Here is a 57,671-nt window from a genome sequence, read left to right on the forward strand (position 1 = left end):
TTAGCTGAAGTTTTAAACCAGGATCAAGAACTTATTAATTTTTTTCCTCCTCAGCTCCTTCAACAAATTAGGTCTTATATAATTGATCAACTAAAAAATACTGACGGTAGCCCAGAAATTGAAGAATTTGAACTAACTGATCTAAGATTCTCGAGTGAAAATAATTCAGGGTCCTTTCGTTTAAAATTTCAAATTAATAGAAGATTCTGTTGCAGCGATTACAGTTGCTGTAACCAAGATTACATGGATGTCAAATTTAGTTATCAAAACAAACATTTAGTTGGTAGCGGTTCCTACTTTGATTGGACTATTGAAAATTAGCCAAATACTTCGTTTAACTCTTTTGCCAATCTTAATCCTGCTTTTAACAGACAAAGTTCCATACTATCCTTAAATTTAAAGATATATCCGTAGGATAAATTATTATCTTTTGAAACATCAGCATATATAGTATTGGCTAGCTGATGTGATTCGTACAACCATTCTTCAAAAGTGGATTGAGTATATTGTTTGTAAAAATATTTCTCATAATCCAATAGTTGTGCATATTCGGTATATGAATATTTTTCATTATCAACTAAATCACTGTCCCACACCCGATGGATATTTGAAGATCTACCAAAAAAAGTGACAGGTATTCGATTTCCACCTAAATCCTCCACCCTACTAACATGCATAGGCTGATGTGCATCACCTAATAGGTGAATCATGAAATACAAAGCCTGTTTCCGCGTTTGCAAGCTAAGATCATGATTTACCACGTCTTTTTTAATCTTTTTATAGGCTTTATATAAGTTATAATCAGGAGTCTCCTGTAGTGTAAGGTTAAACTGTTCGAAACTAAGGTCAGCTTCAGTATTCACAAAATGGAAAGATCCAGTTTCATTTAGCAATGTATCGGGTGATGATTTGATAAAATCTGCCCAGTTGGACCAATACGCCAACTTTTGATTTCCTATTAATTTCTGTATATTTCGTTTCGCTTTTTTAGTTAAATGCTCTTCAGCAATTTCAGAAATTACTCTATGACCAGTCATTCCCCAAGCAAAACTCTGTTGAGATTGAATCACCAACAACAGAAGAAACAATATTCTACCTACTTTTATCATATCTAATTAATTTTTAAAATACTCAAATTCATACTTAACTTTTGTCCAAAACCGATCTAACGCAATAATTCGAGGTTTAAAAAAAGAAATTAATTCAGGCCAATCAGTAATATTTAAAACATTAACATGTATAATCTCCTTATATATTCGAGCAATAGGCTTACCATTGTCATCATGAAACATCTCTTCCCAAACCCATTCTTCTCCTAATTCTTCAACCAAAAGTTCAGAATATTGCTTAAACTGTTCTAGCATTAAGGAACGAATACTCTCTTGGGGATGCGTCAACTCAATTGCTATAACAGCTTTGTTATCTTTGGTTTGCATCCTAAAATACAACTGCTTGATTCCGGTTTTATAATTTACCCAGCCTATTTTTTCTCCATCATAACCGTACACAACAGACATATATTGCCCAAAGTTTGTCCAAAAGGATTCCTTTAACCTCTTTACTTCTTCTCTTGAATACAATTTCTTAAATTTACAGCAAAGCTAGGAAACTCATTAAACATTTTTATCCTTCTGTGTGTTTTCTTATTTAAAACTATAACATGGACAAAAATAAAAGTCTTATTACACTTGCTACGATTGCACTAGGGACACTCATTTACAATTACATGAGACCCATCAAATCCAACGTCAAAGTAATTGAAGATTTTCAACCCGAAAAGTTTATAGGTAAATGGCACGAAATAGCAAGAATGAATTTTCCCTGGGAGAAAAATTTAGTTGACGTTACTCTGGAATTCCTCAAAAATGAAAAAGGAACATATGAAGCCAAGATTGGTGGTTATCATTCAAAAACTGGTCACCATAAAGTTGGACAATCAAAGGTCAAAACTCACCAAAATCTAAATATTGGAAATTTTAAAGCCGCTTTATTTGGTCGCTTTTTTTCAAATTTTAACATTGTAAAAATTGACCCAGACTATCAAGACATCCTAGTTTATGGAGATAATTTGGATAGAATGTGGATTTTCAGCAGAAAAAAGACTTTATCGAAAGAAACAATAGAAACTTATCAAAAATATGCAGTTGACTCTGGATACGAGATTTCTAAACTTATTTGGAATCATAAAAATTTTTAACACTTTATTTTTCAAAAACCGACTGAATGATTGAATAGTCAAGCGTGGAGTCTTTACGAATAATATCGGATATCTCCTGAAGATCAACCGGGCTTATTACATTGCCCTTACCCATGTTAAAAAGGGTACAAAGAAACATACTTGCCTCTGTTTTTTCTGCATAAGTAAGCAAGGAACTTCCAATATAGAAATTTAAAATGGAGGAAGCATACTGTCCAAACAATTCAAAATCCAAGGTCTTGGCATTTTTTTTTAATGATTTAAAAAATTTCTCAAAATCATTTTGTATCATTTTAGTCTGATCTGAAGTAAGCATGTTGTAAAAATAACAAAAGATGGCGTTACTAAATAGAAAGAGCATAAATTAAAATTTTAATTATGCTCTTTCTATTTAGTAAAAATCAATCATTATACCTCAGTGGATATTCTTGTGTATATAATATCGCGTAATGCCCTTTTGTTAACCTTTAGGGAAATTTGCTTTATTTTCTCACACTAATAGCTACCCTTCTGTCTTTTATACGATCAGTTTCTGGAGCTGTTGCCTCAAAATTTGCAAATTCCGATCCATAACCTTCCGTCTCAATAACTCGGTCGCCTAAATTTTTTCCTTCCAATTCTGTTTTAACTGCGTTAGCTCTTTCTTCAGAAATTTTCATATTAATAGCTTCATCGCCTGTTTTGTCTGTATATCCTCCAATTTTAATTTTAACCGTTGGATATGCATTTAAAATAGCCGCCAAATTGTCTAATTGAACCTGACTCTCAGGAAGAATATTAGAGGTGCCAGTTTCAAAATTCAAATTATCAAAATCAAACCATTTATTTTTTAAATCTTCATCTGAGAGCTCTTTATAATCGGAATTCAAAAACATAACCAACTGATCTTCTATACCGCCCTTATTCGCATTAAGTTCTATGTTATTCGGTAATTTAACGACAACACCCTCCTTCTCGAATCCTGAAATAGGATCCTCAAGGGTAACGTCTTCATCAGTAATTAAGGAATCAACATGAGCAGAGCTTTCAGCGATGGTTGCTTCTTCACGATTACATCCCTTTCCAAATAAAAACCATAACAATAACAGTAGGATTGGAATTAAAAGCCACCATAATCCTGCCCCTTTCTTCGTATCTCTATCGGAAGCGACCATGGGATTATTGGGTGTATTAACATTACTTGGAATGATTGGATCCTTCACCACAACATCTTCAACTGGATTCACAATATGTTTACTGATCGGTTCTTCGATAGTAGGTCCTCCTTGCAATACATGTTCAGAATCTGATAAAGTATCTCCGAGAATATTAAGGGGTAATCCTACAGGGAGTGCTTTTAAAAACCCGGCTCTATTGTTATTCAAATTTGTTTCAATAGCTGTCGAGTCCCAATTCGTTCCATTTCCCGTTAGAGCTGCAATCACAGCTGGCAACCCAGCTTTAAAAATATTTTGCAACTTACCTGTATCCATACCCAGGAAACTAGCTGAATTAGGTAATACGCTATCAAAATCTTTTCCAAATAAAGTATTTAGAATATGTTGTGATTTTTCACCTGATGTTAATTCAGTATCATTCGACTTCCAAAACTGAGAAACGTCAGAAAAATTAAATCCCGTAAAATACTCTCTTAATTTATTTAGGATTGCCTGTAAATCATAACCTGATTTCTTTTGTAGACCCAAAAACAAGGTGGGAATTGCCGTATCAAGACTACGTTTTACTTGATCAACCTGTAAGTCTTCATGACTAGCTAAATCTTGAAAATTTTGATCGTTGAAATACGATCGAGCTGTATTAATTAAGTTATTTTCCATAACGATTTTATACTGGTATAGGATATTTAACAATGTTTGTAACATTTTGTTTGCAATTCCTAGGATATTGATTAATATCAATTAGGTATATGTAAATTCATATTTTTATCCAAAAGCATTTAATTGTGTATTTAATTAGAATTAATTATTGGTTGTCATTCACGTCAACCTTTTGTATTTTAATAATTTTACCAATTTCTTAACATACAATTTATGCTTGAACCTTACCTTTGTAAATAAATAATTCAATCCAACATGAAAAAACAAATTCTAAATTTATTTGTCGCGCTTTTTGTCTTTAGTGCAATTAGTTTTGCACAAAAACAACCCAAATACATCTTTTACATGATAGGCGATGGAATGGGATTTGGTCAAGTTCATGCTTCAGAACTCTATTTAGCTTCCTTACAAAAGCAAACCGGTATTGTTCCGATGGTATTTAGCAAATTTACAAATGCAACTTTTGCAACTTCTCATTCATTGTCTCATGGTGTAACTGATTCGGGAGCTGGTGGTACCGCTTTAGCGGTTGGGTACAAAACAAAAAACGGTGTAATTGGAATGGATAGTGCTGGCGTTAAATCCTATAAAAGTTTAGCTTATTATGCAAAAGAAAAGGGTTTAAAAGTTGGAATTACAACTAGCGTAAGTATAGATCATGCTACACCAGCCTCATTTTATGCTAATCAGCCTGACCGCAACATGTATCATGAGATTGCTCGCGATATCATAGAATCCGAATTTGACTTTTTTGCCGGTTCAGGTTTTTTAAAACCTACCACAAATTCTAAAAAGGAAGAAGTACCATCTATATTTCCAGAATTTGAGAAGGCTGGGTATAAATTGTTATACGGTTTAGCAGATTACCAAAAGGCTAAAAGTAGTAATTATGAAAAAATGATCCTAATGAATAAAAAGGGAACTGATGCGAGTTCTTTAAAATATGCAATTGACCAAAAACCAGGAGACTTGAACTTGGCAGAAATAACTTCCGCGGCTATAGAAACTTTAGAGAAAGGTGGTAAAGGTTTCTTTTTGATGGTTGAAGGTGGAAAGATCGATTGGGCGAGCCATGCAAATGATGGTGCTACTGCGGTAAACGAAGTTATCGATTTTAATAATTCTGTAGAGAAAGCATTTGAATTTTATAAAAAGTATCCAGGAGAAACATTAATCATTGTAACGGCGGATCATGAAACAGGCGGATTAGTGGTTGGTAATGGTAGTTCTACTTTACGATTAAACAACCTGATTAACCAAAAGATATCTCAAGGTGAACTATCTGTGTTAATTAACGATTTTCGAACTAAAAATCCAAATGCAAAATGGGATCAAGTAAAAGACTTCTTAAGTGCTCATTTAGGGCTGTGGACAGCTATAAGTGTTTCCAAGAATGATGAAAAGGAAATATTTGAAGCTTATGAGAAAAGTTTTGTCAATCATCAAAACGAAACACAGAAAAGCTTGTATGCTACTAATGACAAAATAGCTTCGTTAGCAATTTCGGTGTTGAATAAAGCTTCATCCATAGGCTGGGCTTCTGGGGGTCATTCCGCAGGTTATATCCCTGTTTATGCTATCGGGGTTGGTGCTGAGAACTTTAATCATAAAATGGATAATGTAGATATCCCTAGAACAGTCTCTAAAATTGCAGGATGGGAAATGAACTAGTACTATGCAGTGAAATAGCTTATCAAAATTTTCACTAAAATAAAGTAATATAACAGAAAAGAAGCAGCGAAAAAAATCACTGCTTCTTTTTATTAGTAAATCTACCTCATAAAATAACCCAAAGTCTATTTTGGATTAAAAGCTGTTAGACAGGAACTTCCATTAAAAGAATTTCTGCTCTATTGTTTGCCCTTAGATGAACTGCTGTAGCTCCGGAAATCTCCAAACCATCTCGGTCAACCATTTCTTGACCAGAAACATTAATTTTTCCCGATAACACAAAAACAAATAAGCCATTAGAATGATCTTTCATCACATAATCCATTTCAAAGCCAGCATCAAAATTTGCTAAGTGGAACCAAGCGTTTTGGTGAATCCAGACCCCGCTATCTTCTTTGTTAGGAGAGAGAATTTGTAAAAAATTATTTTTGGCCAAATCAAAGTCAATAACTTGCTGATCGTATCTTGGTTCTACATTTTCTTTATCTGGAATTACCCATATTTGAAGAAATTTCACTGAATTTGTCTCACTATTGTTATACTCACTATGTTCAATTCCAGTACCTGCGCTCATCACTTGGATATCACCTTTTGTAATGACAGACCCATTTCCCATACTATCACTGTGTGCTAATTCGCCTTCAAGTGGTATAGTGATAATTTCCATGTTATTATGACCATGCATTCCAAATCCCATACCTTTCTCAACAAAATCGTCATTGATAACTCGTAATGCTCCGAAGTGAACTCTGTTTGAGTTCATATAGCTTCCGAAACTAAATGTATGTCTTGATTTTAACCACCCAAAGTCAGATTCGCCTCTTGAGTTTGCTGGATAATAATTAAATTTTTCCATTTTATGATCCTCCATTTTATGTATACAAATCTCATTAGTTTAAAAATTAAATTGATTGATATATGATAAGAAATTTTTTCAACATATTCTCTTAAACCGAAATTGTGCTCCGATAATCCTTTACTCTCTAAAGAAGTATTCGCGGAAGGATTAACTGTCTTGGCTGTAAAAGTCTTCTAGAATTTCAGCATTTTACCAAAACATTTTACTGTTTTGGATCTGCTTTATACTTCCAAAATGCCCTTATCTCGAAAACTGAAATAATTATCTTCTGTAAAAATAATATGATCTTGAACTAGAATATCAATTTCCTTTGAAGCTTTAATTATCTTTTTAGTAAGTATTATATCAGCATTACTTGGCTTTAAGGTACCCGAAGGATGATTATGGGCCAAAATCATCGAATGTGCTTTATTTAGCAATGCAAATCGTAAAATTATCCGAGTGTCAACTGGGGTGAAATCGTTTCCACCCTTACCTATCATCTGTTTAGCAATAACGTTACAAGCGGTACTTAAATAGATTACCCAAAATTCTTCGTGGGGTAAATCTTGCATCTGATTTTTTAAGTATTCATATGCCAACCTACTGCTATTTAACATTATATACCCAGAACTTTTAGATTCTTGTCTCCTCCTACCAAGTTCTAATGCCGCGATTATGGAAATAGCTTTTGCTTCTCCTATACCTTTAAACTTACATAAATCAGACACATCCAATTTCGAAAGTAACAACAAGTCTTGCTTGACACTATTCAATATTCGTCTACACAAATCAACTGCGGTTTCATCCCTTGAACCAGAACCTATTAATATAGCTAATAATTCTGCTTCTGTTACTGCTCTACGTCCTTGCTCTAATAATTTTTCCCTCGGCTGGTCAGATGCAGCCCAATCTCTAATGACCATTTTTTCTCGCATAGATTATATATTTAAGTGACTAACAATACTTTGCATTAAAAGTACCTAATCAGAGTACAGGTCACAAATCTGATTTTCAACAACTTATCCACAAACTTTAAAATTTAAAGAGAAACCTTATCTTTGTACTCTAATAGAAAATGGACTGACATAATATGAGTAAAGCAATTATTAAAACTGAAAAGGGCGACATGACTGTGCAATTTTACACAGAAGATGCTCCAAATACGGTAGCCAATTTTATAAAATTGGCTAAATCAGGTTACTACGACGGATTAAACTTTCATCGGGTACTTCCAGACTTCGTTATTCAAGGAGGTTGTCCAAATACACGTGAGGGAGCAACAGGAATGCCTGGAACTGGTGGTCCTGGATACAAAATCGATTGTGAATTAAATGGTGAAAATCAATATCATGACCGAGGAGTATTATCCATGGCACATGCCGGACGTAACACGGGAGGTTCACAATTCTTTATTTGTCATAGCCGTAACAATACAGCTCATCTTGATCGTAATCACACCTGTTTCGGTAAAGTGATTGAAAACGTTGATATTGTTGACGATATCCGTCAAGGTGACCGTATTTTGGGAATTGAAATTATCGAAGATTAATCAGAAAACCATGAATTTAAGAGGACTAGTATCAGTAACAGGAAAACCTGGTTTATTCAAATTGGTTGGTCAAAACAAAGGTGGATTTGTCCTAGAAACTTTAGATGAAGCAAAACACAAATCTATTGTTAACTTGTCAACCACAAAGATGGCTACCTTGGAGGATATCACTATCTATGGAGAAGATGAAGAAATACGTTTATTAGCGATATTTGAAAACATCAAAACCAATGAAGTAAGTGTTCCAGAGGTTAAAGCTAACGGGAATGTCTTACGTGATTTTTTTAGAGAAGTTGCACCCAATCATGATGAAACAAAAGTTTATACGTCTGATATAAAGAAAATCATTACCTGGTTCAATCTCATTAAGGATCTACCATTATTTAATGAAGAAGCGCCGGCTCCAATAGCATAATAACATTTTATCTATTGATTAACCTATTTAGTCTTAAAAGGCTAAATAGGTTTTTTTTTTAGAAAATTGTAAGGACCAAATTTCATCTCTGCGAGTTCCGATTGTCATATACTAAGTCCTTTTTGGTATATTTAAACTTATAATCCGGCAGAATAACCATTTAAATTTTGCGATTTCAAAAAATAATCGAATTCAATGGAAAGAAATCAATACCTCGCTAACCCTGCGATTAAATATGCAAAGAAATATGATGTATTTTGGGAATGGTTCAAATCCAAAAGTGAATCTTTTTATGAAACATTATATTCCGGAATTAAAGTTGAAGAAATTTTAATTGTACAAATCTCTCAAAAACTTGAAGAATTAGATTTGAACATTTTCTTTTTAGTAGGTTTAAACAATGACTTGCAAGCTGAGCTCATTTTTAGTCCCGAAGGGATTATAAAACTTGTTTATTTGGTTGAAGAGTTAGTTGAAGTTTCACCTGAAATCCCCAATTGGACGTTTAGATCCCTGAAACCACCAAATCAAAATATTGATTTCAATGTTCGAATAAACAATCGGAACTTTAATAAAGACAACATAAAATTTTATCCTATAACGCATCCGAAATATCCAGATGAAATTGAGCTAATGTTGGTTTACGAACACGCTTATCATCAAGAAGAATATGAAGAAGTTTACAATGGGGTATATATCTTCCTGGACAATTTTTTAGGTGAGGAAATCATGATGGAAGTTATCGACAAAATCGACGTAAGGGGATCTGCAGAAAATATAGAAGAGTTAATTCCCATTAGAAAATTAAAAGATTATTTAATTTGGAGAGAAAAGGAATTTGTGGAAAAATATCAACAAATCCAATACGATCCAAAAAAAGAAGATTTCACAGAACTAGGTGGAATATTAGAAGAAAATTTACCCGTTTTGTTCAAGATCAATACAAACATTCTGAATTGGGAATATAAGTCATCATTTCCATGGATATTGATCATTTACCAGGAATTTTTAACGGAAAACGCTAATCAACTACCAGATGAAAAAAACGTTCAAATATTAGAACAAATCGAGGATGAAATAGAACGCTTGATTCCACAACAGAATGGCTACGTTTTTATTGGCAGCTTGACTACCAATGGTATTAGGGAATCCTTTTATGCTTGTAAAGAATATAGAAAGCCAGCAATGATTATGCGTACCATCCACGAGCAATTCGATCAAAAATTAAAGATAGATTTTGAAATATTTAAAGATAAATATTGGAAGTATTTTGAACGATTCAATCAAGTTATGTAAAATTATCTATCAAATGGAAATGGTTTAATTAATGTATCAACATGGAGAATCCTTTAGATCACAACTTCTGGAATAAAAAATGGGAAAATAACCAAATTGGATGGGACATAGGCTACCCTTCGTATCCGATTACATCATTCATAGACACCTACATCCAACAAAAAAATCATCGAATTCTTATTCCGGGTTGCGGAAATGCACATGAAGCAAGCTATCTATTAACTAAGGGATTCACAAATATCACAGTGATTGATATTTCTGAAAAAGCAGTAAAAAATATTGAACAACGATTTTACAAAAATCCTAATATACGCATCATTCATGGGGATTTTTTTGATCATATTGGTCAATATGATTTGATTATTGAACAGACATTTTTCTGTGCTTTAATTCCTACATTACGGACTTCCTATATAAAAAAAACTGCATCATTGCTGGCAAAAAATGGTCATTTGATCGGCTTACTATTTAATAAGAAATTCGATAATGATGGACCACCATTTGGCGGAACTGAGAGTGATTATAGACAATTGTTTAATGCATATTATGATATTGAAATAATGGAACCGTGTTATAACAGCATACCTCAAAGACAAGGATCAGAGCTATTTATAAAATTAAGAATCAAAGATTAGTTTTTTGTTTGACTAAATTGGGTTAATTGTCAGCCTCATCGAAAATTTCATAATTACTCAATCCTTGACAAGGCTGATTTAATCTCAAAAAAGATGTAAAATTTTATATAATCAGTAGTCTAAATTCTTCTCTTGTATCCGACCTTGTCCATTTCTTTATCTAGTGAGATCGGTCCAGATCCTACAATAAAAAAATAAATTAAACACACTAATACAATCAATGAAAGCCAAAATTCTGAATTTAAAAAACTAAATCCATTGGTGATGTTTACAAAGAACACAGCCCCCACTAGAATGGGAATTTGGATAGCAACAGCTAGTCTTGTACTTAGGCCCAAGGCGATAAAAATTCCTCCAACTAGATGTGCAAAAACGACATAGTGTACGGCTCCCCAAATGGATAACTGGAAATTTGTTTTTTGAATTAATTCAGCAATTGAATCTCGATCCATAATAAAGCTAATCCCTTTTGCAAAAATTAATATTCCTAGGATAACTCTCAAGAAATCAACCCACCTTGGATGATGTGCATCTCCCCAAAGTTCAATTCGTTGTATTATATTCATAATGACCTCCTTTTTAATTGGTTATAAAATCATAACGTAGGATTACATTTAAAAAGTATATACAAAACCGTAATTTTTTAAAAAGGTATAAATGAGTTTAGCGTTCAAACTGGTATTAAATAAATCAAACTTTTAGATTGATTTATTGTTTTTTAATAAGTACACAGAAATTTATGCTACAATTAACAAAATACCATATTAAAAAAGCCGAGAGTCCGTTCTGGGCATTCGCTATTCATGATGGGCATCAGATAGATCCAAGTTTAGAACCCTTCTTAAAGATAAATGATGAAGATCGATTAAAAGAAGAAGATCCATTTACTGCATTAATGGCGGAATTGCCTATTAACCAGTTTATCGTTGCCAGCTCAAGATTTCAATTGGATTTAAATCGCAAAATTTCTGATGCTATTTATCTTAAAAAGGAACAGGCTTGGGGCTTGGATGTTTGGGACCCTTCATTACCAAAAGAGTTAATTGAACTTTTATATTCCGAATTCAATCTAATATATAATCAAATTGAAGAATTGGTGAAAGAAACTATTGATAAATTTGGATATTTTTTTGCGTTTGACATTCATAGCTATAACTGCAGAAGAGAGTCGTCAAATCAACTCATAAACATGAACACTGATCCGCAAATTAATTTAGGTACTGCGTATGTCAATACCCGATGGAATTCTCTTGTTAACATGTTATTACAGTTTATCGAAAATGATACTTTATATGATAATCAAATAGATATACGAGAAAACATCAAGTTTAAGGGGGGATATCTTTCACAAAGAATCAATCAACTGTATGGGAGTAGCGGTTGCGTTATATCGTTCGAATTCAGAAAGGATTTTATGGATGAATGGACTGGATGTCCTGATCTACAAATGATAACATCATGTAAACAATTATTAATAAGAACCTTAGGTCATTTGAAAAATTATTATATCCATGAACGAAAAAAATAAACCGTTAATAGGTATCCTAGATGCAATTGGTAAACGGATTCCAGTCCATCATCAAATACCTAATGTGGGAAAGTTTATATTCAACAAAATAGTTCCTTATATATTCATATACCGTTACCCAAAATTAGATAAGAGGGATAAAATGCTTGCAGATTTAGCTAAAACAGAAAATGCGAGCATTATTTGTAAATCAACAGATTTTCCATTGGATGAATGGATTCTTCCTATCGCCCAAAAATTAGCAAAAGAGTTTGGAGCATGTTTGTTAGTGGAAGCCTGGATTTCCCAAGACGATCAACAAAAGGACATTAAAATTCATGTGGCTCAGAAGGATTTACTGCCATTGGCAGAATATCTTGAACGAAATATTAAAATGGAAGCTCCAGATATACAAGTGGATTTATCAAAGGACTTAATTATACCAAGGGCCCCAGAAGTTCCTGCTCTATTTACAAAAAAAGAACTACAGAATCAACAAATTTTATTACTTGGAATTTCCATTAAACAAAATTACATCGATAACAAAGAAAATGTACTGCCCATTTTAATCCGTGTATACCGGGAAACACTTGCAAAGTCACTTTCCAGGCTATTTTTCGAGTTCCTGCGTGTATATACATATTTGAATGCTGCTGCGCAACATATTATTTTTCATCAGGAACTTACTCCATTAATGATCGATATTGACAATGCGTTGTCTCAGGAAAGTAAAAAATTTGATTTTCTTTTAATGGTAACACCATTAAATACACATCAAGCCTGGATTCAATTTAAAAAAGATAAATTTTGGAAAACCCCAAAATTCCTTTACCGCCCGTTGCATATTGATCCGGACCTTGTAAAAAGGAGATTATATAACTTAAGGATTGAAGACATCTATGATCCAACAATGGCTTTCATATTTCGTGATAAGCGTTCGGAATTAGATTCAATGATAACCATGATTGCCGATAGAGGAAAAGAAGATTTCGTACATGGAAGTTTGCAGGTTTTTGGGAATGTATCCGAAAAATTATACAATACGGCTTTAGCCATATTAATGATGACTGATTCCAATACAAGTTTTAAAAAATCAGAAGAAAATATTACAGCGGAAGAATTTGCGAAACTTGCTAAAGAGGAAATAAGGTTTCTTCAAAAACAGAATCCTAATTTCAGTTGTCCAATTCGGGTCAGAGAAGATATTTCTGGAGTTATGGTAAACCGAGGAGCACTGAACATCTCTAAAGAATATAAGGTAACAAAAAGTAGAGCAAAAGCTCTAATACAACACGAAATAGGCACGCATGTAGTCACCTATTTTAATGGAAGAATGCAACCTTTAAACCTTTTTAGTTTAGGAGTTCCTGGATATGAAGAACTTCAAGAAGGATTAGCTGTATTAGCAGAATTTATTGTGGATGGCCTGGATAATGAAAGGTTAAGGAGTATTGCTGCTAGGGTCGTTGTAGTACACCACATGTTGCTCGGGAGTTCCTTTCGGGATACTTTTGGCTTATTGGTGGATCAATATAATTTTTCTCCCGAGATATCTTTTCAAATTGTGATGCGTGTTTACAGAGGAGGCGGATTAACCAAAGATGCGTTATACCTAAAGGGGATAATGGAATTATTGACGTACCTTAAAGAAGGTCATAATGTACATTTACTTATGATGGGAAAAATTAGAAAAGATTATTTACCCATTGTCAAGGATTTGCTACAAAAAGAAATCCTTATTCCCCCGGCAATAAATCCCAGATATTTATTCCCACAATACAGTGAAAAATGGTTGGAAGCAAAGAATAAAGGTTCCATATTTAAATTAATTCAATAATAAACTCATTGACTCATTATATGAAAATAGCATTTCTTATAAATCAAACTCATAAAGAAGAAGCTCACTTTACCACAACTATTCTAGCGCTTAAGGCACTACAAAGTGGTCATAGCGTATTATATATTGGACTAGCAGACTTTGTCTATAAAGACGAATACGAAATACATGCACATTCTAGATTAGTAAACCCAGAAGACGGTATACGGGAGACAACTGAACTCATTGAGAAACTTAAGAAACAACCAAAAAGTTTAGAAGATATGTCGCAAGTGGATGTTCTTTGGTTACGATTTGATCCAACTTTGGATATGATTAATAGACCATGGGCTGCTGCTACGGGGATTCATTTTGCTCAACTGCTTAAAAGAAATGGCAGATTAGTAATCAATGATCCAGACAACTTGATTCAAGCAAACAACAAATTATATCTGGAAAATTTCCCGAAATCAATTCGTCCCAAAACATTAGTCACTAGAAATCATGAAGATGTCCTAAATTTTATGGATGAACAGAAGGACTGCATAATTTTAAAACCCCTAAAAGGTTCAGGAGGAAAGAATGTCTTTTTAATGAATTTTAAGGAAAAGCCAAATTTAAAACAAACGGTCGAAGCTATTGCTAGAGATGGTTATGTAATTGCTCAAGAATATTTGCCAGAAGCAAGTAAAGGTGATATCCGTTTCTTTCTAGTCGATGGTAAACCCTTAAAGGTCGAAGGTAAATATGCTGCTGTAAAAAGAGTTCAATTGAAAAATGAAATACGGAGCAATATTCATCAGGGAGCACACGCCCAAAGTGTTAAAATAACGAAAGAAATTTTAGACTTAGTAAAACAAGTCTCCAAAAAAATAAAAAATGACAACATGTATTTGGTCGGACTGGATATTGTTGGCGATAAGATCATGGAAATTAATGTCTTTAGCCCAGGCGCCTTATCCCATATTATAGAACTGGAAAAGAAGGATTTCGCAGGTGCGATTATTGCAGACCTTGAAAATAAGGTAAAGAAATTTTACAAAATTTGATGCGTTTAATTCCAGTAGAATAACATTCTTAAAAAGATAAGGTCTGAAAAATTCAGACCTTATCTTTTTAAGAATGTATATTTAATGTTAATGTTTTACATCCATTTCATCAACATACGCTTCATTTTTAACATAATCAGCATCTATTAATGTGGCATAATCAGTTTTCTGTTTTTTACCAAAGAACCTGCCTATGCTATCAAAAATTGAATAAACCACTGGGACAACTACTAATGTCAGTAATAGGGAAGAAAGTAATCCTCCAATAATAACAATTGCAAGTCCTCTATTACTATCAGCACCATCACCAGTTGCCAAAGCAATCGGAATCATACCAAAAACCATGGCAATCGTTGTCATTAGAATAGGACGAAGACGAGCATGGTTTGCAGCAACTAAAGCATCATGCGTGTTATCACCATGTTCTTTACGATGATTTGCAAAGTCAACTAGTAAAATAGCATTTTTGGCGACCAAACCAATCAACATGATGATACCTAAGATTGTAAAAATATTTAGTGTTTGATTTGTTAATGCCAATAATAGCAATGCACCAATAAATGATAAAGGAATCGAAAACAACACAATGAATGGTGTCGCAAAACTATCATATAAAGCGACCATTACTAAATAAACTAAAATAATTGAAGCCAAAAGGGCAATTCCCAAGGTACCAAATCCTTCGGATTGATTTTCCATATTACCACCCCAAACATATACCACTCCTGGTTTGCGCTCGAGCTTAGAAAATTTAGCTTCCCAATCCGCCGCAACCGTTCCAGTGGGACGACCAACAACAGAACCTGTAACAGAAACAGAGGGAGATTTATCTCGACGTTCTAGCAGTGTTGGTCCTGAACCATAACTAATCGATGCAAACTGGTCTAATGAAATTGTTGCACCTTGATTGTTCACAAACTTAAGCCCACTTACATCACCTATACGGGCACGTGCAGATTCATTAAAACGGATATTGATATCATATTCATTATCACCGCCTCTAAATTTGTTGTCCGTGTTTCCTGAAAAAGCAGTTTGCATGGTCAAACCAACTGTTGCAACGTTTAAACCTAGGGAAGTCATTTTTTCTCTATCAACTTGAACATTTATTTCTGGATTCCCGTCCTCAGAGGACAATTTAACACCAGTAGATCCGGGAACCTCACGTAATAATTCTGCAGCTTTATCAGCAAATTCCCTGGCATCGTTAATATCAGATCCAATGATGGTTAATTTTAAGGCGGCTTGTTCGGCGCCCATTAAGCCCATGTTTACCGATTGAACTTTTGCGCCAATCAATTTGGATTCCAATTCACGTTTCAATCGGGCTGAATAAACTTTAGAACTCTCCGTATACGTGTCCTTCATAATGACATGGATTTCCGATTTATATCGTGATCCTGCCGTTGACATAACCCCATCTGAGGATTGACCTACCGTAGTAATGATTCGTTCAATATCAGGTTTTGATTTTAGAACCGCTTCCGCCTTTTGTGTAAGGAAATTTGTTTTTTCCAACGATGCGTCCTTTTCTAACTCCAATTGAATCATAAACTCTCCCTTGTCGGATGCAGGAAAAAAGTCAGTTCCGATGAAACCCAGCCCTATTAAAAAGAACGATCCAACGAATAAGGTAAATGCAATAAAAAGTGTTGCTAACTTGGTTTTCCGATTTTTTAAACACCATTCAAGTATGCCCGTAATCGAGTGCGTAAATTTAGTCAAACCCGATTCAAATCCATTTACAATTATGCCGACAAAAGACGATGGCTTGATATGTTCCAATTTACCAAATCGCGAATATAACCACGGAACAACAGTAAATGACACAAGTAGGGATAGTAAAGTTGAAATAATTACGGTAACACAGAATTGAGTTAAGATATTTGCAACCAATCCCGTTGACATTGCAATTGGTAAGAATACAACCACAATAACCAAGGTAATTGCCGAAACCGTAAATCCTATTTCCTTCGCTCCATCAAAAGCAGCGCGAACTTTATTTTTACCCATTTCCATGTGGCGATGGATATTCTCAATTACAACAATCGCATCATCCACAAGTATACCAACAACTAAGGACAAACCTAACAAAGACATCAAGTTTAAGGTATACCCCATTAATAGTAGACCAATAAAAGTCGCAATTAACGATAGAGGGATAGCAATCATTGTAATGGCTGCATTTCGCAAACTATGCAAGAAGAATAACATAATGAAACCCACCAAAGCAATCGCGATCAATAAATCATGAATTACATTGTCTGCTGCATTTAACGTATAATCTGTTGAATCATTTGCCAACAATACTTTTATATTGTTATCAGCATAATCCTTTTCGACTGATTCTATCGTTTCTTTTACCAAAGAAGAAACCTCAACAGCATTTGCATCGGATTGTTTAAAAACTTGCAATAAGATTGTATTTTTTTGATCTAGTCGAGCAATTTTTTCAATTTCCTTAATTCCATCTTGTACATCTGCAACATCACGAAGAAAAATAGTAATTCCTGCCGGAGTAGTTATTGGTAAATTTCTTAACTCGTTCACGTCAGTAACTTTACCCGCCAATCGAATTGTCGTTCTATTTTCACGCGTACTGACGTTCCCCGTTGGAAAGTCTAGATTTGATTGGGCTATAGTTTGCTGAACTTGGGGTATGGTTAGCCCATAGCCCTCCAATTTTTCAGGAATAACACTAACTTGAATCTCACGCTCTTCTCCCCCTATCATGTCAACCTTTGCAACCCCGTTGATTCGGGCAAATATCGGTTGAATTTTATTATCCAAAAGATCGAATAATTCTTTTTCAGATAAATTAGAGGTAACAGCGAGACTCATGATAGCAATGTCATCAAGCGAAAATTTATTTAATGAGGGGGCTTCCACATCATCGGGAAGATCATTAAGAATAGCATTAATTTTTCGCTGAGCGTCGGTTAGTAAAAAATTGACATCCGCATTATCATTTAATGTAATCATTACGATGGAGATATTTTCCAACGATGTTGATTCAACTTTCTTTATGCTCTCAAGTGAAGAAACCGCATCTTCAATCTTTTTAGTAACTGTACTTTCAACCTCAGTAGGCGAAGCACCGGGATACACAGTTTGGATAGTAATAACGTTTATATCAAACTTAGGTATCAATTCATATCCCAATTGGGAATATGAAAATATCCCACCTAATGTCAATATTATAAACAATACGATAATTAGACTGGGACGTTTTATGGATATTTCAGTAATCTTCATTTTTTAGATTCCTTCTTAACATAAATTATTTAATTACTTCTACAGCTGACTGATCCAACAGGTTAATCTGACCTGAAACAATAACGAGGTCACCAGCAGTAAGACCGCTTATGATTTCGATATTTTCGCCAAAGCTTCTTCCTGAAACAACTTTTGTTTCAATTGCTTTACCATTTTTCAAAACAAAGATTTTATTATCGCTAATTGCACCAATGAAAGCTGTTCTTGGGACAACTAAAACATTAGATGATTTCTCTGCACCAAAGGTTGCCGTGCCATACATACCAGCGCGCAAAGCGTTATCAGTATTATTTGAAATTTCAATTTCAACAGGAAAATTCAAACTTCCATCTGACTTTGGAGCGATAAATGTAATTCTTCCAACAAATTCTTTATCGGAATATACACTTGCAGTCACATTTACACGTTGTCCAACTTTTAACGTCGCAACATTTTTTTCGTCAACATTCACACGTAATTTTAACGTACTTACATTTACGATATCAAATGCTGCCGTTCCCGCACTTACATAAGCTCCTGGTTCAATCATTCGAGAGTTAACAATTCCGGATACCGATGTTTTAATGGTTACATCACCCGCTGTTAATTTTGAACTCTTCAAATTATTTTTTGCATTCTCAAATTGTAATTTCATCTGATCAACCTGTTGTTGTGTAACTCCACCTGTAGAAAGGGCATTTTCAAATCTTTGAAGATTAGCAAGTGCATTATCATACGAAGCTTGAGCATTTGCTACGTTGACATTTAATTTATCGCCTTCGACTACAGCCAAAGTTTGTCCAGCAGAAACTCGAGATCCTTCATCCACCAAAACGCGAACAACTCGTCCACCGGTTTCAGCAGCAACTGTTACTTCTTGTTTTGGCATAAATGTTCCATTTACTTGGTATGCTAAGTTCATTTCACTCATAGTAGCAGTATCAATTCGAACTGTAACAGCGGAATTTGTTTCAGCTACCACTGCTGTCTCAGCTGCGTTCTTAGCTTTATTATTTTGAAGTATATAATAAATCCCGGCCCCAGCAGAGACAATTAAGAGAAGAGTAATAATAGTCCGTTTCATGTATTTGTATTAATTATTCGTTTACCAATGATTTTAAATTTCCTTTTGCTTTGATCAATTGAACTTCTGCTACTTTATAATTCAACAACGAAGTATTCAAGTTATTCTGAGAATCTGCATATGCATTTTCTGCATCCAATAGATCAGTCAATGTTGCTAATCCATTTCTATAGTTATTTTGCGTATCATCAAGAACCTCTTTAGCCATATCTACGTTTCTGCGATTCGCATCAATGGTCAACAAACTGTTTTTAATTTGTGCCTTAGCGTTTTCACTTGCTAAATTCAATCCGAGTTTTGAGTCCTCTAAATCCACTTTAGCTCTTTTTATTTCAACATTTGCCTGATTGATTTTTGCTTTCGTGGAGCCCCCATTAAAAATAGGAATACTTAAATTTAAACCTATCGAGGAAAATACTGACTTATTAGAGTTGCTGTTAAAAATAGGTATCTGCTCGCCAAAGCCCGTGTATCCAATATTTCCTGTAAAGGCCAATGAAGGATAGTATGCTGATACCATCGATTTTTTATTCAGTTCTAATAATTCAATTTGCTTTTCCATCAATTTTACCTCAGTTCGGTTTTCCAAATTAAATTCGTCTAACGCTATCGAAGGATTGATGTCAAAGGTTTCTTTGGGTAAGACAATATCCTCTGTAATTTTCATACCGATTGCAAACTTCAAGGCATTCTCACGTAATTCTTGCGCATTAATGAGTTGCTGTTTTTGAGCTTGTAAATTATTTATAGCAACTGATGTACGATCAAGATCAATTTTCTTCATTAAACCTGCATCTACCAAACCTTGTAAAACATCTCTTGTTTTGGTTGTATTTTGCAAATTATTCTCCAAGGTTTGAAGTTGAAGATCAGATTGATATACTTCATAATAAGCATTAGCAACCTTTTCAATCAACTGCTCATCGGTCAATTGAGAATTAATCTTGTAAAACTCCCTTGTTGTTTTTGCTGCCTTCAATCCAGTAAACAAGGATTGATTAAAAATTTGTTGATTCAATTGCAAGTTTGCAGTTGCTTGCCATGGTTGACCAAATTGCATTATCATTGTACTTGATTCACCAGTCTCGGTTGTCATTGTAATCGCATTTTTTTGAATCAATGGATTATAAGTTAATTGACCCGAACCATTAATTTGAGGCAAAGCTCCTGCCCTTACCTCATCAATTAAATATTCAGAATTCTCCAAATCCAATTTGGATTTTTTGGCCTCTGCTTTATTTTCTAAGGCATATGTGACCGCTTGTTGCAAAGTGATGGGTTCTTGCGCTTGCAGTAATGAACCAGAAAATAATCCAGTTGTAATCAAAGCTATTATTTTTGATTTCTTCATTTTCTATTTGTTACTAATAATTTTACTTTCGAATATTAATTTTGTTGCCTTTTTTTGGCTATTAAGGATCTTACTTACATTATCATCATCAGGAATTCCAGTAATCATATCTGTCACGGCATGAAATACACTTAAACCCTTGATTACCTCAGCATAAGTTTGGGCATCCTCTTGAATATTTTCCATTTTTAATTCACCATATTCTTTTGCTTTCTTAAAAAGTGATATTTTACTTTGGATATCTCTTTGATAGAAACATTCCATTAATCCAGAAATCTCGATTCCTTTAATCCAATCCAAATTCTCATTTATATGAAGAACATAATATTTCCTCATACTAGCAGCCCTTAGTTCTAAAAGTTCAAAGATAGTTTGCAAAAGGTTTCCGGAATATTTTGAAATGATTTCATCCTCGCTATCATGTACGTCTTTAGCGATTTTATTAATCACATCTATAATCAAATTTGACTTATCGGTGTAATAATAATAAAGATTCGCTTTTGTAATTCTCAGATCATCAGCGATCTCATTCATTGTGGTCTTGTGAAAGCCAAAATGTGAGAAACGTTTTAGCGCCGCTTCTATAATTTGATCCTTACGATTCTCCATTTTTACCTTTTTAATTTTTGACTTTTTCTATAAATTGTTCAAAAGTAAAAAATAGAAAATAGATAATATCATAGTTATGTCAAAAATATGATATTTAACTTTTATTTTACTTAAAAGAAATAGTAGAAATGGTTATTTTATTCTTGGTTGAATTGTTTATGGAATTTTTTTGAATCAAATGAGTAGAGTTTAGCCGCTCGGTAAGAAACGCCTTTTTGAAACTCATTAAGCTCTTTTAGATAGCCGAGGTTATTAATTTTTTTCCTAAAATTTCTTTTATCCAATTTTTTATTCAACAAAGCTTCGTAAACCTGTTGTAATTGGGTAAGGGTAAATTTAGTTGGTAATAATTCGTAAGGTGTTGTGGAGTATGTAACAGTCTTTTTTAATTTTTGTAAACTTAGATTAAGAATCTCCCGATGATCAAAGGCTAAATCAGGTAAATCTGCAACGGAAAACCATTTTAGTTGACGCATATAGCTAGTGCCGGATGAAATTTTATTCCGAACGTCATCAATTTGAACTAATGCCATAAACGCTACTGTTAAAATCCTTCCCTCAGGATGCCGCTTTACCCCGGCAAATGCAGCCAATTGGTCCATGTATATATCTTTAAGACCAGTCATCTCTAACAGAATTCTAGCAACTGCATCTTCCATTTCTTCATATTTATTTACAAAATAGCCAGGAAGAGCCCACCAATCCTTATATGGATATTCATTCCTTTCTGCCAATAAAACTTTTAATTCGCCATCTTCAAAACTAAAAATGACGCAGTCGATAGTAAAATGAGTCTGCAAAACCTAAATTTCTTTAAAATTGATCAATATGATTTGTGTAAATCTGAACAATTATAACAAATACACAAACAAATTACCAAAAAAATTTAATAGTGTAAGAAATACACATTATATTCGTACTTCAAAAAAAGGAAAACCTACATGAACAATTTACGAAGGATTGGCGTTTATACATCAGGAGGAGATGCTCCAGGAATGAATGCCGCAATTCGGGCGGTAGTTCGTACAGCCATTTACAATAAGATTAAAGTAACTGGAATATATAGAGGGTATGAAGGGATGATTGAAGGAGATTTTACTGAAATGGTAAGTCGATCAGTAAGTTCAATTATTCAAAAAGGGGGAACCATCTTAAAATCTGCTCGCTGTCCAGAATTCAGAACTTCTGAGGGACGAAGAAAAGCATATGAAAATATTCGTCACGCAGGAATTGATGCTCTAGTCGCTATTGGAGGGGATGGTACATTTACTGGTGCCGAAATTTTTTCTCAAGAATTTAACGTTCCGGTAATGTGCATCCCAGGAACTATTGATAATGATTTATATGGCTCAGATTATACGCTAGGATTTGATACAGCGAATAATACTGTAATTGATGCAATAGACAAAATTAAAGATACTGCTGCCTCTCATAACCGATTATTCTTTGTTGAGGTAATGGGTAGAGATTCAGGATGCATCGCCTTGAATGCCGGGGTAGCTGGTGGCGCTGAAGCAATTATGCTCCCAGAAAAAGAAACAGCAATTGAAGAATTAATAGATCTATTGGAAGTTGCTAAGGATAGGAATAAAACATCAATGATTGTCATAATTGCCGAGGGAGATAAAAATGGTGGCGCATATAATGTTGCTAAACGTGTGAAAGAAAAATTTGATTTTTATGACACAAAAGTTAGTATATTAGGGCATTTACAACGCGGAGGATCACCCAGTAGCTTTGATAGGGTCTTAGCTACTCGGATGGGATATTTTGCAGTTAACGAACTAATAAAAGGAAATAAAAGCGCTACCGTTGGCATACGTGGCAGTAGAATTATCTCGACAAGTTTAGAAGAAGCCCTACGCAGCAAAGAATTTAAACTCGACGAAGAATTAGTAACAATTTCCGAGGTAATGAATATATAATTTTATGATAGCAGTTGTGTATAGTGGTTCAAGATATGCGGATTGGCGATTAGCTGAAAAGGGAAGAATTCTTCACGGTTTTCGTACAATGGGCATTAATCCATATATCCAGGATGAACGATTTATTTATCAACTTCTAAATAAAAATACTCAGCTGATCAATAACGCTGAACGAATACGTAAAATTTATTTTTTTGGAGCAGGAGCATCTTCCAAAGAAAGACAAGAAAAAATAGAAAAAGTCTTTACTCAGTTTTTTAAAAACACAAAAGTTAAGGTAAGCCATGATGTATTGGCTTCTGCAATTTCAACCTTTGGAAATGAAAAAGGAATTATTGGGATAATAGGCAGTGGCTCAAATGCGGCTTATTACAATGGAAGGAAGATAATTGAAAATAATTTTGGATTAGGCTACATCTTAGCAGACGAAGGATCAACTAATTGGCAAGCTAGAGAAATACTAAAGGATTTTTTAACAGAGGCAATGCCTCAAGGTTTTAGAGAAAAGCTACTTAACAAACATTCGATAGATAGGAAAATCATTTTAGATAAAATCTACAATACTCCAAACCCAAATATCTTCTTAACTTCGTTTGCTGATTTTATCTTAGAAAATAAAGACGACCCTTATATGGAAGGAATCATTAGAAAAGGCTTAGAAATATATGTCAAAACATATTTGATTCCACTTTCTGAGACCTATCCTGATGCTATCCTTCACTTCACAGGCTCGGTTGCTAATAATTACTCCGATTGGTTGCGGGAAACTGCTAAAAGTCACCATTTAGTTGTAGGAACGATTATTCGAGAACCTGTACAGAACCTATTAAAATATTATTTAAATAAAAATTAGTTAAAATGAAAATTGGAATTAACGGATTTGGCCGTATCGGCCGCTTAGCATTCAGAGCTGCTGTAAAACGCAGCGATATTGAAGTAGTAGGTATTAACGATTTAGTTGAACCTGACTATTTAGCATACATGTTGAAATACGATTCAACGCATGGTCAATTTGATGGTACGGTTGAAGTTAAAGATGGACATTTAATTGTTAATGGTAAAACGATCCGTATTACTGCTGAAAAAGATCCGGCAAACTTAAAATGGGATGAAGTAGGTGCTGAGGTTATTATTGAATCTACTGGCTTCTTCTTAACTCAAGAGTTAGCTCAGAAACATATTGATGCTGGTGCTAAAAAAGTTATTATGTCAGCTCCTGCGAAGGACGACACTCCTACCTTCGTAATGGGTGTTAACCATAAAGATTTAAAAGCAGAATACAACATCGTATCAAATGCATCATGTACAACGAATTGTTTAGCTCCGATTGCTAAGGTTCTGAACGACAAATTCGGCATTTTAGAGGGATTAATGACAACAGTACATGCTGTTACTGCAACTCAAAAAACTGTTGACGGACCTTCAGTTAAGGACTGGAGAGGTGGACGTGGTGCTTACCAAAACATTATCCCTTCATCAACAGGTGCAGCAAAAGCGGTAGGACTTGTATTGCCAGAATTAAAAGGAAAACTAACAGGAATGTCACTGCGTGTACCTACGGCTGACGTCTCTGTAGTGGATTTAACTGTACGTTTAGAGAAAGCTGCTTCTTACGAGGATGTAAAAAAAGCAATGAAAGAAGCTTCTGAAGGAGAATTAAAGGGAATTTTAGGATACACAGAAGATGATGTGGTTTCAACTGATTTCTTAGGTGATTCTAGAACCTCAATATTCGATGCTAAAGCAGGTATTTCATTAAATGATAATTTCGTTAAGGTGATCTCTTGGTATGATAATGAGTGGGGTTATTCAAACAAAATTATTGACTTGGCACAAGAGGTAGCAAGAATATCATAATTCATATACCGTAATAAAAAGGCGATGTTGATACACAACATCGCCTTTTTAATTTACCTATATATTGTTAAATACGAATCCTTTTTTAGAAAATCAGTCTTTCACTATTCCTTCATTAAAAAACCGCCACCAAGCAAATCATCGCCCTCATAAAAGACAGCGGATTGTCCGGGTGCTATCCCTTTAACCGCATGGGTAAAATCAACTCTCATCGTATCACCAAATTGAGTTAAGGTAGAAATAGCGCCAGCATCTTTATAACGGATTTTAGTGACCGCTTCCATTGGCTCCTCTAGAGAGGCATATTTCACTAAATTAATATTGCGGACAAAAGCCTGCGTTTTTTCTAATTCATGCTCCTCTCCTAATACCACTGAATTACTTTCAGGCAGTATTTGAATAACAAACATTGGTTTACCTAATGCAATACCTAAACCCTTACGTTGTCCGATTGTAAAATAAGGATATCCAATATGCTTACCCACCACGGTACCATCAGAAAGTAAAAAATTACCCGGACCTATCTCTTGATCCAATAATGGTCTTTTATGTCTTAAAAACGATCTATAATCATTGTCTGGAACAAAACATATCTCGTAACTTTCAGACTTGTTAGCTAACTCTTTTTGTCCCATATCCATCGCCATTTGTCTAATTTCCTTTTTGGTAAAACTGCCTAAGGGAAATTGGGTTCTAGCAAGATTTTCTTGTGAAACGCCCCATAATACATACGATTGATCTTTGTTCTCATCTTTTCCTTTGGAAATAACATAACGGCTATTATCATGTTGCCTAATATTAGCATAATGTCCGGTAGCAATAAATTCACAATCTAATTTATCTGCTCGTTTCATGAGGGCTTCCCATTTAATATACGTATTACATAAGACACAAGGATTTGGGGTTCTTCCGGCAATATATTCATCGACAAAATTATCAATCACAAAATCTCCAAATTCATCACGAATATCTAAGATGTAATGTGGAAATCCATAATTCACGGCAAGGGTTCTTGCGTCATTAATACTATCCAAACTACAACATCCAGTTTCTTTTGAAGAGCCTCCGGAACTTGCATAATCCCATGTTTTCATCGTAATCCCGATGACCTCATAACCTTGTTCGTGTAACATAACAGCAGCGACAGAACTATCAACACCACCACTCATTGCTACCAAAACTCTTCCTTTTTTACTCATAACATATTATTAAAATGCAAAGATACCGTTAATTACTCATTCATATTGTTTATTTGAAGTAATTTTATCTCAATCAAAATCAAGCTTTTGAGTAAATGCACCTTTTTTTTTAGGACAAAAGTTTCAGATTACGAAAAAAGACGGTACATTTGCAACGCAAGATCAGTAAAGAAAATGCAACTAAGGTGCCATAGCTCAGTCGGTAGAGCAAAGGACTGAAAATCCTTGTGTCGCTGGTTCGAATCCAGCTGGCACCACAAAATCTGACAAGTAACAGATTTCAAATAAAAACTTGAAGGTGCCATAGCTCAGTCGGTAGAGCAAAGGACTGAAAATCCTTGTGTCGCTGGTTCGAATCCAGCTGGCACCACAAAAAAGCTTCGTTTTCATTAAACGAAGCTTTTTTACTATTTATAGAATTATTGTCCATCTTAATTCTATAAATATCCCAATAAATAATAGATAATAATAAAAACCACGATGGTACCAAAACAACCAAGTCCCATCTTTTTTGCACCCCAGCCTGCAATTAAAGCTCTAAAAAATTTATTCATAAATTTTCCTTTTAAAAAATCGTATCTTATTTAGATTTAACAATAATTTGAAGAAATAGTTTGTGATAATATATCCCGAATGATAATTTTTTCATTAAAGTAGCTATGAAGTTGACGTCCATCTCCATGAAGCGTCCAAATTACCTTTGGTTTAACAACGGAAATAAAATAGATAATATCCTTCCAATCAACATGGTCTGATATATAAAGGCTGATATCATTTTGAGCCTGCAATCGCTGCCAACCTGAGGCAAAAACCCGCAATACATTCTTTGCTCTTCTATAACTATTGAATGTAAGAGGTGGTACAAGGTATATTTTATTTTCATCACCTGTTTTCATTGATTTTCTATTGTACAATGAATACTTTAACGATCTTTTATTAAAACTGTCATAGATTTTATGGAATGGTAATATATTATGATGAACCAATACCTCTTTTTCTGGACAATAGTGATTTAGCATTGCAGTGATTCTTTGCGCTTTACCTAAGGAATAACATCCCAACATAATATTGCCTGCAATTTTCAATTTAAGAATTTCTGCGACAGGATCTGGGTGAGAAATTTGTGGATTTGCAAACGTAGTTTCGGTAATCAATACATCAGCCTCTATGATCTCGATAGGTTCGCATGTAGGGTCATCTTGTAATTTATAATCCCCCGTATACAAATAACGAACTCCTTTATAGATCATCAAAATTTGTGCACTTCCCAAAATATGACCTGCTGGAAAAAAATAGATCTCAATCCCATTAATCTTGAACTGAGCGCTATACTCAGGGGTTTGAAAACTAGAAATCGATTGTTTTGGATAGCGGGATTGCATAAAAGCAGCTGTTGGCTTGGTGCAATAAATATAATCATGACCCGCGCTTGCATGATCGCCATGTGCATGAGATACAACCGCTCGAGTGACTGGATATAATGGATCAATGTAAAAATCACCGTAAGAGCAATAATATCCTTTGTCTTGCTTTATCAAAAAATCTTCTAAGATATGCATTAGCTTTTATGTAGTCCTGTAAATTTGGTATGCAAAAACATGACTTGTTCAATTAAACTGTGATCATTATCGTTATAAATTATAAAATCAGCTTTTTCCATTTTTTTCTCCTCAGGCATTTGCTTTGACATCCTATTCTTGACCTCCTCTGGGGAAACTTGATCGCGATGCATAACTCTCGCTATTCGAATATCTAGTGGAGAGGTTACCAGGATTGTATAGTCTAAAGATAAATATGATCCAGCTTCAAATAATAATGCGGCTTCTTTAATGGTGTATAATGAATTTTGAGTAGCTTCCCATTCCAAACCGTGCTGAATGACTACCGGATGAACAATTGAATTAAGTATTGTAAGTTTCTTCTGGTCTGAGAAAACCTGTTTAGATAACCAGACCTTATTCAAGGAGCCATCTTCAAGATAGACTTGCTGTCCGAATGCCTCTATGAGTGAGCCGCGAACAAGTTCACTTTCAACCATAATGTTTTTTGCTTCTTTATCCGCATCATATGTTGGGATATTCAATAATTTAAAGACTCGGGTAACCATGCTTTTGCCTACACCGATCCCACCTGTTACTCCAATTTTTAATCTCATGTTATCGTCTTACAAAAAAATCTACATTTTGGGGTTGAATACTTATAACTTGGCAATATTCCGGTATCTTGGTTATTATCACGGGCAAACTACTCACCTTATGTTCTTTCCATGCATCAAAATCAACAATTGCTTCAAAATCACGGGACGAATACTTATTATAATCTTTTACCGCCAATGATACTGTTAATTTCACCTTACCTGGTAGCACGCGAACGGAGGTGAATCCTTTTCTGTTTTCGACCTTTATCGGTAACTCAATTATTTTTTCAGTAATCTCCCCTACTGGAATCATTACTTCTGCAAACGTTGGATAGATTGTGATGTTTGTCCTCTGGTGCCTGTTTAAATAGGCAACCGTACGAACATCCGCATTAACATCAGCTCCTTTAATTGTATCCGTTTCCAAATATTCCAAACTAGCCACATCTTCTAAGGGACCTGTTATAGTCACATACTCTGGATTAGTTCGAGTCGCCCCTATTATACCGTATTGTTTTTGAAAGGTAAGATTTTGAATTGCCTTAACAGGAATCTTTCGCTGAGTTTGTTTTGAGAAATCAAAATAAAGTGTATCTGGAGATACTGAAGCAACTTGTTTGTCGGACGGAAATTGTCGATTAATAAATCCAATTTGACTACCGAAAACAATAAAATTACGTGTTTTTAAACCGCTCAAATCAACTTTAATACTTGCGGTGTCAGGGTTTAACCGTTCCATAAAGACCTTCCATCCAGACATTTTAATACGCACAGAAACCGTATCTGATTGTAACGGATGAAATGCTTTATTTTCGGGTAAATTAACATATGTTATATTAGCCCGCTTTGTAAAGATATAATCACTGGAAATTGCAAACAATGTCCAAGCTAAAAATGAAATGATTATACAGCGTATAAAAATTGATAATTTACGCCGCTGAACCTTATTAATTCGCCTTATAGCCATTTTACAAATGTACTATTTTGAATCTAAAAATCCCATTTAGTCAACACCTTAGATGAACCGCTACAATTTCTTTTGAAATGCATGAAAAGATAGATACTCCTTGCTCATAATTTGAGAAAATATTACGTAACTTTGTGCTTTAATTGAAGGACGTTCAAAATTCACTTTCATAATGATTCATTTCTTCGTGAACCAATCGAACACTGTTTATGCTGTTCAAACCCCAAAAGATTTATCCAATGAGGATATCTCTAAATTAAACTGGCTTTTTGGAAATTCAAAAAAACTCAACGACCTGACACTGAACGAATACTATGTAGGTCCTCGTGCTGCTATGGTGACTCCTTGGAGTACGAATGCAGTAGAGATTACTCAAAACATGGGGATTCAGGATATAGTTCGGATTGAAGAATTTCAACCTGTATCGAGCGAATTCATCGATTTCGATGCAATGATTTCCCAAAAATTCAGTGCTCTGACTCAAGAGTTATTTAAAATTTACATCGATCCAGAACCAATTTTGGAGATCGAAAATATAGCTGAATACAACAAGACGGAAGGCCTTTCCTTGAGCAATGAAGAAGTTGATTATTTAAATAATCTGGCGGAAAAGATCAACAGAAAATTAACGGACTCAGAGGTATTTGCTTTTTCACAGGCTAATTCTGAGCATTGTCGTCATAAAATTTTTAATGGCACATTCATTATTGACGGTGAGGAACAACCGACCTCATTGTTTAAATTGATCAAAAAGACCTCTGAAACTAATCCAAATGACATTGTTTCAGCATATAAGGATAACGTTGCATTTGTCAAAGGACCTAGGGTTACTCAATTTGCACCAAAATCTTCCAATAAACCTGATTTTTATGAGGAAAAGGAGTTTGACTCTGTCATCTCTGTTAAAGCTGAAACACATAACTTTCCAACTACTGTTGAACCATTTTCTGGTGCAGCTACTGGATCTGGGGGAGAAATCCGTGACCGATTAGCTGGAGGACAGGGTTCGCTTCCATTGGCAGGGACCGCAGTCTATATGACAGCATATTCACGTTTATTGGCCGATCGACCTTGGGAAAGGGCGATGCAGGAAAGGCAATGGTTATATCAAACTCCGATGGATATTTTGATTAAAGCTTCCAATGGCGCCTCTGATTTCGGAAACAAATTTGGCCAACCTTTAATCACTGGTTCAGTTTTGACTTTTGAACACGAGGAAAATGGACAAAAATTGGGATATGATAAGGTCATCATGCAAGCCGGAGGTATTGGTTACGGTAAACTAGAACAGGCTAAAAAAAATAAACCTCAAAAGGGAGATAAAATTGTTGTTTTGGGTGGTGAAAACTATCGCATTGGAATGGGAGGAGCAGCAGTTTCTTCTGCAGATACAGGAGCATTCGGTTCAGGTATTGAATTAAATGCAATTCAACGGTCCAATCCAGAAATGCAAAAACGTGCTGCAAATGCCATTCGTGCATTTGTTGAATCTGACAATAATCCAATTGTCTCTATTCATGATCATGGTGCAGGAGGCCATTTAAACTGTCTATCAGAACTAGTAGAAGAAACTGGTGGTTTGATAGATCTTGACAAACTTCCGGTTGGAGACCCGACCTTATCTGCTAAAGAGATTATTGGGAATGAATCTCAAGAACGTATGGGTTTGATTATTTCTGAGGACGATCTTGAGCAATTGAAAATAGTTTCTGACCGCGAACGTGCACCAATGTATACCGTTGGAGAGGTTACTGAGGATCATAGATTTACTTTCAAATCGAAAAAAAATGGAGAAAAACCAATGGATTATGCCTTGGAGGATTTCTTCGGCTCTTCGCCCAAAACAATCATGAATGACAAAAAGATAGAACGCAAATACGCGGATCTATCTTATGTTGTAAAAGACATACCAAAATACTTAAACCAAGTTTTGCAACTAGAAGCAGTTGCATGTAAAGATTGGTTAACGAATAAAGTTGATCGATGTGTTGGTGGCAGAGTAGCAAAACAACAATCTGTAGGTCCTCTACAATTACCTTTGAATAACGTTGGTGTGATGGCTTTAGACTATAAGTCAGACCAAGGCATCGCTACCACTGTTGGCCACTCTCCAATAACAGCATTAGTTGATCCAGTTGCTGGCTCCAGGAATGCAATTGGAGAGGCTCTATCGAATATCGTTTTTGCACCAATTAAAAATGGTTTGCAAGGTGTTTCATTATCTGCAAATTGGATGTGGGCATGTAATAACCCAGGTGAAGATGCTAGACTATATCAAGCAGTAAAGGGTTGTTCCGATTTTGCGATTGAATTAGGCATTAATATCCCTACTGGAAAAGATTCCTTATCCATGAAACAAAAATACCCAGACGGTACGCATGTCATGGCCCCTGGAACAGTTATCATATCTGCCGCAGGGAATTGTACGAACATTAACAGGGTAATTGAGCCGGTTCTTCAAAAGCACTCCGGTTCTATCTACTATATTAATCTTTCACAAGACAGTTTCAAATTAGGAGGTTCTTCATTCGCCCAAATTAATAACAAAATAGGTTCTGAGGTACCGACCATTAAAGATGCAAGTTTCTTTAAAAAAGCATTCAACAGTATTCAGAAACTAATACAAAAAGAGCAGATTGTGGCAGGACATGATATAGGCTCCGGCGGATTAATTACAACTCTATTGGAAATGTGCTTTGCCGATGTTGATTTAGCGGCAAATTTTGACCTTACAGGGATCAATGAGAAAGACAGCGTAAAAGCCCTATTTAATGAAAACATAGCCCTAGTTTTACAAGCGAAAGACGATAATGTCTTTGAGAAAGCAATGGAAACTGATGGAATCCAAGCAATAAAAATTGGCACAGTAAACGATGGAAAAGATGTAACTATTAGAAATAATGAAGACTCATTTGTTTTCAATGTCATTGAAACCAGAGATACTTGGTTTAAGACCTCATTCTTGCTGGATCAAAAACAATCTAAAAATGGTACCGCATTAGCACGATTCGAAAATTACAAAAATCAACCATTGGTTTATACCTTCCCTCAACACTTCACCGGGAAAAGACCTGTACATGATCCTCAAAGCCCACGTCCAAAGGCAGCAATTATTCGTGAAAAGGGGTCTAACTCTGAACGAGAAATGGCAAACGCTATGTTTTTGGCAGGATTTGATGTTAAAGATGTCCATATGACTGATTTAATCTCAGGTCGAGAAACTTTAGATGATATTCAATTTATTGGGGCAGTTGGTGGATTTTCAAATTCAGATGTATTAGGATCAGCCAAAGGCTGGGCTGGTGCTTTCCTTTACAATGAAAAAGCGAGAACAACTTTAGAAAAGTTTTATTCTCGTTCAGACACTCTTTCTGTTGGCATATGTAACGGATGCCAGTTATTTATGGAATTGGAGTTAATTAATCCTGATCATGAAATACATGGCAAACTCGTTCATAATATTTCTCAAAAACATGAATCCAACTTTGTATCTGTTACCATTCAAGAAAACAATTCTATTATGCTTTCAAGTTTAGCTGGAGCGACTTTAGGTGTATGGACCTCTAATGGTGAAGGTAGATTTAACCTTCCCTATTCAGAAGATAAGTATCAGATCGTGGCTAAATATGCATATGCAGATTATCCTCATAGCCCAAATGGTGCAGATTATAATACAGCAATGATGACCGATAAATCAGGTCGCCATTTAGTAACTATGCCACATATTGAACGCTCAGTTTTTCAATGGCATTGGGCCCACTATCCAAAAGGAAAACAAGATGAGGTAACTCCTTGGATAGAAGCATTTGTAAATGCTCGTAAATGGATTGAAAATAGAAATAAATAAGTTGAGTATTTTAAAGTAAAAATCCTACTTAATATTTGAGTAGGATTTTTATTTTAAAGATAGGTAATCTAGAATCATTGTAGCTTCCGGACCAGTATATCCCATCCCATCCAATTTTTTAGTTATTGATCGGTATTTTAATTATATTTCTTTAATAAAATATTAGTTTCAAGCATTCTGCTAATTAATAGATATCTTTGCCCTCTATAATTATAATGGAAAAAACATCAAAAAATCTACATCCTGCTAATAAATTTAACCAGGATTACGACTTCTCAAAACTCATCAAGCACGTTCATGTACTAAAGAAACACGTTCAAGTACTTCCTGATGGTCGAAAAACCATAGACTTCAAGAATCCCGAAAGTGTATTTTTATTGAATAAAGCATTATTAGAAAGTAGTTACTCAATCAAAGGTTGGGAGATATTAGAAGGAAGCTTATGCCCTTCTATACCTGGAAGATTAAATTATATTCACCATTTGGCTGATTTAATTACCAATAAAAATCATAAAAAGGTTAAAATATTAGATGTTGGTACAGGTTCTAGCCTTATTTATCCTATTTTAGGTAACAAGGAATACGGATGGAAATTTGTTGGATCTGAAATACATAAACCTTCCACCATACATGCTAAATCATTATTAACGAAAAATCCTGAGCTGTATAAAGCTATTGAAATTCGTGAACAAGATGATTCCAGAAATACCTTAACTAATATTATCCAAAATGGGGACTTTTTTGATGCCATAATGTGCAATCCCCCCTTTTACAAATCCAGGGATGATTATTTTGGTACTGTACAGAAAAAAAATCAAAAACTCCATAAAGAGGTTGAAAACATATACGCTAATTTTCAAGGGCTCTCCAATGAATTATGGTATCCAGGGGGTGAACAAAAATTCATTACTCAATTAATCTACGAAAGCTTTAAATTTAAGGATCAAATAGGAATTTGTAGTTCGTTGGTTTCGAATAAAGACACGCTCAAACCCTTAAAAGCAATTTTAGAATATCATAAAATCAGCAATATTCAAGTTACAAAAATGACTCAGGGGAATAAAATTACTCGAATTTTATCCTGGCAGTTGAAAAAATAGGTTTTTGTATTCCATCTACTACCCGTTACACTTTTCTGCTTTAAACCTTTCATAAGCAGAAAAGCTGTATTAATGATTATTTTTTTTAAAAAAAATTTGCTAAAACGATTTTTATTTATAAATTCGTAAACCAATATAAACAAATCATTAAACAGAAACCATTATGAACCAATACCACAAAACATTTTATACAGTCCTAACATAAGAAAAGGGAACCGGGTTATTTTATTCTTACTGAATTTCATTTTTTAATTTAATGTTTTTGAAAATTAGATGCTAAAACGTTTTATTATCAATGATGAAAAAGTATGGTTGATAGATTTATAAGAGAATTTCTAAATCGTTATAAATTTTAAATAAACTTATTTGCCTAAATAAACTTAAAATATGTCCTATAGCATTATAGGCAGCCCATTTATCGTTTACTTATAAATTATTTATTTATCACTTAAAACGCACTATTACTATGAGTGTAATATGGAAGTTTAAGTCGTTATTGATTCTGTTGCTCATTTCTTCAGGTAGTTCCTATGGATTTAAGCAAAATCAATCCAACGCACCCTTACAAGACACTATTCCGCAAGAAAAAGGGGATTCAATTAAAATTGACCCAGTTTCTGAACTAAAGGCTTTGTACGAATTAGAAGTTCCAAAATATGATTATTTAAAATCAATGAAAAACGCGTCATTGATTACAGGGAACAGTCTTCAGCAGCATATCAAAGGCGAATTGGCAGGAGTTTATGTCTCTGAATCAACAGGTGAACCTGGAACTAACCTACAGATGTTTGTCAGGGGAATAAGCAAACCAATTTTATCAACAAGAGATATCTATAGTACTCAACCCTTAATCGTTTTAGATGGTATCCCGTTGATTGGTGAACATCCCTTCGCTTTTGATATTCAAAACTTTGATATCGAGAGAATTGGAACTGAAAACAATCTTTTAGCAAACTTTGAGTTTGATAATATTGAAAGTATACGAGTGCTCAAAGATTTATCAGCAACTTCAACATATGGTCCATTAGGTGCGAATGGAGTGATCGAAATCACCTCGAAAAAAATAGCGGGTGATGGCGATAAACGAATTTCCATTAACAGCTATATCGGAATATCTCAACGACCAGGCGTAACAACCATTAATGGAGCTTATGAGAGTGCGTTTCGTCGTCAATTTTACGATTTGTATACAACCAATGGAAAATTCAATGATGATGATGTATACCCAACTTACTTGAGTGATTCATTAAATAATAATTATTATGGACCATCAAATTGGAGTGATAGTTATTATCAGAATGGACTAAATCATGGTATAAATGCCAATGTTGCAGGTGGCGGGAGTAGATCTACTTTTCAGTTTTCACTAGGCAATGTACGAACTACAGGAATCGCTGATGATACTCAATTTGATAAATATAATGCAAGATTTTTTCTGAATCTACGTCCATTTAAGTGGTTAAATTTCGAAACCTTATTTAATGCAAGCAGAGTTGGAAGGGATAGAAATCGGAATCTACAAAATCGTTTTGCAATGATGGGTTATTTTCCAGATTTGGGAGCACCTTTAGCCCCTAACAAAGATGTTTATGATTTATATCTTAAAGAGTTCGACAAAAGTTTTGACAATAACTTTAGCAACATTCTAGAAGGGTTTTTCCGCTTTCATTTTGAAATTGGAAAGCTTAAATACAGAACCAAATTTGCAGTAGATTATAACGAAGGATATCGCGATTTGTTTTATCCAAGCACAATCCTCGAAAACAGCAATTTTGCTTCAAATTATTATGGTTATAACCAGCGTATTAATGTAGATCATCAACTAACATATGATTTCCAGAGCGGTCCAAATTATCTTTATCTAGAAGCTGGAAATAGTTTTATATGGGATGTATACAAATACAACTATGCCTATGCATACAAAGGAGTAAATGATTTCATTAAATTAAATTTATTAGAATCAGATCCAAGAAATTCTAATTACTTAAATCCAACAGCTTTCCCTCGTCAATTAGTCTATAAATTCCTTGATCGTACAAAACATAATATGATAAATATTTATGGTAAGGCGTCTTATACATATGATGAAAGCTACACAGCTGCAGTTACCCTTAGATACGACGGCTCCTCGAATGCGCAGCCAACATCAAGGTGGTTCTTTTCTCCGGTACTATCATTGGGATGGAATGCTAAAAACGACTTCATAAAAGATAATTCGAGCGTTAGTCTGTTCAATATACGAGCAAGTCTAGGCAGAATTGGCATATACAATACCTTTGACAATTACTCTCAAGGTCCGAGTTATACAGCGCAAATCGGGTACACTGGGAATGCAATCGTTCCTGGATACAATGGGTTTGCGGCACTAGTTAGACCATATGATGTAGGTTGGGTGGGATATGATATTCCCTGGAGCTATTCAGATATGGCTAATGTAGGGTTTGATCTCGGTTTTAAACAGAGAAATATTCAGATTGGTTTAGACTTTTACTTAAGAGACACTAAAGATCAATTAATCAAGTTACCTGGAAAAAAAGATTATGGCTATAAATATCAATACGCAAGTGGTATGGATGTTAGAAATATGGGTCTTGATCTTAACATCAGTGGCGACATTTTAAAGGGGGCAAAATTAGGTTGGAACTCTGGAATTGCATTGGGTTTAAATACAAATAAGTTATTGGCACTCCCAGATGGACTAGATCAGATTGAGGTGGATAACCGATTGTTAAAGGTCGGTGAAAGAATTGATGCTTTCTGGGTATACGATAATCAAGGTATGTACAACACTGATCAAGAGGTGCCATCTTTTGATGGAAAAAAATTAACCTATAACGGAATTATTTTAAAGGCTGGAGATCCAATCTGGTCAGATACTAATGGTGATCATCAGATAAATAAAGAGGATAAAATACTTAAAGGGAATATTATTCCAAAATTGAGTGGTTCATGGAACAACATGTTTACTTACAGAAACTTAGACCTGAATTTAAATTTTTATTTCAATTTAGGACGAAAGATCATCAACCAGGAGATGGCGAATCGTTTCAATTTTATCGAGAATGAAAACTCAAGTAATATCAATTCCATAAAAGAAATTACATTTTGGGAAAATAGAGGTGATTATTCAATGTACCCTCTATATAATCCTTGGAGTTCAGTTAGTCCTTACCAATCCAATCAGACCTTATTTCTAGAAAACGGCTCTTTTGTAAAGTTAAGAACAGCATCAGTAGGATATAACTTTAAAAGTGTTTTAAACAATAAATTGGGTAAAAATGGAGACTTGTATGTTTATCTATCAGCAAATAACCTGTTTACAATAAGCAATTACTCAGGTCGTGATCCTGAACTTGTGAACTACTTAGGTCATGATCAAGGTTATTCTTTACCGATTCCAAGAACGTTCGCGCTAGGCTTTAAACTTAAACTGTAACCCAATCATGAAAAAATCAATTATACTATTAATCATATTGAGTCAAGTATTCGTTTCCTGTAAAAAAATGCTTGATATCAATTCGACACGTTTAGTTTCGGAGGAAAACATGTGGTTAACAATGGAAGATTCCAGAGCGGCACTAATGGGAATTTATGGGCTAACCAAATCTGCATTGAATGATCATAATGCCCACTGGTTATATGGAGAGGTACGTTCTGGAGACTACTCAATTCCTTTAAGACAAGACTTAAAAGCAATTGCAAATAATAACTTAAATGCCTCATTCGGAATAATGAATGATCTTAAAAGCTGGAGACGATGGTATGCTGTAGTAAACGCAGCAAACATATTCCTAGAGCGAATATCAGAGGTGAAGGAAAATGATCCCAGGTACACTAACAACAATATGGTTGTTGATATTGCTCAAGCCAGATTCTTAAGGGCATTCGCTTATTTCTACATGGTACGGATATGGGGAGATGTTCCTTTAATCATCTCATCAAACGAAGGAAGTTTCACTAATCATCCCAGAGAGGATCAAGTTAAAATATTAGCTTGGGTTGAGATCGAATTACAAAAATCCGCAGATGACCTTCCTTATTTATATAGTGTTAACGATGAACAACAACAAGGAAATTATTACAATGAATTTGCCTCCCGGTGGTCTGGAGCTTTAGCCCGTAAAACAACTGCATATGCAATTCTTGCTCATGTTGCTGCTTGGCAAAGCAACTATCCCAATGCTGCGGCTTATTCTAAATTTGTAATCGATAACGCAAGTAAAGGAAGCCTAGGTTTATTAAATACCAATACACTAACAGATCCAAATGGATTTTTCTATGACAAAAACAGCAATCAACTTTTAGCTTTTGGCCATGTATACAATCATGTTGAGGGGTCATTTACTGGGCATATTGAAGAACTTACCCTAGCTTCACCGGTGGTGAATAAAAGTATTCCAGATATGTACCTTCCAAAAGACAAAATACTGGAGTTTTTTGATGAGCCAACTGATGAGCGCTTTAGTGCTGACACTTTGGGAAATCCTACTACCGAGGTGTATTTCAAAAATTTCAATGGTCAATACCCAATATTCAGTAAAATAAAATGTATCATGGGTGGAGTAACTGACCCTACATTCAGATTTTATTCGAGCGCAACTGTGTTTACAAGGCTTGAAGACATGTATTTGTTAAGAGCAGAATCATTGGCAACAATTGGAGAACAAAACGGAGCAATAGAGCTACTCAACACAATCCGCGAAAGAAGAGGATTAAATCCCTACTCCGCCGCTAAGAACGGAGATTTAATCGATGCTATTTTCAAGGAAAGAAATCGTGAATTAATGGGCGAGGGACATAGATGGTATGATTTAATACGCCACCATAAAATACGTAATGATGATTCAGATGTGAATCAGCTTATTAGAAATGACGGAATTTATTGGCCAATTGACTCTAAAGTCCTATCTGAAAACAATTTATTAACCCAAAATGAGTTTTGGAAATAATCCGCAAAATCATGAAAGTAAATCAATATTATATTTGTCTCCTTCTATTGCTTTTGTTTATTGGGTGTTCCAAAGACAAAGGTTATTACAATCAAACTGTACAAAAAATTAAGTTTGACGGAAGTATACTAGACTACATAGAAAGCAAACCTGGTATTTTCGATTCATTACGCAATGTTATCGATCGGACTAACATTAATTCAATTTTAAAAGACAGTACGAACATTACTTTTTTTGCACCAACAAATTCAAGTTTCCAACTAGCCATTGAGAACTTAAATAATACGAGAAAAGAATCTGATAAGCCCTTAGGCTACCTTTCAAATTTAGAATTAAAACATTTAGACACGATGATGGCTCAGTATGTCATTCGGGGTCTTTATTCAAGTGACTCAATGTTAACAAAGGATGGTTTACTGCTGTATGATTACAAATATAAAAGACGTATGAATGCTAAATTGACTACGGCAACATCTTCAGGATTTGAAGAAGGTGGACCTAAGGTCATTGAGTATAGTGATACAAAAAACAGTCAATTTAACCGGAATTGGATTACTGCTACAACCGCATCCATTAACATCGAGGCAGATAATGGAATGATCCATGTTTTATCTCCGAATCACATTTTTGGATTTAATGATTTTGTCACACGCTTCACCTTTATTCCTCCACCTCCAAACCTGTTCAAGACTGTTGGAGGAACTTTCTCAGTTTCCAGAGAAACAGGTGGTGGAGAAAATGCTGTGGAAGCGTCAAAATATGTTTTTGACGGTAATAGCGAGACAAAGTTCTTTCTTGGTGATTTTGGCGGTGTTTGGATGCAAGTTGAATTAAATCAAGCAACTGCAGCAAACGCATATACGTTGACATCTGCCAATGACGCTGTCGAGAGAGACCCAATAGATTGGACATTACAAGCCTCCCACGATGGAGAAAATTGGGAGACCTTAGATTCAAGAAGCGGCGAAGAATTTACAGGAAGATTCCAGCAGCGCGTATTTTGGATCAACAACACTACTGAATTTGTATTCTATCGTTTAAATGTTCAAAGAAACAGATCAGGAAACGCATTTCAAATGGCCGATTGGAGTGTAAACAAAGGAACTAACGAGTAATATAACCTGAAAAGACAAATTATGAAAATTTCGAATAGTATCCGATTATTCTGTGTCTTCTTAGGAAGCTATGGATTGCTAACATCCTGCACAGATTTATATAATCTACCCGAAGACAAAGATTTTATGAGTGAGGAAATAAATTACCTCAATAAAATCCTAGAGCCAACATTAGGTCGCTACAGTGTTTTTACATCACTTCAGGCTGACAACTCAACACTTCCAATGAAGTTTGAAATTGTCAATCCACGATATGGAGATGGAAGAGCGGTAGAAGACCTTTTTCAAAAAAAGCAAACATACGTATGGATTTCTGAATATGATGGTTTGGAAAAATCGTTGGAAGAAATTGAAGCGAAAAGACAACTTGTAGAAAAACCATTATTTGAGGTGGACTCAAACGGTAGATTTATTATGTGGCCTTCTGCGACTAATGAACTGATTACTCCAAGACCTATAGACACTGTATTAAAAACACAAGAAATTCGCTATTTTGATTTAAAAGTTCAAAACTCCGGAGGTACGCAAATTATCAAGGACTTCCAAATCATACCCTGGAGGCAGAGAAACTATTATCCAGATACCGATATTAACCCCTACACAGGTGGCAAAGCTCCTGATCCACAAAGACCGAAGGACACAACAAGACAAGACTATATTATCCCAAGTTGGATTTCTGGGAATGTCATTGGTGAAAATTCTGAACTACGTTTAGAGAATAATAATATTAAAAAAGATATTGTAGTCTATATCAGGCCCTTTACAGGTGGTAATGGAAATAGTCTTCGATTCAAATTTATGGGAAAAAATGGAAATTTCATTAACCCCAATAAATTCAACGAAACTAAATGGGATCTTTTAGTACATGGCTTCAACAAGGAAATTACAGAAGAACATGTACAATATGATGTAGCCTACCCTATTCCTTTAACAAATTTCAAAACTGATTTTGCAGATGGCGGAACCGCTAGAGTAAAATTTGCCTATTCTAGAATAACTTTTGGAGGATTCCGACAAATTGCCGACTTCGGATTAGATTTTAGAATTTATAAAAAAGGAGATTGGGAAATTGTTTTCCATTTCCGAAATGAGAACCCAAAATTTGAGGATGACTAAAATTTAGCCTATATGAAATTTCAAACTAACATATTAATATTTATCCTATCGGCGGTTTTTTCCATCCAATCGGTGATGGCTCAAAATCAGCAAATAACTGGTAAAGTAGTCGATGAATCTAAACGAGGTATTGGCGGGGTAACAATTCAAGATGCAACAAATAAAAGAGCAATTACTGCAACTTCAGACAATGGAAGTTTTACTGTAAGCGTGGCTCCCAACACGGTTTTAATCTTTAAAGGTGTTGGATTTAATCAACGTAGAGTGACCGTTAAAGCTAATCAAACCGTTATAAATGTCCAATTGAGTACATCAGAAGATCAAGTAGAAGAAGTTGTTGTTAGAGGTTATGTGGCTCGTAAAAAAGAAACATCAACGGGCTCATCTTTTACTTTAGGAGAAAAAGATCTAAGGGATGTACCGGTAGCCAACTTAGAGCAATTGATGCAGGGTAAAGTACCAGGACTTAATGTACAGGTCAATACAGGTGCCCCGGGATTTAGAGGGTCAACACAAATTCGGGGATTATCAACACTCTCTACAACTGGTTCTGGAAATGAATCCATCTTAATGCCCACCTCTCCACTTTATGTAATAGATGGTGTTCCTATGGATGCAGATAGAGCTTCTGAATTTGGACTTCAACAACAAGGCCCTGGCATTAGTCCCCTATCGTTAATTCCTCCAGAGGATGTTCAAAGTATTGAAATTCTCAAAGATGCACAAGCAACTTCATTATATGGTTCTCAGGGCGCATATGGTGTAATTATTATTACAACCAAAAGAGGAAATTCGGAAGTACCTAGGATCAATTATACCCACAGTACATTTATGAAGACCCCTCCTAAATTAAGAGAAACTATAGGAGGAAACATGGAAAGACAAATAAAACTTTGGCAGATTCTTCAAAATGCAAGAAACCAGGATGAAATAGATAAAATAATGGACACTCCTGGTCTCGCGGATAGCTTGAATGCCTATTATAATAATTCGACCGATTGGCAAAGTCTTTTTTATCAGAACACGTTTAATCAAAATCACAATTTAAGTTTAGATGGTGGAAATCAAATTCTTTCCTATAAAAGTAATTTAGGATACTATGGGGAGACCGGTGTAATCAGAAACACAGGTTTCAATCGCTATTCAGCAAATTTAAGAATGGATTATAAGCCAACTCCTCGGTTTGATTTTACCGGACAAGTTTTTGCCCAATTAGGTAAACAGAATAAAGGGGATGGTACAGGTATTCTGCAGACGGGAGTTTCTGATGGAGGAATGAATTCAACATTACTTCCTCCTCCAGGATTTTATACAGCTAATTCAGATTATCTTGCTGCAATAAAAACTAAAAATGATAACAGTTCAAAATTAATTAGGCCATTTATAGAAGCGGGATTTGAAATTATTGATGGACTGAGGTTGAGATCAGCCTTAAGTTATGAATTTGCTTCTAATAATGAGGATCGATTTGTGCCTGCGGCAGCTGCTGGTCAATTCTCAAATGTATATTCATTTGCAGGACGTGAATCTCAGCTCTATAATAGAAATATTTTAAATTATAGTAAAACGATCAAAGAAGATCATAACATTTTCATCAATTTTTTCAACGAGGTTCGACATGTAACAAGGCAAAATTCAATCATCCAACAAGCGAGAACCCCTAACGATCAGTTTGAAGGACCATTAGGTTTCGATGGTTACTTTTCAAGAGGAGGAGGTGTTTTAAGTAATTTCAGGAATGAAAAAGCCCTATCTTTTGCCTTTGCAACTAGTTATAACTATAAAAACAGATATGTTGTAGATTTATCTTACCGTTTAGATGGTTCTTCTGCTAATGGATTTGAGAACCTATATACGAAGAACCCCGCAATTGGAGTCCGCTGGAACATTCATCACGAGAATTGGATTGAATCCCTACCCTGGATTAATTTAGCTTCCCTACGTTTCACTTGGGGTGTAAATGTAATGCCAACAAGTACATTAGAACGTGTTTATGGTAGATACGATATATCTGGAAGATACAATCAAGTCAATGGTATTGGTATCAATTATGATTTTATCCCAAATCCCAATCTTAAGCCAACAACTTCAATGCAGTACAATGCAGGATTGGATTTAAACCTATTTAATGGAAAGGTAGATTTAGTATACGACACCTATTACAAACAGGTTGATAATTTATTATTTGATGCCATGTTGAGTAATATGGCTGGTTTCGGAAAACTATATTCAAACGATGCTGGTGTTGCGAATTATGGACACGAGATGGCAATCAATATCAGGCCCATTCCTACATCGAATGCATTTAGTTGGACATTCTCTGTAAATGGAGCCTACAACAAGGATATATTATTGCAACTACCTAGTCATTATAGAGGTCAGTTTATTCGTTGGGATAATTCTGCTGATTTATTACATATGGTTAATCGGGTTGGGACTTCATCTTTATCGAATTATTTATTGCAAAACATTGGAGTGTACGCAACGGATCAGGATGTTCCTGTTGATCCCGTTACCGGTTTAAGATATCGTACGGCCAATGGAACTTTTTTCCAAGCAGGGGATCCAATCTATGTTGATAGAAATGGAGATTATATATTGGATAACCGGGATTATTCTCGATCAGGAAATTCACAACCATTAATTACCGGAGGAATGCAGAATTCATTTCAATACAAAAATTTCCAATTATCAATATATGCTTCGTATACTGCCAAAAGAACAATTTTAAATTATGCCCTTGCTCAACGTCTAGATTTATTGAAAGACCCTTTTGCCTCTAAATCAGTTGTTCCAATTAGTGATCTGGATATCTGGTTAAAAGATGGTGACGTTGCAAAATACCCATATCCATATGATTATTCTAGAAATTCTAGTGTAAGGCCATTCCGATATGATCAAACCTTATGGGAAGAAGACGGGAGTTATTTTAAAATCAACAATATAATTGTGGCCTATGTTTTCGATCGTGATTTTTTAAGAAGATTTAGATTGGAACGATTCCGCATATATGGATCCATGGACAATGTCATTACTTTCTCTAAGTATTCAGGACCGAATCCGGAAAATGTAACAAATTTGGGTCGTGATCAATCAAACGGATATCCTGTACCTAGGTCATACACATTAGGTTTTAATCTTTCATTTTAAAAATTATGAAAAACTTAATTAAAAATAAATTAATACGAATTGGACTTGGTTTGGCACTAGTACTTACATTCAATGGATGTAAAAATTACCTTGTCGTAGAACCAATTGATAGATTAACTGGAAATAATTACTATCAATCACTAGAAGATGTTGAGAGTAACTTAGCATTTATATATAGTCGTTTTTTTGACAAAATCAATGAAACATGGGTTATGGGCGCGATTGGTGAGGCTAGATCTGGTGAAATTTTTGTCTCCGATGGTGCCAATAGCTACGATGCTAGAAAAGTAATCGAGGTATTAGGTAAAAACGATTTATTGACGGCGATAAATTCTTCTCAGTTTGAATGGTACAACATGCGTTTGATTACCAATTGGAAAAAATACTATGAAGTTATTCAAAGTGTTAACATATTGATAAGCAAGCTAGAAGAAGGGATACCAGGAGTTAGTGAAACGGAAAAAGTCAGATACATTGCTGAATCTAAATTTATACGTTGTTTCACCTACTTTTGGATGGTTCGATTATATGGTGATGTTCCCTACTATACAGATCCTTATCATACACAAGCCCTAGGTAGAGAAAACCTTGTGTCTGTCTTAAATAAGTGCATAGAGGAACTGATGCCAGAAAAAGACAAAATGCCATGGTCCTTTAATGACCCTGCTTTAAGGGGAGCTCGCCCAGCTAAAGGTGCAATCATAGCTCTTTTGATGCATATGAATATGTGGAATTCATCCTTTGACAATCCAAACAAGCAGAAATATCTCACGGCCACAGCAACTTTGGGTAGTGAATTAATTAATAATCGCCAACACAAATTAATTGCTCCATTTAATGATCAAAATTGGGCAACGGTTACAAAAGGTCGTAGTGAAGAATCATTATTTGAATTCTACAGAAGTATTAATTATGGTGATAATGTTGCGGCTCTAGCGCCATTTTGGGATCATTTTCTTCGCTGGCCATATAAATTTCCACGTTTTACAAATCAATTAAGCCATTGTTATTACATTTCAACTTACATGAATCAAATTTATCCTGAGGGAGTTGCTGATAAACGTAGAGAATTATGGTTTGAAGATATCACTTCAGACGATGGTCAATTCGTTCTTAGAAAGTTCGGCACCAATGTGTATGCTTCGGGAAATGAGGACAAAAATCCAGACAATAGTTTTATCATTTTTAGATATTCAGATGCTGTTCTTCTGTATGCCGAGGCTTTAGCTGAAATGGGAAATAAAGATAATGAAGCAATTGCTGCGGTTAACATGGTTCGGGATCGAGCACAAGCAACAAGGTATTCAGGAAGTGGAGGTGCAGAATTAAAGGATTTTATCTTCATGGAACGTTGTAGAGAATTGATTGGAGAAGGTCACCGTTATTTTGATTTAATAAGGACAAGAAGAATACTGAATGCAGAATGGACAATGAGTCCACTGAGTCTTGACCAATTTAACAGGGGTGGTTGGACATGGCCAATTGATCCGAGCGCGATGAACTATAATACAGAAATGGAATTAAATGAATATTGGACTACAATAGGACGTTAATTATGAAAAAAATATTTAAACCCAATACTATTTTGTTGATTTTATTCAGCATAATAACTCTAAGCGCCTGTAATAAAGACGATTATTATGAAGACGGTGGCCTAGCTCAAGCGGAATTTGATGGTAGCATATTGGAATATTTAGACTCAAAACCGATTTTATTTGACTCAATAGCTGAAATTATTCGACTTGCAGGTCTTGAACAAACATTTACTAATGAAGAATTTACTTTTTTCGCACCAAGTGATCCTGATATTAAAAGTTTAATTGGATCAATTGACAAGGGTGGTTTAAATAGAGAACTCTATTATTTAGGCTTAGATACAATTACTAAATTAAGTGATATTGAACCTAATATTTGGCAGACCCATTTGTTAAAGTATATGTTCCGTGGTAAGAACAAACTAGCAGATTATCCACAAATTGATTTTAGTTTACTAAATGTATACCCAGGTCAAAACTACATCGCATTTTCAGGAAACGTTAGTAATATTGGCGTCGTCTATAATGACGCTGTTGGAGGAGGAAGTGTTTTAAAATACATGGGATATAGGCAATTACATTTATCTTACATATTTGACCCGATGAATCCTGATAATTATCAAAGTTATCCTATTTCAAGTTCAGATATACAGCCAAAAAATGGAGTAATTCATGTATTAAATTACAAAAATACTGCCTTCGGCCTAGATGGTGGGGCAACAATAATTGCAGATGTTATTCAAAGTAAACGATAAGATTATGAAAATATTATTTCAATATATACTTAGTATTGGTTGTCTTGTTGCAATTTGTTCTTGTTCTAAAGAAATCGAATTTCATTCAGAACCCTATGAACAAGGCAAAGCCCCACTTGGTATAGTGATGGAACGGACTCAAAAACCTTCTCCCGAAATTGGAGGACCAGGGGATCAGGTTAAAATTAAGGTTTCAGGTTTAAGTGATTTTAAGGATAAAGCGATTTTTACTTTCAATGGGCAAAAAGCTGAAATACTCAACATCACTGAGGAAGAAATTACAGTAAAGGTCCCGTCTTTTGCAAGTACTGGCATTACATCAATTTTTATAGATGATGTAGTTATTTACGGTCCCAACTTCGAGGTAGAAGGATTAGTAAAACTTGACCCCACATGGCAAGCAAAATTTGGAACAAATGGTACCGTATCCGGTATTTTAACGACAATCGAAGGAAAGAATATTGTCATAGGTGCTTTCAATAACTATGAAAATAAAGGACTAATCAAAGCAAATAATAGAATTGTTAGAACATTCAAAGATGGACAATATGATGCTAGCTTTCGCGTAGGTAATGGAGCAAATGGATTTTTATCTTCCATAATTCAAATTCAGAATCATTACTACCTTTCGGGTTCTTTCTCTGGTTACGATCAAAGAACAGATAATATCTCAAATTTAACTAGAATTGAACTAACTGGTAAAATAGACACTATGCCAGTTAGTCCTTTCAGACCTCCACCTTTGTTGGATACAATAAAATATTATCCTCGTTTCAATGGAGGTTTCAATTCAGGTGTGGATCAGATTTATAATCACAATGGAAAAATTTTAGCTGTAGGTGATTTCCGTTTTCATATTAATAGGATTTATGGAGAACCAAACTTTATGGAAACCCGGGATTCAATCATTTTAGACAGTACAGAAATCCGTTCGGTAGCGTTGTTAAATTTAGACGGAACCTTAGATAAAACATTCCGTTTTGTTGGAGGGAAGGCCTTACCGGGGGCTAACGGGCCGATATCGTCCTTCTATCACGAATCTGGACCTCTGAAAGGAAAAACAATCATTTTTGGTAGATTCAAAATGTTTGATGGACAAGCAAGAGGATATATCACTCGATTAAATGCGGATGGAACTCTGGATCCCACATTTAATCCTGGAGGTGAGGGTGCTAATTATAACATCAATAAAGTAACCTATAATGAGGTTACAAAAAAATATATCGCTGTTGGTTTGTTTGAAACCTACAATGGTACCTCCAGTCCAAGAATGGTCCTCTTAAACGAAGATGGAAAAATTGACAATTCATTTAAGGTCAAAAATTTTGGAAGAGGAGTTCCAACCTATGCAAAACAATTAGATGATGGTCTGATAGTGGTCGGAGGAAGTTTCATTGAGTATAATGGAATAACCAGGCAAAATTTTATGATTATTGATAGTAAAGGTGATTTGGTACCCGGAATGAATAACTCAGGAGAGTTTAGAGGACATTTAGAACAGGTAATTGAAACAAAGTCAGACGATCAAAAAAGAGCGTTATTGCTACTTGGTTCATTTACAAAATTCAACAATATAGATGCAAGAAATATAACTCGAATTATTATCGAATAAACCTAACGTTATGAAGAATCAAATTATAAAACACATATCCTTTTCATTACTTATTTTACTAGGATTCTCGGTAAGTTCTTGCAATCAAGAATTTAGCAAAGTAATTCCAGATGTAGAAGGAGATACCGTAGATGTTATTTATGGTAAACCTAAAGTACTACTGTTGATTGCAGATGGTGCACGAGGTGAATCCGTCAGGGTCACAAAACCTGCAAACATTACTGCAATCCTTCCCCATTCAATTTATTCTTGGAATTCCTTGAGTGAGGAAAATGCGGTGGGTATTGGGTCCAATTGGTCGAATATTTTCACTGGAGTGAATTACCTGAAACATGGAGTTCGTGATAATAATTTTGAAAACAATAAATTTGATGCTTATCCCCTCATTTTTAAAAGAATTAAGGAAAATCTTAAGGATTCTACTCAGATGAGCATGGTAAGTTCAAATTCATTATTCCTTTCTAATTTTGGACAGGAAATTAATCATCAACAAGCACAAAACGATGATGATGCCACAAGTAAATTATTAAATGAAATAAAGCAAGAAAACCTATCCTTTATCACCGGCCATTTTACTGGAATTGATGAGGCAGGTAAAATTTCTGGTTATGATAGTTCCAAGCCCGGTTACAAAGCTGCGATCGAAAAATTTGATAACCAAGTTGGCCAGTTGCTTGAAGCTTTAAAATCAAGAGAAAATTATGAAAAGGAAAACTGGTTAGTCATTATTACATCAAGTCAGGGAGGTGAACACGAAATCCCTGACTCTCAAAACGATAACACAATATTTAGTAATCCTCTAGTGAATACTTTTACAGTTATATACTCCCCTACCTTTACCACTAAATTTATTGGAAAACCATTTATTGGGAATAAATTTATTGGCGATTTCATGCAATTTAAAGAAACCAATTATGCTCAATTAGATTCTGGTGATAACAGCATCTTTAACCTAGACAGTGACGATTTCACCATTGAATTAAAAATCAAAAAGAATAAAGGTAGAAATAACAATTATAGTTTCAGTTATCCTTCTGTAATTGGAAAACGTAAACATTGGCAAGGTGCTTGGGATCGGGAAACTGATGGAATAGGATGGGTCATACACTTAGCGGGTGAATCATGGATTTTCAATGCCAGGGGTGATAAAGGTACCGGTGAAATAAAAGCTGAAAAAAATTTAAATCGAGGAACTTGGAACACAATAACGGTTACAGGGGCAACAGTTGATGGCAAACGCATCGTTAAATTATACACAAATGGTGTTCTCTCTAAAGAGGGAGATATTACAGGGTGGGGATCAATTACATCAACAGCTAAATTTAGAATCGGTTTTTTAGAGACTAGAGAAGGTTGGAGATCGGATGCGTATCTAGCTGATGTTAAATTCTGGAAAGCGGCATTATCTCCAGAAACAGTGAAACAGTTTAGTTGCGAAATTGGAATCGAACCTAATCACCCAAATATAGATTTGTTGGCAGCCTATTGGCCTATGAACAGCAAAGATCAAGACTTAATTATGGATGAAGGTCCAACACAAGCACATTTAAACACAGCAAGTGATAACTATCAAATCTTGCAATTAAACGATTTTATTTGTGCTCCTTCGGCTGAAACGTTAAGTGCACTTGTTCCAAGAACAATTGACATCTCAACCCAAATTATAAGTTGGTTGAAAGTGCCTAGACAGATCAGTTGGGATTTGGATGGTCGTGTATGGATTGATAAATAAACCAATTATGAAATTAGAAATATTTTATATGAAAAAGTTCTTCGCATTAGCACTATTAGCAGCATTAATATTTAGCTGCGAAGATGAGGCGCTTCAAGAATTCAAAATCAATCCAGGTAGTGCAACTACTGTAGGATCAGGAGATATTGCAGGGACGGTAACCAAAACCAATGAAAGTGTGACTATTCCCGTAAGCGTTTATTTGAATACCCCAGCTTCTAAGGCATTTGAAGTTTCTTTGGCTGTGGATCAACAGGCTGCACAAACACACATCACCAGCAATAATCTAGGAAACGAATATATTGCTATCAAAGCTGAGTCAATATTACTTCCAAATTCCACGAAAATAAATTTCGGGGCGGACTCAACAGTTTTTAATACAGTAATTACGCGAACCGAGGTTGAAAAATATTACGGAAAAAAAATTGTTATCGGTTATACAATCACGAATGCCGGAAAGGGTAATGCCATTGATAAAGAGAATGATACAGGTATAATCATATTGAGTACACAAGATTTAATAACTTCGGAAGATATTCATTATATCTCACTAACCAATGGTGCAGGATCAATTATTGAAGCTAAAAATCAGATTAACTACGAAAGTTCGTCTTCTGGATTAACCATCCCATTAGGGATTAGTTTAGCAAGTTTCCCAGGTTCTTCTTTTAACGTTGAAGTGGTTACCTCAACAGATACAATTGCTACTTTGATTCAACAAAATTTATTACCGAGTAATACAATTGCATTACAACCTTCACAATATTCGATCGTCAACAATGTGCAAATTGGTAGCAATGCAAAATCAGCTGGACTTGAACTCACTGTTCCTTGGACGGTGATCAGTGAGAATTTAGATAAAAAGCTGGCTGTGGTTGTCGAACTTGCCTCCTCTACCCTACATGTCATTAATCCAGAAAAAAATTATAGTATTTTATTAATAGACTCCGAGAATGTCATGGAAGTTGATGTGACAGATCTTGCAACTCTGACAGTAAGCCGAGATAATGACAACCAGGGTGAGAATTCTCCAAAATTAGTTGATGGAAATTACAATTCTAAATTTTTATTAGGTAGTTTTTCAGAAGTTGAATGTACTCTTGTATTCGATTCCCCACAAAAAATTGGCGCTTATACGTTTACTTCTGGTGGTGATGCACAGCCTCGAGATCCAAATGAATGGACTCTTTATGCATCCAATGACGGTGAAACTTGGACTGCCATTGACAGCCGTTCAAATGAACAATTTGAAAGTAGAACTTTAACTAGACGATTTAATATAGATCTTCCTGCCGCTTATACTCATTTCCGTATGCATATAACTGGAAATGTTGGTAGTGATCTTTTCCAATTAGCGGAATGGAGAATGGTCAGAATTCCTTAATAGAAACTTTTTCAATTAACTTAATATGAAAATCATGAAACTATCCTACTACCTTTTTGTTGCTTCTATGCTATTTTCATGCGCAAAAGAAGAAGCTGCACCTGAAGAAATTATAGAATTAGAAAAAAAACCATTAGCATCCTTTGAATACGGTTTAGTTAATGCAAATGATCCCTTCACCTATAAGTTTGATAATAAATCCGCAAACTTTAAGGATACGCGTTGGTCGTTTGCAGACGATAGTACTGCATCAGTAGAATCTCCCACTCATACCTTTTTAAATACAGGGACCTATGTAGTAAAACTTGTTGTATTAAATGGTGAAGGTTATTGGGCCCAAAGAGAAGAAACAATTCAGATTTCTGCTGCCAATTTAATAACTGTCAACACGCAAACTATTGGCGATAGGAAACTTAAAGTAAGCTATCAAACTCCAATGAATATTGATAAAAATATTTGGTTGGAAGGATACGAAGACAGCGACCCAATTCTTTCAGAAGAAAAAGAGATTGAGCTAGAATTTGAGCCCGGAGCGTTTAAAGAAGTTAAACTTGCTGTGACAACACCGAAAGGATCTAAAGCTGTATTAGATTTGTTAATTTCTGAATTAGGTTTAGTCCAGGATGTGACAAATTTTGATAATATTTTCACTATTTCACATGAGAACGGTGGTGGACCAGATGGAGGTGAAGGTTCTAAAAAGCTAATTGATAATATTATTACTACTAAAGTGTTCCTAGGTGGGGTTCATGGTGATCTAAGTTGGAAATTTGAATATTTCGTTCCCCAAATTGTCAACGGCTATAGCATGACCTCTGGAAATGATTCTCCATCACGTGATCCAAAACGATGGAAAGTGGAGGGATCACAAGATGGTAAAGATTGGACGATTATTGATGAAAGATCTGATCAAACTTGGGAGACAAGAAGATTATCTAGGACTTTTACCTTTACAAACAATACGCAATACAAGTTCTATAAATTCTCTATGTTGGAATTAAACGGTAGCTCAAATTTCCAAATGTCTGAGATACGGTTATTAAATATTCCACAATAAATTAGTTTTAATTATTCAGAAATGATTTAATAAAAAAGCATTCCTTGTGGGGAATGCTTTTTTATTAAAAATTATTTGGTTAAAAATAAATTTAAGCCGGCTTTTCTGCATTAAGGGCTTTAGAAGCTTCTAGCGAAATTGATGATTTATCAAAACGAATCTTTACGCCTGAACCAACATCCACTAAAAAAGTTTTCTCATTCACCTCCACAATTCTGCCGTGAATTCCAGCTGTAGTTACGATTTTCGAGTTAACACCAATCTCTTCAATATATTTTTTATGGTCCTTTTGTTTTTTCATTTGAGGTCTAATCATGAAGAAGTAAAAAACTACTACGATTAACACCATTGGTAATAACTGCATTAAACCACTACCTGTTGTCTGTAATAAAATAGTTGAAATCATCTGTATTTAAAATTTTATAAGTTTATTATTATTTTGCTTCGACTTCCCCTTTTAATTGCACAGTCATAATTTTTGACTCAGCATTGGAAGCAATTGTAATTATTTTTTGTTGTTGGCCAACTTGACCATCGCTGTTAAATTCTACCGCTATTTCTCCTGTTTTTCCTGGAAGAACTGGAGTGGCAGTATAAGTTGGGGTGGTGCATCCACAACTCGCCGAAACTTGAGCTAAAATAACTGGATGATTCCCTGTATTTTCAAAAGTGAATGTATGTTTTATAATTTCACCTTCTTTGATGTTGCCAAAGTTAAACACTGTCTCTTTAAACTCTATTCTCCCAATACCCTGATTTTCTTCTTCGGTATTAGAAATATCCAATTGAGTTTCTTGCCCTTCAGAACTAACTTGCTTTCCATCATTATTACATGATGTTGTCAAAATGGCAATAGAAAAAAATGATAAGATAATATTTATTTTCATTGTTCTTTTTTTATGCAATTAACCCACGCCCCTCTTTTTTGATTCTCTTTTGTGTATTAAGGTCAGCCAATATCTTATCTAAGATACCGTTTATAAAGGTACTACTTTTTGCTGTACTAAAGGATTTAGATAATTCAATATATTCATTTATTGTAACCTTTATTGGTATTGTTGGGAAATGAATCAATTCAGTAATCGCCATTTGCATTAGTAAATTATCAATTAAGGCTATTCGATCAGATTCCCAATTTTTTGTTTTTGCAGATATTAGATCTTGATATTCTTTGCCAAATTTAATTGTTAAACGGAGTAAATTCAAAATAAAATCTTTGTCCTCTAACCAACTTGGTGTTAATTCAGCTAGGTTATTTTTAGATGGTACTTCACTGCTAAAGTTTTTAAAAGTTTTTGCAATCATTGCTTGCAAAACTTCCTTATCAACCTGCCAATTTATGAAACGTTCATCTAATGCTTGCTCCACATTTGGAGATTTCAAAATTATTTTTTTGAAAATATATTTAATAATATCCTTTTCTGTAGAAATTGAACGATCTTCCTTTTGAAGATATTCAAGATAAGCTTCTGATTCCTTTAATTGTGCAAATATTGAACGAACAATTTCCGGATCATAATTCCAATCAACATTAAATTTTTTAACCTTTTCCAAGTAAGGTCTGTTTTGGCGCAAGGAATCAATAAACGTATTACTATTCAATTTAGTAGAAGAATATGTTTTGTCATTATCGTCCGGAATCCATTTATTGGCAATACCCTCTACGTTGATTAAAACATGCTCAGCAACCTCATCCAAAAGATTGAGTGTCCAAATATACATTTCATCAACCTCTTCAACATTTCTGAGAAGACCTTTCTCAAAATTTCCAATGTTTTTGTCCTCGGACAAACTGTAGGCATACAAAACTTGCATTACCTTAACCCTTAGGTGTCTTCTATTTAGCATAATTTTATGTAAGAACGAATATTAATAAAGAACGATATTATACTAGAATTTTAGTTTTTTCATATCAAGAATCCGCTTCTCAGCTAAGTCTTTAGCCGCTTGATATGTTGATATGTCTTCTTCTTTTGCTTTTTGTATCACGTGTCGTGTAGCGGTATATATGTACCTGATTAGATGTTCGGTTCGATCAGTACCGTACCCTTCCAATTCTGAGTAACAGCTTATTAATGCACCGGCATTAATCAAAAAATCAGGAGTATAGAGGATGTTTTTTTCTTTCAATAACTCTGTTGTGCGCTCTTCCTCTAAAAGTTGGTTATTCGCTGAACCAGCGATGATTTTACAACGCATTCGGGGAACTGTATCGGGATTAACTGTCCCACCAAGGGCGCAAGGAGCATATACATCTACATCCAATTCGTAACTAGTTGAATAGGTAATAGGTTCCGCTTTATATTTTGCAGCAATTTTCATTTTACGTTCTTCAGTCATATCGGATACGTATACTCGAGCGTTTTCGGCTCGTAGCAGGGAGATCAGGTGTTCTCCTACACTTCCTACTCCTTGAACAGCGACTTTCCTGCCTGCCAAATTATCATCTCCATATAATTCTTTAATTGCCGCCTTAATTCCAAAATACACTCCTTTTGCTGCAAACACCGTCGTATCACCAGCACCATTAAGCGAAGTTGGTAATCCTGCTACATAATTTGTTTCTGCTTGGATATACTCTAGATCCTTTTGTGTAGTACCGACATCAATAGAAGCAATAAAGTTTCCATTCAAGCCGTTTATAAATCGTCCAAAACGACGCATAAGAACTTCAGTTTTTTCTGTTCGATAGTTACCAATAATGATGGCACTACCTCCGCCTAAATTTAAGCCAGCTAATGAAGCTTTATATGTTATTGCTTTTGACAGCCGCAAAGCATCTTCAATAGCTTCAAACTCTGAAGCATACGGCAACATTCGAACACCGCCTATGGCCGGTCCTAATGTGGTGTCATGTATAGCAACAATTGCTTTCAAACCAACTTCCTTATCATTACAAATGAAAATATTCTGATGGTCCGATACACGCATCAAATCAAATAGTGAGCTAGAATCCTTCTGCATAATCAAACAAAAATAACAGCTACAAAATTAACAAATTATTTAGTTCTATTGTGTAATGGAGTGAAATAATAAATTTACTACCCTAAATTGACATTTAGCGTGAATTATTCAGCTATATATTTAAAATTATAACTTACTTTTGTTTAGATGAAAGAACTGTCTTATCTCAATAAATTTTTCTATAAATATCGTTGGCGGTTAATACCAGGGGTAATATTTGTGATTATTTCAAATTACTTTGGAATTTTACCTGCACAAGTTATACGTGAGGCTTTCAACTTAGTGAAGGAAAACATAGATTTATTTAGATTGTACGACGGGTTTGACAGGCAATCAATTATTTATGATCTTTTCAGCAGTAGCCTTTTGTTTTTTGGGGTAGTTGTTTTAATCTTAGCTTTACTTCGGGGAATATTTTTGTTCATGATGCGACAAACTTTAATTCTTACCTCAAGACATATTGAATACGATATTAAAAACGAAATTTATCAACATTATCAGGAATTAGATTTCGCTTTTTATCGTAAAAATAATACTGGGGATCTAATGAATCGTGCTACTGAGGATGTAAATCAAGTAAGAAACTATCTCGGCCCTGCAATTATGTATGCTATTAACACCATTGTGTTATCTGTCATGATAATTTATGCCATGTATAGTGTTAATGCAACATTGGCGACCTATTCACTACTACCAATTCCAATCATATCAATTCTTATATTATTTGTCAATAAAATAATTAACCGCAGAAGTGAGCGCATTCAGCGCCAACTGTCTCATTTATCATCATTTGTTCAGGAAACGTTCTCAGGTATCAGAGTGATTAAAACCTATAATCGAGAACAGAATAAAATGGATCTCTTTAAAATTGAAAGTGATCGATACCGAAATATTAACTTAAATTTGGTAAAAGTTCAGGCAGTTTTCTTTCCTTTAATTATTTTTTTAGTTGGTTTTAGTACAATAATCACTGTATACGTTGGTGGATTAGAAGTAAATGACGGAAATCTGACGGCAGGAAATATTGCAGAATTTATCATATATGTTAATCAACTAACCTTCCCTGCAATGTCATTAGCCTGGGTAACCTCTTTAATCCAACGCGCTTCGGCATCACAGAAGCGAATCAATGAATTCTTGAATACTAAATCGGAAATTAAAGATGGGCTTGTGAAACAAACTATGAGAGGAAATATTAAAGTAAATAACCTTTCATTTACTTATCCCGAAACTGGAATTACAGCAATTGACAATATTAGTTTTCACATTCCAGCAGGAAATACGCTAGCTATAATTGGGAAAACAGGCTCCGGAAAATCAACTCTTGCCAACCTATTACTACGAATGTACGATGCAGACCACGGATCCATACAGTATGACCAACATAACATCCAAGAACTAGATACACAATCCTTAAGGAATCAAATTGGTTTTGTACCCCAACAGGTATTTTTGTTCTCAGATACTTTAGCACGTAATATCGCATTTGGTTTGGATCAAGTAGATACACAAAAAGTTGAAAAGGCAGCCAAAGACGCGGCTGTTTACGATAATATCATGCATTTTGATGAAGGATTCGAGACACACATCGGGGAAAGAGGAATTACATTATCAGGAGGACAAAAACAAAGAGTCTCGATTGCTCGGGCACTAATTAAAGACCCAAAAATCCTAATATTCGATGACTGTTTATCCGCTGTCGATACAAAAACTGAAGAAGAAATCTTACATAATTTAGGTAAAATAATGAAAGGCAAAACCTCAATTATAATTTCGCATCGAATTTCAACAATAAAAAATGCAAATCACATTATTGTGCTGGATGAGGGTAGAATTGTGGAGGAAGGAACACATCATGTTTTAATGCAATTGAACGGGGAATATGCTTCATTATATGAAAAACAATTATTAGAAGCTTAAATTAATTATTTTTAAGAATTTTTAATAACAAACCAATTACAAGATCAAAACTTTACATTTAATCAAATGTAAATTTCTTATCTTTGATGAAATTATTAACTGAAATTAATGAAACCTATAATTATTGGGCTCTGCATGCTTTTTGCAGGCCAAATTGGATTTTCCCAAGAAAACCCATTACCAGAATTAGATTTGGCCTTATTTGCTGCAGATCATAAAAAACTTGATTCCTCTGCCCATGCAATAGTCCTTTATGAA

General features: G+C 34.8%; 48 protein-coding genes and 2 tRNA genes (2 of these 50 cut by a window edge). 30 read left to right on the plus strand and 20 right to left on the minus strand.

Annotated features, from left to right (window positions below):
- Positions 1–321: the 3' portion of a hypothetical protein gene (locus AC6CHH_RS08455; protein ID WP_498281765.1), read on the plus strand. 48 nt of this gene lie to the left of the window's left edge; only the last 321 of its 369 coding nucleotides appear in the window; its start codon lies off the left edge, out of view; the stop codon is at positions 319–321.
- On the opposite strand, the gene AC6CHH_RS08460 is transcribed toward AC6CHH_RS08455, so the two are convergent.
- Both AC6CHH_RS08460 and AC6CHH_RS08465 read right to left on the minus strand, forming a co-directional pair.
- A complete protein-coding gene (locus AC6CHH_RS08460) occupies positions 318–1,109 on the minus strand; it encodes a S1/P1 nuclease (RefSeq protein WP_498281767.1) in 792 nt (263 codons plus the stop codon). The genes AC6CHH_RS08455 and AC6CHH_RS08460 overlap by 4 nt on opposite strands.
- Before the next feature lie 6 nt (positions 1,110–1,115).
- Positions 1,116–1,580 carry a DUF4268 domain-containing protein gene (locus AC6CHH_RS08465; RefSeq protein ID WP_498281769.1) on the minus strand — a complete coding sequence of 155 codons (465 nt, stop codon included), beginning with the start codon at positions 1,578–1,580 and terminating at the stop codon, positions 1,116–1,118.
- 80 nt (positions 1,581–1,660) lie between these two features.
- Between AC6CHH_RS08465 and AC6CHH_RS08470 the strand changes: the two genes are divergently transcribed.
- Complete coding sequence (locus AC6CHH_RS08470; protein ID WP_498281771.1) at positions 1,661–2,197, plus strand: lipocalin family protein; 537 nt, start codon at positions 1,661–1,663, stop codon at positions 2,195–2,197.
- Positions 2,198–2,201: 4 nt separating this feature from the next.
- On the opposite strand, the gene AC6CHH_RS08475 is transcribed toward AC6CHH_RS08470, so the two are convergent.
- Both AC6CHH_RS08475 and AC6CHH_RS08480 read right to left on the minus strand, forming a co-directional pair.
- Positions 2,202–2,489 carry a hypothetical protein gene (locus tag AC6CHH_RS08475; protein ID WP_498281773.1) on the minus strand — a complete coding sequence of 96 codons (288 nt, stop codon included), beginning with the start codon at positions 2,487–2,489 and terminating at the stop codon, positions 2,202–2,204.
- 190 nt (positions 2,490–2,679) lie between these two features.
- A complete protein-coding gene (locus AC6CHH_RS08480; RefSeq protein WP_498281775.1) occupies positions 2,680–4,014 on the minus strand; it encodes an OmpA family protein in 1,335 nt (444 codons plus the stop codon).
- Between the two features lie 255 nt (positions 4,015–4,269).
- Here AC6CHH_RS08480 and AC6CHH_RS08485 point away from each other — a divergent pair, with 255 nt between their 5' ends.
- The gene (locus AC6CHH_RS08485; RefSeq protein ID WP_498281777.1) at positions 4,270–5,685 is read left to right on the plus strand and encodes an alkaline phosphatase; all 1,416 of its coding nucleotides are present in this window, start codon (positions 4,270–4,272) and stop codon (positions 5,683–5,685) included.
- A 145-nt stretch (positions 5,686–5,830) separates the two neighbouring features.
- Here the strand turns inward: AC6CHH_RS08485 and AC6CHH_RS08490 are convergent, their stop codons facing one another.
- Positions 5,831–6,541, minus strand: coding sequence for a pirin family protein (locus AC6CHH_RS08490; RefSeq protein ID WP_498281779.1), 711 nt, complete (start codon positions 6,539–6,541; stop codon positions 5,831–5,833).
- Between the two features lie 224 nt (positions 6,542–6,765).
- Entirely contained in the window at positions 6,766–7,461 is a 696-nt protein-coding gene (radC, locus tag AC6CHH_RS08495; RefSeq protein ID WP_498281781.1) for a RadC family protein, read from the minus strand.
- A 155-nt stretch (positions 7,462–7,616) separates the two neighbouring features.
- On the opposite strand from radC, the gene AC6CHH_RS08500 reads away from it, so the two are divergent.
- The 4 genes from AC6CHH_RS08500 (at position 7,617) to AC6CHH_RS08515 (ending at position 10,421) form a co-directional block, all read left to right on the plus strand.
- The gene (locus AC6CHH_RS08500; protein WP_498281782.1) at positions 7,617–8,075 is read left to right on the plus strand and encodes a peptidylprolyl isomerase; all 459 of its coding nucleotides are present in this window, start codon (positions 7,617–7,619) and stop codon (positions 8,073–8,075) included.
- Positions 8,076–8,085: 10 nt separating this feature from the next.
- Positions 8,086–8,490, plus strand: coding sequence for a DUF5606 family protein (locus tag AC6CHH_RS08505; RefSeq protein ID WP_498281783.1), 405 nt, complete (start codon positions 8,086–8,088; stop codon positions 8,488–8,490).
- A gap of 195 nt (positions 8,491–8,685) precedes the next feature.
- Positions 8,686–9,786, plus strand: a complete 1,101-nt coding sequence (locus AC6CHH_RS08510) for a DUF695 domain-containing protein (protein ID WP_498281785.1) — start codon at positions 8,686–8,688, stop codon at positions 9,784–9,786.
- 41 nt (positions 9,787–9,827) lie between these two features.
- A complete protein-coding gene (locus AC6CHH_RS08515; protein ID WP_498281787.1) occupies positions 9,828–10,421 on the plus strand; it encodes a methyltransferase in 594 nt (197 codons plus the stop codon).
- A gap of 119 nt (positions 10,422–10,540) precedes the next feature.
- Here AC6CHH_RS08515 and AC6CHH_RS08520 read toward each other — a convergent pair whose 3' ends face one another.
- On the minus strand, positions 10,541–10,987 hold the full coding sequence (locus tag AC6CHH_RS08520) for a DoxX family protein (protein ID WP_498281789.1): 447 nt from the start codon (positions 10,985–10,987) through the stop codon (positions 10,541–10,543).
- A 173-nt stretch (positions 10,988–11,160) separates the two neighbouring features.
- Here AC6CHH_RS08520 and AC6CHH_RS08525 point away from each other — a divergent pair, with 173 nt between their 5' ends.
- From AC6CHH_RS08525 to AC6CHH_RS08535, 3 genes are read left to right on the plus strand one after another with little or no spacing between them, the layout of a single operon-like run.
- Positions 11,161–11,949, plus strand: a complete 789-nt coding sequence (locus AC6CHH_RS08525) for an N-formylglutamate amidohydrolase (protein ID WP_498281791.1) — start codon at positions 11,161–11,163, stop codon at positions 11,947–11,949.
- Positions 11,933–13,765 carry a peptidase MATCAP family protein gene (locus AC6CHH_RS08530; RefSeq protein ID WP_498281793.1) on the plus strand — a complete coding sequence of 611 codons (1,833 nt, stop codon included), beginning with the start codon at positions 11,933–11,935 and terminating at the stop codon, positions 13,763–13,765. Before AC6CHH_RS08525 ends, AC6CHH_RS08530 begins: the two co-directional genes overlap by 17 nt.
- 20 nt (positions 13,766–13,785) lie before the next feature.
- Entirely contained in the window at positions 13,786–14,793 is a 1,008-nt protein-coding gene (locus AC6CHH_RS08535; protein ID WP_498281795.1) for an ATP-grasp domain-containing protein, read from the plus strand.
- An 87-nt stretch (positions 14,794–14,880) separates the two neighbouring features.
- Here AC6CHH_RS08535 and AC6CHH_RS08540 read toward each other — a convergent pair whose 3' ends face one another.
- The 5 genes from AC6CHH_RS08540 to AC6CHH_RS08560 form a co-directional block, all read right to left on the minus strand.
- Positions 14,881–18,048 (minus strand): efflux RND transporter permease subunit, encoded by a 3,168-nt coding sequence (locus AC6CHH_RS08540; protein WP_498281797.1) that lies wholly within the window; start codon positions 18,046–18,048, stop codon positions 14,881–14,883.
- Positions 18,049–18,073: 25 nt separating this feature from the next.
- A complete protein-coding gene (locus AC6CHH_RS08545) occupies positions 18,074–19,132 on the minus strand; it encodes an efflux RND transporter periplasmic adaptor subunit (protein WP_498281799.1) in 1,059 nt (352 codons plus the stop codon).
- 13 nt (positions 19,133–19,145) lie between these two features.
- On the minus strand, positions 19,146–20,483 hold the full coding sequence (locus AC6CHH_RS08550) for a TolC family protein (protein WP_498281801.1): 1,338 nt from the start codon (positions 20,481–20,483) through the stop codon (positions 19,146–19,148).
- Between the two features lie 3 nt (positions 20,484–20,486).
- Positions 20,487–21,092: a TetR/AcrR family transcriptional regulator gene (locus AC6CHH_RS08555; RefSeq protein WP_498281803.1), complete on the minus strand. Its 606-nt coding sequence runs from the start codon at positions 21,090–21,092 to the stop codon at positions 20,487–20,489.
- Between the two features lie 137 nt (positions 21,093–21,229).
- Positions 21,230–21,892, minus strand: coding sequence for an NUDIX hydrolase (locus tag AC6CHH_RS08560; protein ID WP_498281805.1), 663 nt, complete (start codon positions 21,890–21,892; stop codon positions 21,230–21,232).
- A gap of 141 nt (positions 21,893–22,033) precedes the next feature.
- Here AC6CHH_RS08560 and pfkA point away from each other — a divergent pair, with 141 nt between their 5' ends.
- From pfkA to gap, 3 genes are read left to right on the plus strand one after another with little or no spacing between them, the layout of a single operon-like run.
- Positions 22,034–23,017: a 6-phosphofructokinase gene (gene pfkA, locus AC6CHH_RS08565; protein WP_498281807.1), complete on the plus strand. Its 984-nt coding sequence runs from the start codon at positions 22,034–22,036 to the stop codon at positions 23,015–23,017.
- 4 nt (positions 23,018–23,021) lie between these two features.
- Entirely contained in the window at positions 23,022–23,870 is an 849-nt protein-coding gene (locus AC6CHH_RS08570; protein ID WP_498281809.1) for a hypothetical protein, read from the plus strand.
- 5 nt (positions 23,871–23,875) lie between these two features.
- The gene (gene gap, locus AC6CHH_RS08575) at positions 23,876–24,874 is read left to right on the plus strand and encodes a type I glyceraldehyde-3-phosphate dehydrogenase (protein WP_498281811.1); all 999 of its coding nucleotides are present in this window, start codon (positions 23,876–23,878) and stop codon (positions 24,872–24,874) included.
- Positions 24,875–24,978: 104 nt separating this feature from the next.
- On the opposite strand, the gene mnmA is transcribed toward gap, so the two are convergent.
- The gene (mnmA, locus tag AC6CHH_RS08580) at positions 24,979–26,073 is read right to left on the minus strand and encodes a tRNA 2-thiouridine(34) synthase MnmA (protein ID WP_498281813.1); all 1,095 of its coding nucleotides are present in this window, start codon (positions 26,071–26,073) and stop codon (positions 24,979–24,981) included.
- A 184-nt stretch (positions 26,074–26,257) separates the two neighbouring features.
- Here mnmA and AC6CHH_RS08585 point away from each other — a divergent pair.
- Positions 26,258–26,330 (plus strand) — tRNA-Phe (locus AC6CHH_RS08585).
- Between the two features lie 40 nt (positions 26,331–26,370).
- Positions 26,371–26,443: transfer RNA gene (locus AC6CHH_RS08590), tRNA-Phe, on the plus strand.
- A 220-nt stretch (positions 26,444–26,663) separates the two neighbouring features.
- Here AC6CHH_RS08590 and AC6CHH_RS08595 read toward each other — a convergent pair.
- The 3 genes from AC6CHH_RS08595 to AC6CHH_RS08605 are packed head-to-tail and all read right to left on the minus strand — an operon-like array spanning position 26,664 to position 29,177.
- Positions 26,664–27,632: an exonuclease gene (locus AC6CHH_RS08595; RefSeq protein ID WP_498281815.1), complete on the minus strand. Its 969-nt coding sequence runs from the start codon at positions 27,630–27,632 to the stop codon at positions 26,664–26,666.
- Positions 27,632–28,228, minus strand: a complete 597-nt coding sequence (gene coaE / locus AC6CHH_RS08600) for a dephospho-CoA kinase (RefSeq protein WP_498281817.1) — start codon at positions 28,226–28,228, stop codon at positions 27,632–27,634. Before coaE ends, AC6CHH_RS08595 begins: the two co-directional genes overlap by 1 nt.
- A 1-nt stretch (position 28,229) precedes the next feature.
- Entirely contained in the window at positions 28,230–29,177 is a 948-nt protein-coding gene (locus AC6CHH_RS08605) for a CdaR family protein (protein ID WP_498281819.1), read from the minus strand.
- Between the two features lie 172 nt (positions 29,178–29,349).
- Between AC6CHH_RS08605 and purL the strand changes: the two genes are divergently transcribed.
- The 13 genes from purL (at position 29,350) to AC6CHH_RS08670 (ending at position 52,529) form a co-directional block, all read left to right on the plus strand.
- A complete protein-coding gene (gene purL / locus AC6CHH_RS08610) occupies positions 29,350–33,024 on the plus strand; it encodes a phosphoribosylformylglycinamidine synthase (protein ID WP_498281821.1) in 3,675 nt (1,224 codons plus the stop codon).
- 215 nt (positions 33,025–33,239) lie between these two features.
- Positions 33,240–34,124, plus strand: coding sequence for a 23S rRNA (adenine(1618)-N(6))-methyltransferase RlmF (gene rlmF, locus AC6CHH_RS08615; protein WP_498281823.1), 885 nt, complete (start codon positions 33,240–33,242; stop codon positions 34,122–34,124).
- Positions 34,125–34,590: 466 nt separating this feature from the next.
- Complete coding sequence (locus AC6CHH_RS08620) at positions 34,591–37,560, plus strand: SusC/RagA family TonB-linked outer membrane protein (RefSeq protein WP_498281825.1); 2,970 nt, start codon at positions 34,591–34,593, stop codon at positions 37,558–37,560.
- A 7-nt stretch (positions 37,561–37,567) separates the two neighbouring features.
- Positions 37,568–39,073, plus strand: coding sequence for a RagB/SusD family nutrient uptake outer membrane protein (locus AC6CHH_RS08625; RefSeq protein WP_498281827.1), 1,506 nt, complete (start codon positions 37,568–37,570; stop codon positions 39,071–39,073).
- Positions 39,074–39,084: 11 nt separating this feature from the next.
- Positions 39,085–40,188: a fasciclin domain-containing protein gene (locus AC6CHH_RS08630; RefSeq protein WP_498281828.1), complete on the plus strand. Its 1,104-nt coding sequence runs from the start codon at positions 39,085–39,087 to the stop codon at positions 40,186–40,188.
- 21 nt (positions 40,189–40,209) lie between these two features.
- Positions 40,210–41,304, plus strand: coding sequence for a DUF5007 domain-containing protein (locus AC6CHH_RS08635; protein WP_498281830.1), 1,095 nt, complete (start codon positions 40,210–40,212; stop codon positions 41,302–41,304).
- Positions 41,305–41,316: 12 nt separating this feature from the next.
- Positions 41,317–44,454, plus strand: a complete 3,138-nt coding sequence (locus AC6CHH_RS08640) for a SusC/RagA family TonB-linked outer membrane protein (RefSeq protein WP_498281832.1) — start codon at positions 41,317–41,319, stop codon at positions 44,452–44,454.
- Positions 44,455–44,459: 5 nt separating this feature from the next.
- Positions 44,460–46,007 (plus strand): RagB/SusD family nutrient uptake outer membrane protein, encoded by a 1,548-nt coding sequence (locus AC6CHH_RS08645; protein WP_498281834.1) that lies wholly within the window; start codon positions 44,460–44,462, stop codon positions 46,005–46,007.
- Positions 46,008–46,009: 2 nt separating this feature from the next.
- Positions 46,010–46,744, plus strand: a complete 735-nt coding sequence (locus AC6CHH_RS08650; RefSeq protein WP_498281836.1) for a hypothetical protein — start codon at positions 46,010–46,012, stop codon at positions 46,742–46,744.
- Positions 46,745–46,748: 4 nt separating this feature from the next.
- Positions 46,749–48,356 (plus strand): DUF5008 domain-containing protein, encoded by a 1,608-nt coding sequence (locus AC6CHH_RS08655; protein WP_498281838.1) that lies wholly within the window; start codon positions 46,749–46,751, stop codon positions 48,354–48,356.
- Positions 48,357–48,366: 10 nt separating this feature from the next.
- Positions 48,367–50,088 (plus strand): LamG-like jellyroll fold domain-containing protein, encoded by a 1,722-nt coding sequence (locus AC6CHH_RS08660; protein ID WP_498281840.1) that lies wholly within the window; start codon positions 48,367–48,369, stop codon positions 50,086–50,088.
- Between the two features lie 7 nt (positions 50,089–50,095).
- Complete coding sequence (locus AC6CHH_RS08665; protein ID WP_498281842.1) at positions 50,096–51,472, plus strand: discoidin domain-containing protein; 1,377 nt, start codon at positions 50,096–50,098, stop codon at positions 51,470–51,472.
- Positions 51,473–51,506: 34 nt separating this feature from the next.
- Complete coding sequence (locus tag AC6CHH_RS08670; protein ID WP_498281844.1) at positions 51,507–52,529, plus strand: PKD domain-containing protein; 1,023 nt, start codon at positions 51,507–51,509, stop codon at positions 52,527–52,529.
- Positions 52,530–52,620: 91 nt separating this feature from the next.
- Here AC6CHH_RS08670 and yajC read toward each other — a convergent pair whose 3' ends face one another.
- From yajC to AC6CHH_RS08690, 4 genes are all read right to left on the minus strand, one after another.
- Positions 52,621–52,935 (minus strand): preprotein translocase subunit YajC, encoded by a 315-nt coding sequence (gene yajC, locus AC6CHH_RS08675; protein ID WP_498281846.1) that lies wholly within the window; start codon positions 52,933–52,935, stop codon positions 52,621–52,623.
- Positions 52,936–52,963: 28 nt separating this feature from the next.
- Positions 52,964–53,416, minus strand: coding sequence for a DUF1573 domain-containing protein (locus AC6CHH_RS08680; RefSeq protein WP_498281848.1), 453 nt, complete (start codon positions 53,414–53,416; stop codon positions 52,964–52,966).
- A gap of 10 nt (positions 53,417–53,426) precedes the next feature.
- Positions 53,427–54,251 (minus strand): transcription antitermination factor NusB, encoded by an 825-nt coding sequence (nusB, locus tag AC6CHH_RS08685; protein ID WP_498281850.1) that lies wholly within the window; start codon positions 54,249–54,251, stop codon positions 53,427–53,429.
- Between the two features lie 168 nt (positions 54,252–54,419).
- Positions 54,420–55,493: a Glu/Leu/Phe/Val family dehydrogenase gene (locus tag AC6CHH_RS08690; RefSeq protein ID WP_498281852.1), complete on the minus strand. Its 1,074-nt coding sequence runs from the start codon at positions 55,491–55,493 to the stop codon at positions 54,420–54,422.
- A gap of 147 nt (positions 55,494–55,640) precedes the next feature.
- Here AC6CHH_RS08690 and AC6CHH_RS08695 point away from each other — a divergent pair, with 147 nt between their 5' ends.
- Together AC6CHH_RS08695 and AC6CHH_RS08700 are read left to right on the plus strand one after the other, a co-directional pair.
- Positions 55,641–57,413 (plus strand): ABC transporter ATP-binding protein, encoded by a 1,773-nt coding sequence (locus AC6CHH_RS08695; RefSeq protein WP_498281854.1) that lies wholly within the window; start codon positions 55,641–55,643, stop codon positions 57,411–57,413.
- A 108-nt stretch (positions 57,414–57,521) separates the two neighbouring features.
- On the plus strand, positions 57,522–57,671 hold the 5' end (the start) of the coding sequence (locus AC6CHH_RS08700) for a DUF3858 domain-containing protein (RefSeq protein WP_498281856.1). Its footprint extends 1,821 nt past the window's final position; 150 of the gene's 1,971 nt are visible here — the first part of the coding sequence; its start codon is at positions 57,522–57,524; its stop codon lies off the right edge, out of view.

This window comes from Sphingobacterium sp. GQ94 (assembly GCF_059758715.1).

Excerpts from the sequence above, each read along its gene's own strand:
- radC (WP_498281781.1), bottom strand. The coding sequence starts at position 7,461 with ATGCGAGAAAAAATGGTCATTAGAGATTGGGCTGCATCTGACCAGCCG.
- AC6CHH_RS08645 (WP_498281834.1), top strand. The coding sequence starts at position 44,460 with ATGAAAAACTTAATTAAAAATAAATTAATACGAATTGGACTTGGTTTG.
- nusB (WP_498281850.1), bottom strand. The coding sequence starts at position 54,251 with ATGTATATTTGGACACTCAATCTTTTGGATGAGGTTGCTGAGCATGTT.
- AC6CHH_RS08690 (WP_498281852.1), bottom strand. The coding sequence starts at position 55,493 with ATGCAGAAGGATTCTAGCTCACTATTTGATTTGATGCGTGTATCGGAC.
- AC6CHH_RS08650 (WP_498281836.1), top strand. The coding sequence starts at position 46,010 with ATGAAAAAAATATTTAAACCCAATACTATTTTGTTGATTTTATTCAGC.
- AC6CHH_RS08490 (WP_498281779.1), bottom strand. The coding sequence starts at position 6,541 with ATGGAAAAATTTAATTATTATCCAGCAAACTCAAGAGGCGAATCTGAC.
- AC6CHH_RS08510 (WP_498281785.1), top strand. The coding sequence starts at position 8,686 with ATGGAAAGAAATCAATACCTCGCTAACCCTGCGATTAAATATGCAAAG.
- AC6CHH_RS08595 (WP_498281815.1), bottom strand. The coding sequence starts at position 27,632 with ATGCATATCTTAGAAGATTTTTTGATAAAGCAAGACAAAGGATATTAT.
- AC6CHH_RS08635 (WP_498281830.1), top strand. The coding sequence starts at position 40,210 with ATGAAAATTTCGAATAGTATCCGATTATTCTGTGTCTTCTTAGGAAGC.
- AC6CHH_RS08640 (WP_498281832.1), top strand. The coding sequence starts at position 41,317 with ATGAAATTTCAAACTAACATATTAATATTTATCCTATCGGCGGTTTTT.
- AC6CHH_RS08515 (WP_498281787.1), top strand. The coding sequence starts at position 9,828 with ATGGAGAATCCTTTAGATCACAACTTCTGGAATAAAAAATGGGAAAAT.
- AC6CHH_RS08540 (WP_498281797.1), bottom strand. The coding sequence starts at position 18,048 with ATGAAGATTACTGAAATATCCATAAAACGTCCCAGTCTAATTATCGTA.
- AC6CHH_RS08605 (WP_498281819.1), bottom strand. The coding sequence starts at position 29,177 with ATGGCTATAAGGCGAATTAATAAGGTTCAGCGGCGTAAATTATCAATT.
- purL (WP_498281821.1), top strand. The coding sequence starts at position 29,350 with ATGATTCATTTCTTCGTGAACCAATCGAACACTGTTTATGCTGTTCAA.
- AC6CHH_RS08470 (WP_498281771.1), top strand. The coding sequence starts at position 1,661 with ATGGACAAAAATAAAAGTCTTATTACACTTGCTACGATTGCACTAGGG.
- AC6CHH_RS08570 (WP_498281809.1), top strand. The coding sequence starts at position 23,022 with ATGATAGCAGTTGTGTATAGTGGTTCAAGATATGCGGATTGGCGATTA.
- yajC (WP_498281846.1), bottom strand. The coding sequence starts at position 52,935 with ATGATTTCAACTATTTTATTACAGACAACAGGTAGTGGTTTAATGCAG.
- mnmA (WP_498281813.1), bottom strand. The coding sequence starts at position 26,073 with ATGAGTAAAAAAGGAAGAGTTTTGGTAGCAATGAGTGGTGGTGTTGAT.
- AC6CHH_RS08630 (WP_498281828.1), top strand. The coding sequence starts at position 39,085 with ATGAAAGTAAATCAATATTATATTTGTCTCCTTCTATTGCTTTTGTTT.
- AC6CHH_RS08525 (WP_498281791.1), top strand. The coding sequence starts at position 11,161 with ATGCTACAATTAACAAAATACCATATTAAAAAAGCCGAGAGTCCGTTC.
- AC6CHH_RS08665 (WP_498281842.1), top strand. The coding sequence starts at position 50,096 with ATGAAATTAGAAATATTTTATATGAAAAAGTTCTTCGCATTAGCACTA.
- AC6CHH_RS08550 (WP_498281801.1), bottom strand. The coding sequence starts at position 20,483 with ATGAAGAAATCAAAAATAATAGCTTTGATTACAACTGGATTATTTTCT.
- AC6CHH_RS08530 (WP_498281793.1), top strand. The coding sequence starts at position 11,933 with ATGAACGAAAAAAATAAACCGTTAATAGGTATCCTAGATGCAATTGGT.
- AC6CHH_RS08680 (WP_498281848.1), bottom strand. The coding sequence starts at position 53,416 with ATGAAAATAAATATTATCTTATCATTTTTTTCTATTGCCATTTTGACA.
- AC6CHH_RS08620 (WP_498281825.1), top strand. The coding sequence starts at position 34,591 with ATGAGTGTAATATGGAAGTTTAAGTCGTTATTGATTCTGTTGCTCATT.
- AC6CHH_RS08695 (WP_498281854.1), top strand. The coding sequence starts at position 55,641 with ATGAAAGAACTGTCTTATCTCAATAAATTTTTCTATAAATATCGTTGG.
- AC6CHH_RS08535 (WP_498281795.1), top strand. The coding sequence starts at position 13,786 with ATGAAAATAGCATTTCTTATAAATCAAACTCATAAAGAAGAAGCTCAC.
- AC6CHH_RS08625 (WP_498281827.1), top strand. The coding sequence starts at position 37,568 with ATGAAAAAATCAATTATACTATTAATCATATTGAGTCAAGTATTCGTT.
- AC6CHH_RS08485 (WP_498281777.1), top strand. The coding sequence starts at position 4,270 with ATGAAAAAACAAATTCTAAATTTATTTGTCGCGCTTTTTGTCTTTAGT.
- rlmF (WP_498281823.1), top strand. The coding sequence starts at position 33,240 with ATGGAAAAAACATCAAAAAATCTACATCCTGCTAATAAATTTAACCAG.
- AC6CHH_RS08480 (WP_498281775.1), bottom strand. The coding sequence starts at position 4,014 with ATGGAAAATAACTTAATTAATACAGCTCGATCGTATTTCAACGATCAA.
- AC6CHH_RS08655 (WP_498281838.1), top strand. The coding sequence starts at position 46,749 with ATGAAAATATTATTTCAATATATACTTAGTATTGGTTGTCTTGTTGCA.
- AC6CHH_RS08475 (WP_498281773.1), bottom strand. The coding sequence starts at position 2,489 with ATGATACAAAATGATTTTGAGAAATTTTTTAAATCATTAAAAAAAAAT.
- AC6CHH_RS08670 (WP_498281844.1), top strand. The coding sequence starts at position 51,507 with ATGAAACTATCCTACTACCTTTTTGTTGCTTCTATGCTATTTTCATGC.
- coaE (WP_498281817.1), bottom strand. The coding sequence starts at position 28,228 with ATGAGATTAAAAATTGGAGTAACAGGTGGGATCGGTGTAGGCAAAAGC.
- gap (WP_498281811.1), top strand. The coding sequence starts at position 23,876 with ATGAAAATTGGAATTAACGGATTTGGCCGTATCGGCCGCTTAGCATTC.
- AC6CHH_RS08505 (WP_498281783.1), top strand. The coding sequence starts at position 8,086 with ATGAATTTAAGAGGACTAGTATCAGTAACAGGAAAACCTGGTTTATTC.
- AC6CHH_RS08545 (WP_498281799.1), bottom strand. The coding sequence starts at position 19,132 with ATGAAACGGACTATTATTACTCTTCTCTTAATTGTCTCTGCTGGGGCC.
- AC6CHH_RS08460 (WP_498281767.1), bottom strand. The coding sequence starts at position 1,109 with ATGATAAAAGTAGGTAGAATATTGTTTCTTCTGTTGTTGGTGATTCAA.
- AC6CHH_RS08555 (WP_498281803.1), bottom strand. The coding sequence starts at position 21,092 with ATGGAGAATCGTAAGGATCAAATTATAGAAGCGGCGCTAAAACGTTTC.
- AC6CHH_RS08500 (WP_498281782.1), top strand. The coding sequence starts at position 7,617 with ATGAGTAAAGCAATTATTAAAACTGAAAAGGGCGACATGACTGTGCAA.
- AC6CHH_RS08660 (WP_498281840.1), top strand. The coding sequence starts at position 48,367 with ATGAAGAATCAAATTATAAAACACATATCCTTTTCATTACTTATTTTA.
- AC6CHH_RS08520 (WP_498281789.1), bottom strand. The coding sequence starts at position 10,987 with ATGAATATAATACAACGAATTGAACTTTGGGGAGATGCACATCATCCA.
- pfkA (WP_498281807.1), top strand. The coding sequence starts at position 22,034 with ATGAACAATTTACGAAGGATTGGCGTTTATACATCAGGAGGAGATGCT.